This is a genomic window from Geodermatophilus amargosae (genome assembly GCF_900116515.1).
GTDB classification, from domain to species: domain Bacteria; phylum Actinomycetota; class Actinomycetes; order Mycobacteriales; family Geodermatophilaceae; genus Geodermatophilus; species Geodermatophilus amargosae.
In genome coordinates this window covers 56185-112921 of sequence record NZ_FPBA01000001.1, presented here as the reverse complement: position 1 = coordinate 112921, position 56737 = coordinate 56185, and the positions used below count along the sequence as shown (strand labels likewise).

Here is a 56737-nt window from a genome sequence, read left to right as displayed (position 1 = left end):
CAGGTGGCGGAACCGCTGCCACGCGGAGGCACCGTCGAGCTGGGCGGCCTCGACGCACTCGTCGGGCACCTGCAGCAGCGCGGCGTAGGTGATGAAGACGACGAAGGGCACGCTCATCCAGACCACGATCACCGTGGCCACCAGGTAGAACGACGCCGGCTCGATGGTCCAGGAGTGGCCGCGGAAGCCCTCGGCTCCGAGCGGGTCCGACAGCAGCCAGTTGACGACGCCGTACTGCGAGTCGAACAGCCACTGCCAGACGGTGAGCGTGGCCAGGACCGGGGTGCCCCAGGCCAGCAGCAGCCCGACCTGCAGGGTGACCCTCGCGGCCCGGCCGACCCGGGTCATCAGGACCGCCAGCGCCACCCCGATCGCCATGGTGAGCCCGGCGTTGACCAGGCAGAAGGCGATCGACCGGCCGATGACGCCCCAGACGTAGGGGTCCGACAGCAGGTCGGTGTAGTTGCGCAGCCCCACCCACTCGGCCGGCCGGCCGAACTGCTGGGCGAGGCCGTACTCCTGGAACGACAGCACGAACTGCCGCACGAGCGGGTAGCCGAGGCCGACCGCGACCGGCACGAGCGCCGGGACGAGCAGGACGTAGGGGCCCAGGCGCGCGCGCCAGGGCAGGCGCCGCCGGGGCGGGACGGGACGGGCAGGGGCGGGCTCGGCGACGAGCGGGTCCCGCGGGGGTGCCGCTGTCTCGGGCGGCAGGGGTGGCGCGGCCATCGGGAGGCTCCGGGGCGTCCGGGACCGGGGAGGGCGGCCGGGCTGGCAGCCCTCCCCGGTCGGGCGGTCAGTTGAGCGTCTCCTCCATGAGCCGGTCGGCCTCGGCCGCGGCCTGGGCGACGTCGGCACCGCTGGCGACCTGCTGGAAGAAGTCCTCCAGGATGCGGGCGCCCTCGACGTCGGCCCACCGCTCCGCGGCCGGCGTCAGCTTGGCGTTGCGGGCCGCGGCCAGGGCGGCCTGGGCGTAGGCGTCGTTCCCGAGGGCGTCGGCGTACTGGCTGTTGCCGGGGATGAGCCCGTTCTCGGCCAGCATCGTCTGGTACTCCTCGCTGAAGATGATCCGCAGCAGGTCGCGGGCCTCGTCCTGGTGCTGCGACATCGTCGGGATCGCGATGTTCGAGCCGCCGGCGAAGACCGGCGCGCTGGAGCCCGGCTCCGTGCCGGGCAGCGGGAAGACGCCGGTGATCTCCTCGTTGCACGCCTGCTGCTCCTCCAGCAGCGCCTGGGCCTCCGGCGACTCGTCGTCGGGGTCCACGCCCTTGTCGCACTCGGGCAGCGCGATGCTGGAGCGGGCCCAGGTCGGGGCGGAGAACATCGCGGCCTGGCCGTTGTTGAAGGCCACCCACGGCTCGTTCGAGTCGGCGTCGCGCGGCGCCCGCGTGGCGTTGGTGAACAGGTCCTGGACCTCGGCCAGGGCCGCCTGCGACTCCGGGCTGGACAGCGCGCCGACCCAGCGGTCGCCCTCCTGCACGGCGAGGTCGCCGCCGTTGCTGAACACCCAGGCCACGCCGTTGTACCAGTCCTGACCGGGGAACCAGAAGCCGCTGAAGTCCGGCGAGGGGTTGGCCTGCTGCAGGGCGATCGCCGCGGTGCGGAACTCCGCGAGCGTCGTCGGCACCGCCACCCCGGCCTGCTCGAAGAGGTCCTTGCGGTAGAACACCGCCCGCGCGCCGGAGTAGTACGGCACCGCGTACAGGGTGCCCTCGGCGGTGCCGGCGTCGACGAAGCCGGGCAGCAGGTCGTCCCCGCCGAGCTCGTCGTAGACGTCGGTCAGCTCGGTGAAGGCGCCGGCGTAGGTGAACGTCGGGCTCTGCGTGTTGCCGATCTCGACGAGGTCGGGCGTCTGGTCCTCGCTGGAGAGCGCGGTCTGCAGCCGCGGCACCAGGCCGCTCCAGTCCTGCTCCTCGATGACCAGCGTCATGCCCTCGTGGTCGGCCTCGAAGGTCTCCACGAGGTAGTCGCGCAGCTCCTGCGGGGTGTCGGTGCCGTTGAGCCACAGCCGGACCTCGGTGTCCGAGGAGGCCTCCGCGGTCTCGCCGCCGCCGCAGGCGGACACGGCGAGCAGTGATGCGACCGCGGCGGCGGCCAGGCCGCCGGTGCGTACTCTTCTCATGTTGGGGTTCCTCCTCGTTTGCGCGGGATGTCTCCGACGTGCACCTGGCCGGCTCGGGGTGGTCACGTCACCCCGAGCTGGCCGGAGAGCACGAGGACGGCGGCCCCCGAGAGGGCGCCGTCCTCGCCGAGCGAGGTCATCCGCAGCTGCACCGTGCCGCTGATGACCGGCATGGTCCGCTCGCGGAGGGCGGCCAGGGCCGCCTCCCGCAGGGGGCCGTCCAGGAGCTCCCGCGGGCCGCGCAGCACGACCTCCGGGAGGTTGAGCGCGCTCACCACGGGGGCGAGCACGATGCCGAGCCGCCGGCCCACCTGGGCCAGCGCCGCGGCGGCGTCGCCGGGGGCCAGGCCCTCGACGCGCCGGCGGATCGAGGGGACCGACAGCACCGTCTCCAGGCAGCCGGTGCGCCCGCAGGCGCAGGGGGCGGGCCGGCCCAGGGGCGCGCCGTCGACGTCGTCGCGCTCGTCGACGGCGGTGACGTGGCCGATCTCGCCGGCCGCGTGGGAGTCGCCGTGCACCAGGGCGCCGTCGAGGACGATCCCCGCGCCGACGCCGCCGCCGACGGTCAGCACCATGAGGCCGCCGCCGGAGGCGTCGCCGTAGGTGAACTCGCCGAGCGCTGCGGTGTTGGCGTCGTTGGCCACGTGCACCGGCAGGCCGAGCTCCGCCGACAGCGAGGCGGCCAGCGGCAGGTCGTACCAGCCGCGGTTGGGTGCCTGGACGACGCAGCCGGCGGGCGTGATGACGCCCGGCGAGCCGACGCCGACGCCGAGCACCGGCAGCGGCGAGGTGGCCACCAGGTCGCGGCACAGGTCCAGCAGCGCCGTCACCGCGACCTCGCCGGTGAGCCCCTGCACCAGCGCCGAGCGGCGCTCGAGGACGGTGCCCGACAGCTCGAGGACCGCACCGTGCATCCGCTCGTCGTCGGCGAGGTCGACCGCGACGATGGAGAAGGCGTCGGTGCGCAGGCCGACCAGCGTGGCGGGCTTGCCCACCCGCGCCTCGGCGCGCACGCCCAGCTCGGAGACCAGCCCCTCGGCCAGCAGCGAGGACACCAGGTCGGAGACGGTGACCCGGGTCAACCCGGTCGCGCGGGCGAGGTCCGCGCGCGACCGGGGACCCGAGTGGAAGAGGTGCTGCAGCACCATCGACCGGTGGTGCGCCCGGGCGTGCTCCGGGAGGACCTTGCTGGTCGGACGCAGCGGCCGACGACGCGGGACGGGCGTTGCGTCGGCGGTCACATTAGTTAGGACACCGTCCTTACATATCCCGTGTCAAGAGGATGGCGTCCCCGTGACCTGTCAGTGACCTCCTGTGGACCGCCCCGCCAGGTCAGAGGGGCGGACGGTCCCGACGACGACGTGGTCGGCGCCGCTCGTCGCCGAGCGCACCGCGAGGTCCCGGCCGCCGTCCGCCGGCGCCGTGGCGAGGACGACGGGGCAGCAGCAGCGGCTCGCGGAAGCCGACGTCGACGGTGAGTGCGTCGGGCAGCCGGCCCGACAGCGCGGCGAGCGCCCGGGCCGTGACCCACATCCCGTGCGCGATCGCCCGCCGGAAGCCGGACGCCCGCGCGGTCGGCCCGGAGAGGTGGATCGGGTTCACGTCGCCGGACACCCGCGCGTAGCGGCGGCCGGCGTCGCGGGCACCCGCCAGCGGATGGTGCCGGCCGGCAGGTCGCCGACGGGGACGTCGACGTCGGAGGCCGGCGCGCCCTCCGGCGCCCGGGCGCCCCGGGCCAGGTGGGTCGAGCGGCCGCGCCACACCTCGGCGCCGCCGGCCGACACCGACGCGCACAGGTCGACGGTCGCCCCGCGCGGGTGGGCGAACCGCTCGGCCCACACCTCGAGGTCGAGCGCGCGGCGATCCCCGAGGAGGAGGCCGGCCGGGAGGAGGCCATGCACCTCGAGGACACGGCCGCCGAGGCCGCGCGGCTCACCGCGGAGGCAGAGTCGACAGCCCCGGACGGCACCGCCACCTCGCTGGACGTCCCGCCGGGCCAGTAGCCGGAAGGACCTCGCGCGGGGGGCAGGACCGGGTGCCGCCCGGTCCGGCTCCGGCGGGATGATTGCCGGTCGTGAGCACCCTCGCCGCGGCGGCCGAGACGCTGCGGATCCCCGTCGCCGCCGACCTGGCCGCGATCGTCGTGGGGGCGCTCACCGGCGGCCTGCTCGCCGCCCGGGAGGGGTTCGCCATCTCGGGCGTGCTGCTGCTCGCCGTGAGCGGCGGACTCGGCGGCGGGCTCATCCGCGACGTGCTGCTCGCACAGGGACCGCCGGTGGCGCTGACCGACCCCGCCTACCTGCCCACCGTCGCCATCACCGCGATGGTCACCTTCTACTTCTCGGGCTGGCTGTCGCGGCTCACCGGCCTGCTCGTGGTGCTCGACGCGGTCACCCTCGGCCTGTTCACCGTGATCGGGGCGCAGAAGGCGCAGCTCGCCGGCCTGCCGAGCGCCTCGGTCGTCTTCATCGGGACGCTGACGGCGGTCGGCGGGGCGGTGATCCGCGACGTGCTGCTCGCCCAGCGCGCCGACATCGTGCAGCCGGGGCCCTACAACGCCGTCGCCGCACTGCTCGGCGCCACCGCGCTCACGGTGCTCGCCGGCCCGCTCGGCCTCGACCCGATCCCCGTGGCGCTGGTGGTGATCGTCCTGGTCGCGGCGCTGCGGGTGCTGTCGGTGTGGCGCGGGTGGGAGGCGCCGGTCGCCGTCGACCTGCCCGGCCGGGCCAGGAACCGGCTGGGCCGCGACCGGTCCGCACGGCCGGACGGGAGACGCCGGACGCTGCGCCGCCGGCTGCGCTGACACCGCCGGGCGGCCCACCCGGCCCACGGGCAGGATGACCCGCATGCCCGAGCGCGAGTACGACGTCGTCCTCTTCGGCGCCACCGGCTTCGTGGGCCGCCTGGTCGCCGCCTACCTGGCGAAGGCCGCGCCGCCGGACCTGCGGATCGCGCTGGCCGGCCGGTCGCGGGAGAGGCTGGTCGCGGTCGCCGGCGGCCTGCCCGCCTCGTCGCGGCACTGGCCGCTGCTCGAGGCCGACACCGACGACCCGGCCTCGGTGACCCGCATGGCGGAGAGCACCCGGGTGCTGGTCACCACGGTGGGGCCCTACCAGCGCTACGGCCTGCCGGTCGTGGAGGCCTGCGCCCGGGCGGGCACGCACTACGCCGACCTCACCGGCGAGGTGCTGTTCGTCCGCGAGGCCATCGACCGCTGCGACGCCGTCGCCCGCGAGACCGGCGCCCGGCTGGTGCACGCCGCCGGCTACGACTCGATCCCGTCGGACCTGTCGGTGTTCCTCCTGGCCGAGCGGGCCCGCGAGGACGGCGCCGGCGGGCTCACCGACGTCCGCCTGGTCGCCACCGCCCGCGGCGGGGTCAGCGGCGGCACGATCGACTCGATGCGCGCGCAGGTGGAGTCCATGGCCACCGACCGCACGCTGCGGAAGGTCATCGGCGACCCCTACGCCCTCTCCCCCGACCGGGCCGCCGAGCCCGCCACCCGCCAGCCCCCGGATGCCATGCCGCCCGCGCTGGCCGCCGAGGGCCGGTGGACGGCGCCGTTCGTCATGGCGCCGTTCAACACGCGCATCGTGCGGCGCAGCAACGCGCTGCAGGAGTGGGCCTACGGGCGCGGCCTGCGCTACGGCGAGTCGATGAGCACCGGCCGCGGCATCACCGGTGCGTTCACCGCCGCCGGCGTCACCACCGGCCTGGCGGCGGCGTTCGGCGCGATGGCGTTCGCGCCCACCCGCGCCCTGCTCGACCGCGTGCTGCCCGCGCCGGGCAGCGGGCCGAGCGAGTCGGCCCGCGAGAAGGGCTTCTTCCGGATGATCGTCGACGCCGACACCGAGGGCGGGCGCCGCTACCGCGCCACGGCGGCCGGGAAGGGCGACCCCGGCTACGCGGCGACGTCGGTGATGCTCGGCGAGGCCGGGCTGGCCCTGGCCCTCGACGAGGACCGGCTGCCGCAGCGGGCCGGGTCCCTGACCCCCTCGACGGCGCTGGGGAACGTGCTGGTGGAGCGGCTGCGCGCCGCCGGGCACACCTACGAGGTCGCGGCCCTCTGAGGCTGCCGTCGAGAGGTGCGGTCCGGCAGGACCGCAGTGTCAGACCACCCGGACGGCGAGCAGCGCGACGTCGTCCTCGGCGTCGGGCAGGAACATCCGCCCGAGCACGCGGTCGCACAGGCGGTCCAGCGGCAGGTCGCCGTACTCGGTCAGGGCGGCGACGAGCGCGGCGGTTCCGGCGTCGAGGTCGCGGTCCCGGCGCTCCACGAGGCCGTCGGTGTAGAGCAGCACCGTGCTGCCTCCGGGCAGCTCGCACTGGTGGTCGGTGCGTGGGCGGGCCGGGTCCACGCCGAGCAGCAGGTCCGCCGCCCCCGGGTCGAGGACCCGGACGTCGCCGCCGGGCAGGACCACCACCGGCGGCGGGTGGCCGGCGCTCGACCAGTGCAGCACCGTGCGCGTGCCGTCCTCGTCGCCCGGAGCACGCTCGAGCCGGGCGACCACCGCGGTGGCCATCGTGCCCAGCGCCAGCCCGGCCGCGGCGTGGTCGAGACCGGTCAGCACCTCGGCCGGTGAGCCGCCGCCGGCGTAGCCGATCCCCCGCAGCAGGCCGCGCAGCTGGCCCATCGCCGCGGCGGCGTGCCGGTCGTGCCCGACGACGTCGCCGATCGCCAGCACGACTGCTCCGCCCGGCCGCACGAAGGCGTCGTACCAGTCGCCGCCGATCTCCGCACCCTCCGAGGCGGGCACGTACCGCACGACGATCTCGCACCCCTCGGGCCGGGGCGGCGCGGTGAGCATGCTGTGCTGCAGGGCGTCGGCCAGGTCGCGCTGCTGCTCGTAGAGGCGGGCCGCCTGCAGCGCCAGCCCGGCCCGGCGGCCGACCTCGACCGCGGTCTCCACCTCGCCCGGCGTGTGCGGCCCGCGCTCGGCGCCGTTGGCGGTGCCCAGGGCGCCGATGACCCGTCCCGCCGCCACCAGTGGCACGATCAGCGCCGCCCGGGGCGCCAGCCGCAGCAGCGTGTCCTGGTCGGCGGGGTCGGGGAGCGAGCGGGCGATCCGCTCGGCATCGAGCTCCGGGATGACCAGCGGCCGGCCGGTGCGCGTGACCACCCGCGCGGCGTGCTCATCGCTCATCCCCCGGGTCATCGCGTGCACGTACTCGGCGACGTCGTCGCGGCGGGCCGGGTCGCGGTGCGCCCAGGCCACCTCGTGCAGCCGGCCCTGCTCCTCGGTGACGACGATCCAGCACCAGTCGGCGAGCGCCGGCACGACCAGGTCGGCCAGCCGCTCGAGCTGGTCGCCGATGTCGAGGCTGCCCGAGAGCACCCGGCCGGCGTCGGCGAGCAGCTGCAGCCGCTGGTTGGCCTCGGCCATCGCGGTGACGGCGGCGGCCCGCTCGTCCTCCGACCGCAGCCGCGAGACGCTCAGCGCGATCTGCGCGGTCAGGGCGTCGAGCAGCTCGACGTCGTCGTCGGCGAAGGCGTGGTCGGTGTCCCAGGTGACGACGAAGCTGCCCAGCAGCCGGCCCTCGACCCGGAGCGGCAGCGCGGCCATGGCGTGCAGGCCCAGCGCCGGGCCGACCTCGGCCATCTGCGGGAACCGGGCGACGGCCTCGTCGAGGTCGGCGAAGAGCAGCCGCTCGCCGTGCCGGGCGGCGTACTGGGTGGGCAGCTCGTCGTCGAGCTCGATGAGCACGTCATCGGGCAGCTCCACCTCGGCCGCCGCGGCCGCGGCCGCGACGCTGTCGGCGAGCCCCCGTGCGAGGTGCAGGCGCAGGGACCCGGCGCCGTCGAAGGCGGCCAGTGCGCTGGAGGACGCCCCGAGCACCCGGGCGCCGCGCAACGCGATCTCGGCCAGCTCGGTCGGCTCGGTGGTGTTGGCCAGCTGGGCGGCGACCTCCGCGACGGCGGCGGCCCGCTGTACGGCCGCCATCCGGCGGGCGGCCTCGGCACGGGCGTCGGTGACGTCCAGGACCGTGCCGAGCACGCGCACCCGCTCACCGCGCGAGTCGCGGACGACGCGGCCGCGGGACACCGTCCACCGGACCGTGCCGTCGGCGTGCAGGGCGCGGGCCTCGACGGCGTACTCCCCGGACCCGCGCAGCGCCTCGGCCAGGGCGGCGCGCACGGCCTCGTGGTCCTCGGCGTGGATCCGCTCGGCGAGCATGCCGTCGACGTCGGCGATCTCCAGGGGGCCCTCGAGGCCGTGCACCGCCGCGCAGCGCTCGTCCCAGTGCAGGGCGCCGGTGCGCAGGTCGTACTCCCAGATGCCCACCTCGCTGGCCTCGAGGGCGACGTCGAGCCGGGCGAGGGAGGCGCCGACCGCCGATCGGGCCGCGGCGAGCTCCAGCTCGGCCACCACCGAGTCGGCCAGGTGCTCGAGCAGCGCGACGTCGTCGTCCTGCCAGGTCCGCGGCACGCCGTCGTAGACGGCGAGGACACCCACGACCCGGCCGGAGGCGGAGACCAGGGGCGTGCCGAGGTAGGCGACGACCTCGCCGGAGGTGACGGCGGGCAGCGCGGCGAGCGTCTCGTCGGCCCGCGCGTCGGGGACGGCCAGCGCCCGGCCCTCGCTCACGATCCGCTCGGAGAAGGCACCGGTGAGGAGCGCGCGGCCGCCGACGACACCGGGCGGCAGGCCGTGCCCGCCGACGACGATGTCACGGACGGTGAACAGGGTGACCTTGGCGTGGCCGGCACCGAGCAGTCGCGCCGCGAGCCCGGACAGCCGGTCGTACGCGGCCGGACCGGGCACCTCGACGAAGAGCCGGCGGGCGGCGGCGACGCGGTGCGGGTCCTGCAGGACGTCGACTGCCGGGAACGGCTGGGGGACGCTCACGACCCTCCTCGTCCGGCGCGGCCCGGACGGCCACAGCCCACCATGCTGCCACGGGCGGCGGCGGAACGGACGGCGCCGTCCGCACCCGCGCGGGTCGTCCCCCGCCCGGGTGAGGAGCCTCGGCGGAGGGGTCGGGCCCGCGACATCCCCGGCCGATGCCCCTGCCATGACGGGGATGCTCACGCGGCGGCTGCCGGACTGCCGCCCCCTGCTCGCCGACCCGGGCGACCTCACGCTGGTGTTCCAGCCGATCGTCGACCTCGCGCGGGCACGGGTGGCCGGCTACGAGGCGCTCTCGCGCTTCCCGGGCACCGCCGGCCCGGAGGTCTGGTTCGCCGCGGCCGCCGACGCCGGGATCGCCGCCGAGCTCGAGGCACTGGCGCTGCACAAGGCCCTGGCCGCCGTCCCCGGCCTGCCTCTCGACACCTTCCTCACCGTCAACGTCGGCCCGCACCTGCTCGGCACCCGCCCGGTGCAGGAGGCGTTCGCCACCCGGCCCGACCTGCGCCGCGTCGTCGTCGAGCTGACCGAGCACGCGCCGGTCTCCGACCTGTCCGCCCTGCGGGTCCAGGTCGCCGCGCTGCGGGCCCGCGGTGCGCTGGTGGCCCTCGACGACACCGGCTCGGGCTGGTCGGGTCTGCAGCAGCTGGCCGCCCTGCGCCCGCAGCTGGTCAAGCTCGACCGGTCCCTGGTGGCCGGTGCCGACAGCGACCCGGTGCGCATGGCCCTGGCCGAGATGGTCGACGAGTTCGCCGGCCGCATCGACGCCTGGCTGCTGGCCGAGGGCATCGAGACCCGCGGCGAGCTGGCCGCCTTCTGCCGGCTCGGCGTGCCGCTGGCGCAGGGCTGGCTGCTCGGCCGCCCGGCGGCGGGGTTCGCGCCGCTGGACCCCGACGTGGCCGCGCTGGTCCGCGGGCACACCGCGCGCGCCCGGACGGCGTCGACCGTGGCGAGCCTGCTGCGGCCGGTCCGCCAGTGCGAGGTCACCGAGGCCTCCCCCGGCGTCCCCCCGGTCGTGCTGGTCGGGCCGCACGGCGAGCCGCTGGCGCTGCGGCTGGCCGACCCGCGCACCGGGCAGGCGCACACCGCCCCGGTCTCGCTGCGCGCGCACCCCACCGACGACGTCGCCGCCACCCTGCACCGGGCGCTGACCCGCTCGCCGGCCCAGCGCTTCGACCCCGTGGTCTGCACCGACGCGGCCGGCGCCGTCCTCGGCCTGCTGCGGGTCGAGGACCTGGCCTCCGCGGCCGCCGCCCGCTGATCCCCGCCCCCGTCCGGGCACGCGGTCCGCACCAGCGGGGAGGGACCGCCGGGACCGGGCCCACTCCGAGGCGGTGGTGAGCGCGGCGCGCTCGTCGTCGTGGAGGACCAGGTCCTGCATCGGCAGCAGGTCGGCGACCTGGTCGACGTCGCGGCCGCCGGCGACCGGGGCGGTGACGGTCGGCTGGTCGGCCAGCCAGCGCAGCGCCACGGCGGCCTGGCTGACGCCGTGCGCGGCGGCCACCTCGGCCAGCGCCGCGAGCACCCGGTCGCCCCGCTCCCCCACGTGGGCCTGCGCGCCCTCCGCCCGCGGGGAGTCGACCCGCTCGCCAGCGCGGTACTCGCCGCTCAGGAAGCCCTCGGCCAGCGCGGAGCAGGGCAGACAGCCCAGGTCGCAGGAGGTGACCACGTCGCGCAGCCCGTCCTCGCAGGCGGGCCGCCTCACGAGGTCGTCGCGCGCACCAGCCCGTCGAAGGCGGAGAGCGTCTCCTCCAGCGGCGTCGACCCGTCGTCGTGGTGCGCGTGGTACAGGTCGATCCGGTCGGTCTGCAGGTTGCGCAGCGAGCGCTCGGCCGGGGCCTCGACCTCCCGGGCGGACAGCGGGTGCTCCTTCCGCCCCGGGGAGGCCTCGGTGGCCACCATGCGGTCGCGCAGCCCCCGCTCGGCCATCCAGCCGCCCAGGGATCTGCTCGGAGCGGCCGTTGCCGTGCGTCTCCGCGGTGTCGACGAACGGGCGCCGCGTGCTCGGCACCGAGTCGACGGACCGGTCGTGGACGGCGTGCGACGTCGCCTCGTCGGCGGTCCGGCCGACGACGTTCCCGCCCAGACAGAGGTCGCTGACGGTCAGGTCGGCCCCGGGGAGCTGCGGCATGCGCCCCACGCTGGATCGAGAGCCGGGCCCCACCCCAGGGAGGCTGAGACGGGTGGGATGAGGGTGTCGGCCGGGTGTGATCCGGCCCGTGGACTGGCCAGATGCGCCGTCGGCGTGTCACGGTGCCCCGGGCCGGCCCGTCCTGACGGGGACCGGTCCGTCCCGGGCGCCCGTCCGGGACGGCCGCCGCATCCCGCGGTCGGCACCCCCACACGGCGGCCCGCCGAGACCGCGCGGCCGCGACGTCCGAGAGGAAACCCGTGAACAAGGCCGAACTCGTCTCCGCCATCGCCAAGCGCGCCGACGTCCCCAGCGCCACCGTGGACGCCGTCCTGGCCGGCCTGCAGGAGGAGCTCGTCGAGGCGATCACCCGCGGCGAGAAGGTCGCCGTCTCCGGCCTCATCACCGTCGAACGCACCCAGCGGTCGGCGCGCACCGGCCGCAACCCGCAGACCGGAGAGTCGATCGACATCCCCGCGGCCAACGCCGTCAAGGTGACCGCCGGCTCGAACCTGAAGAAGGCCGCCAGCAGCGTCCCGGTCTGATCTGCAGGGACACAGCGCTGCAGGGACACAGCGCTGCAGGGACGCAGCGACGTCCCGGTCCGATCCGCGGTCGCCCCGCCGGGGCGGCGCCTGCCCCGTGTGACCTCGCCCACCCACCGTGGGTCAGGATGCGCGGCAGGCGCCGCCCGAGGGCGACGGTGCCGGGACGGAGGAGCACGTGGCGAGCGGACTGACTCTCGAGACCGACGCGGCCGAGGTGGGCCTCGACGCCGGCCGGCTGGAACGCCTGGACCGGCGGCTGGCCCGCTGGGTCGACGACGGTCAGCTGCCCGGCTTCCTCGTCACGGTGTCGCGGCACGGCCGGCTGGCGCACGTGGGGCGGTACGGCGCCCGCGACGTCGAGAACGGCCTGCCGGTGGAGGAGGACACCCGCTGGCGGATCTTCTCGATGACCAAGCCGGTGACCTCGGTGGCAGCGATGATGCTGTACGAGGAGGGGGCCTTCGAGCTCACCGACCCGATCACCAAGTGGCTGCCGGAGTTCGCCGAGACCCGGGTCTACGTCGCCGGGTCGGCCATGAAGCCGGTCACCCAGCCCCAGGTCGAGCCGATCCGGGTGTGGCACCTGCTCACCCACATGTCGGGGCTCACCTACGGCTTCCACCACGCCCACCCGGTCGACGCGGTGTACCGGGCGATGGGCCACGAGTGGGGCACCCCGCCCGGCGCCGACTCCGCCGAGGTGTGCCGGCAGTGGGCCTCGGCACCGCTGGTCTTCCAGCCCGGCTCGGAGTGGAACTACGGCGTCTCCACCGACGTCCTCGGCCGGCTGGTCGAGGTCGTGTCCGGCCAGACGCTCGACGCCTTCTTCGAGGATCGGGTCTTCCGCCCGCTCGGGATGACCGAGACGTCCTTCGGTCTGCGGGAGGACGACGACGCCGCCTCGCTGGCCCGCCTCTACGCCGCCGTCCCCGGGAAGCCCGGCGGCCCGGCCACCGCGTTCGCGCCGATCGACGCCATGGGCGAGGCGGCGCACCGCAAGCCGACGTTCCTGTCCGGTGGCGGCGGGCTCGTCTCGACGGCGGCGGACTACCTGCGCTTCTGCGAGATGCTGCGCCGCGGCGGCTCGTTCGACGGCGGGCGGCTGCTGGGCCCGCGGACGCTGGCGCACATGGTGCGCAACCACCTGCCCGGCAACGCCGACCTGGAGTCCTTCGGCCGGCCGCTGTTCGCCGAGACGCCGCTGCGCGGGGTGGGCTTCGGGCTGGGCTTCTCGATGGTGATCGACCCGGCGCGCTACGGCGGCGTGGCCAGCACCGGCGACTACAGCTGGGGCGGAGCGGCGTCGACCGCGTTCTACGTCGACCCGGTCGAGGACATCATCGTGTCCTTCTACACGCAGCTGCTGCCCTCGAGCACGCTGCCGATCCGCGCCTACCTGCGCGCGCTGGTCAACCAGGCGATCGTGGCCTGACGGAGGACCTCCCTGCACCCCACCACTCGCGCGCTCGCGGCGGGCCCCCGCAGGGAGGCCGCTGACGTCCGCGGAGGCGCTCCGTGCGCCTCCGCGGACGGCCTCAGAGGTAGCGGCGGTAGACGACGGTGGCGACCATCGCCGGCTTGGTCTGGCCCTCGACCTCGACGGTGACGTCCATGTTCATGGCGATGCCGCCGTCGAAGGGCGTCGCGGAGGCGAGCGTGGCGCCGGCGCGGACCCGGCTGCCCACCGGCACCGGCGACGGGAAGCGCACCTTCTCGGTGCCGTAGTTGACGCCCATGCGGAAGCCGCTGATCTCGACGATCTCCGGCAGCAGGGACGGGATCAGCGACAGCGTCAGGTAGCCGTGCGCGACCGGGCCGCCGAAGGGGCTCTCCTTCTTCGCGCGCTCGACGTCGACGTGGATCCACTGGTGGTCCCCGGTCGCCTCGGCGAACTGGTCGACCTGCTCCTGGGTCACCTCGACCCAGTCGCTGTGCCCGAGGTGCTGCCCGACGAGCCCCTGCACGCCCTCGACGCCGTCCACGGTGGTCTGCGCCATCGCCTGTCCTCCTGAGTCCTCGGTCCGTGTCGCTGGTGGTCTGGTTGGCTGACTCCACCACATCGGCCGGGACGGAGGCGACGGGGTGCTGCGACTGGGCCGGCTGGACGTGCCCGACGGCGGTCTGGTGGTCATGGCCATCGTCAACCGCACGCCGGACTCCTTCTACGACCGCGGCGCGACCTTCGAGCTGGCCGCGGCGGTCGAGCGGGTGGACCGGGTGGTGGCCGAGGGCGCGGACGTGGTCGACGTCGGCGGGGTGAAGGCCGCGCCGGGCGCCGAGGTGTCCCCCGCCGAGGAGATCCGCCGCACCGCGGACCTCGTCGCGGCCATCCGCGCGGCCCACCCGGACCTGCCCATCTCCATCGACACCTGGCGGGCCGAGGTCGCCCGCGAGGTCCTGGCCGCCGGGGCCGACGTGGTGAACGACGCCTGGGGCGGCGTCGACCCGGAGCTGGCGCACGTCGCGGCCGAGGCGGGCGCGGGGATCGTGTGCACGCACGCCGGCGGGCTGCCGCCCCGCACCCGGCCGCACCGGGTCACCTACGACGACGTGGTCGCCGACGTCGTCGCGCGGACGACGGCGCTGGCCGAGGCCGCCGTCGCCGCCGGCGTGGACCCCGAGCGGGTGCTGGTCGACCCGGGGCACGACTTCGGCAAGAACACCTGGCACTCGCTGGAGGCCACCCGCCGCCTGGACGAGCTGGTGGCCACCGGCTGGCCGGTGCTGGTGGCGCTGTCGAACAAGGACTTCGTCGGCGAGACCCTCGACGTCCCGCTGGAACGACGGCTGACCGGCACGCTGGCGGCCACGGCGGTCAGCGCGTGGCTGGGCGCCCGGGTGTTCCGCGCCCACGACGTCGCCGCGACCCGCCAGACGCTGGACATGGTGGCCGCGATCCGCGGCGACCGTCCCCCGGCGCGCACCACCCGCGGCCTCGCCTGAGGAAGGCCCCTGCCCCCCACCGCTCACGCGCCCGGGGTCCTTGTCGCCGGGCGGCCGGCCGGACCATGATCGGGTCGCCCGTGGCGGCACCCGGCCCCACGGCGGGCGGTGCGAGGAGGCCGTCATGATCGAGCAGCCCGTACAGGTCGACGAGTCCCGGTCGCGAGGGTCGCGGGTGGTGGTGGGCGTGGACGGATCGGCGGGGGCGCGGGCCGCGTTGCGGTTCGCCGTCGAGGACGCCGTCCGCCGGGACGTGCCCGTCGAGGCGGTCACCTCCCACCGCCCTCCCGAGGTGTGGATGGACTTCGACGCGATCGGCGGCTCCCGGTACCACGAGGCCGAGGCCGCCGCGGTCGAGCGGGCCGAGGCGTTCGTCGCCGAGGTGCTCCGCGAGGTGCCGGAGCCCCACCCGGTGGTCCACGTGACGGCCGTCCTCGGGTCGGCGGCGGACGCGCTCGTCCGGGAGTCGGACGGCGCGGACCTGCTGGTGGTCGGCAGCCGTGGCCGCGGCGGGTTCTCCACCATGCTGCTCGGGTCGACGAGCATGCAGTGCGTCCTGCACGCGTCGTGTCCGGTCACCGTCGTCCACTCGCCCGAGTCGCACCGTGAGCGGCTGCACCTGCGCCGCCGCGACAGCGGCGAGCGGCCGCGTTCCCACCGTCGGCGGTTCCGGGGGACCGCGGCCGACCCCACCGTCCGGTGACGGGCCCGATCGCGGTGCGTCCGCTCCGGACGGAGGACGTGCGGGAGCACGCCGCCTGATCGTGGCGCGTCCCGACCCGGAGCTAGGTTCCCCCGCATGGCCGCCACCGGGTTCCTCACTGCCGACGAGCTCAACGTCCTGCTGCCGGGCACGCTCCCCGGGCTGCTGGGGCTGACCGTCACCGCACACGAGCCCGGCCGGCTGGAGGCCGCACTCGACGTCCGCGGCGACCTGCTCGCGCCCAACGGCTACCTGCACGCCGCGACCGTCGTCGCGCTCGCCGACACCGCCTGCGGACTGGCCACCCGCGCGCTGCTGCCCGAGGGTTCGGCCGGTTTCACCACGATCGAGCTCAAGAGCAACTTCCTCGGCACGGTCCGCGAGGGCCGGGTGAGCACGGTCGCCACCAACGCGCACGCCGGGCGCAGCACCCAGGTGTGGGACGCCGTCGTGCAGTCCGACGCCGGGAAGACGCTGGCCCTGTTCCGCTGCACCCAGTCGGTGCTCTGGCCGAGGTGACTCACCGGTAACCCGCGTGTCCCGTGACATCCCCCGGATGTGAGACTGGCGCCACCACGTACCCGAGGAGGAGCACAGTGGCTCTGGCCAGTCGTTATCCCGACGTCGAGATCCCCGACCAGTCGGTCCCCGCGTTCGTCCTCGCGGGCGGTGCCTCGCGGCCGGACGCGCCCGCCCTGGTCGACGGCCTGACCGGGGACGAGATCACGCACGGCCAGCTGACGACCTACGTCGACCGGGTCGCGGCAGCGCTCGCCGCGCGCGGCCTGCGCAAGGGCGACGTCGTCGCGGTGCTGTGCCCGAACACCATGTGGTACCCGGTCGTGTTCCACGGCATCGCCCGTGCCGGCTGCGTGATGAGCCCGATCAACTCGCTCTACACCGCCCACGAGGTGGCCTTCCAGCTGAAGGACTCCGGCGCGAAGGTGCTCATCACCGTCTCGCCGTTCCTCGACCGGGCACTCGAGGCCACCGAGCAGACGCCGGTCGACGAGGTGATCGTCATGGACGGCGCCGAGGGCCACGCCTCACTGCTGGACCTCATCAGCAGCGAGGCCCCGTCGGTCGAGGTGGACATCGACCCGGCCGAGGACCTGGTCACGCTGCCCTACTCCAGCGGCACGACCGGCCTACCCAAGGGCGTCATGCTCACCCACCGCAACCTGGTGGCCAACGTCAGCCAGTCCCGCCCGCTCGTGGAGCTGGTCGAGGGCGACGAGCGGATCATCGCCGTCCTGCCGTTCTTCCACATCTACGGCCTGACCGTGCTGATGAACCAGGGCCTGCAGTGGGGCGGCACCGTGGTCACCCTCCCGCGGTTCGACCTCGAGCAGTTCCTGCGCACCATCCAGGACCAGAGGATCACGCGGGCCTTCGTGGCACCGCCCATCGTGCTGGCGCTGGCCAAGCACCCGATGGTCGACCAGTTCGACCTGTCCTCGCTGCGCAGCATCACCTCCGGTGCCGCGCCGCTGGACGAGGCGCTGGCCCAGGCCGCCCAGGACCGGCTGCGCAAGGGCGCGGCCGACGGCGTCGTCGTCGCGCAGGGCTACGGGATGACCGAGCTGTCGCCGGTCTCGCACACCACCCCGGACGCCAACCGGCTGCCCGAGGGCGTTCCCGCCGTGCCCAAGGGGTCGGTCGGCCTGGCGCTGCCCAACACCGAGTGCCGCCTGGTCGACCCGTCGACGGGTGAGGACGCCGCTGCGGGCGAGCGCGGCGAGCTGTGGGTCCGCGGCCCGCAGGTCATGAAGGGCTACCTCAACAACCCGACGGCGACGGCCGACACCCTCGACGCCGAGGGCTGGCTGCACACCGGTGACGTCGCGATCGTCGACGAGAACGGCTGCTACACGGTCGTCGACCGGGTCAAGGAGCTGATCAAGTACAAGGGCTACCAGGTGGCCCCGGCCGAGCTCGAGGCCGTGCTGCTGAACAACCCGGCCATCGCCGACGCCGCCGTCATCGGCGTCAAGGACGAGGGGAGCGGCGAGGAGCTGCCCAAGGCGTTCGTGGTGAGGGCGCCCGGTGCGGAGATCTCCGAGCAGGAGGTCATGGACTACGCCGGCAGCCGGCTCGCGCCGCACAAGAAGATCCGTGCGGTCGAGTTCATCGAGCAGGTGCCCAAGTCCGCGGCCGGCAAGATCCTGCGCAAGGACCTCAAGGCCCGCGCCTAGTCGGAGGACCCCGTCCTCCCCGGGACGGGGCCGATCGGGCCGGTCCCCCTCGGGGACCGGCCCGGTGTCGTCCGCGGACTCACCCCGTGAGGCCGAGGACGGCGTCGCGGGTGCGGGCGTGGCGGGCGCCGGCATGGCGCAGGACCGTCCGGGCCGGCCGGGACGCCGTCCGCAGCACCGTGATCCGCTCGGCGGGGTGGCAGGCGTCGAGCAGCCACGGCAGCGTGAACAGCGACTGACCGGCCGGCAGGGAGCGGCGGGCGGCCCGGACGACCCGGTCCCGCTGGGCCGCCGGCACGTGCTCGTCCACCAGGGGGAGGACACCGTCCTCCTCGGCGTCGAGCCGCGTGGCGACCAGGTCGGCGAGGCCGGTGAGCGCGAGGGCCAGCGCGGGAGCGCCGGCGCTGACGTCGCGGGCGAACAGCGGCAGCGCCTGCCGGGCCCGCGCCAGCGCGGAGTCGAGGGCGGCGTCACCACCGGCACGGCGCAGGTCCGGGGCCCCGGGCAGGACGACCTGCGACAGCGCGGCCTCCAGCCCGCGGCGCAGCGCCGCGTGCGCCCGCACCTCGGCCAGCACGCGCGTGGTCCACCGCACCAGCTCGCGCTGCCGGACGGGGCAGCACGGCTCGTCGAAGGCGATGCCGGTGAGCGCGTCGGCGACCACCCGCGTGCCGGAGCGCAGGGCACGGTGCAGCAGGGCGTGGTCGGTCAGGGAGGTCACCGCGCCACGGCGGGCGGGGGCGCTCGCCCGGCGGGCGTGCGTGGGGGACGTCGTCGTGGTCATGGCGGGAACGGTGCCGCCCGGCCCCTGCGCGGCGCTCGTGGCCTGCTTGGACGCCACCGGCAGCCGGGCGCGGTCCCCTCGACGGGGCTCGCCGCGAGCGGCGCGCGGTGGGGAGCGAGGGGGCCTCCTAGGGTCTGGGCATGCGTGCGGTGATCGCGAGCGGACCCGGCGGACCCGAGGTGCTCGGCTGGGGCGAGGTACCCGATCCGGAGGTCGGCCCCGGCGAGGTCGTCGTCGACGTCGCCGCCACCGCGGTCAACCGCGCCGACCTGCTGCAGCGCGCCGGTAACTACCCGCCGCCGCGCGGCGCCAGCGAGGTCCTCGGCCTGGAGTGCAGCGGGATCGTCAGCGAGGTCGGCGAGGGCGTGACCGGCTGGAGGGTCGGTGACGAGGTGTGCGCGCTGCTCTCCGGCGGGGGGTACGCCGAGCGGGTCGCCGTCCCGGCCGGGCAGCTGCTCCCCCGCCCCGCCGGCGTGGAGCTGGCCACCGCGGCCGCCCTGCCGGAGGTCACCTGCACCGTCTGGTCGAACGTCTTCCAGCTCGCCGGCCTGCGCCGCGGCGACGCGTTCCTCGTGCACGGCGGGTCCAGTGGCATCGGCACGATGGCCATCCAGCTCGCCGTCCGGGCCGGCGCGCAGGTGTTCACCACCGCCGGGAGCGCGGCCAAGCTCGAGTTCTGCCGCGAGCTCGGCGCCGAGGTGGGGATCAACTACCGCGACGAGGACTTCGTCGAGCGCGTGCGCGAGGAGACCGACGGCGCCGGCGTCGACGTCGTGCTGGACAACATGGGCGCGCAGTACCTGGCCCGCAACGTCGAGGCCCTCGCCGTCGGCGGCCGGCTGGTCGTCATCGGCATGCAGGGCGGCACGAGGGCGGAGCTGGACATCGCGAGGCTCCTGGCCAAGCGGGCGTCGGTGGCGGCCACCGCGCTGCGCTCCCGGCCGGCGACCGGTCCGGGCGGCAAGGCGGACATCATCGCGGCGGTCCGCGCGGAGGTGTGGCCCGACGTCGAGCGCGGGGTCGTGCGGCCGATCGTGGACCGGCGGCTGCCGATGTCGCGGGCGGCCGAGGCGCACCGCGTCGTGGAGGCGAGCGAGCACATCGGGAAGGTGCTGCTGCTGCCCGGCTCCTAGAGCAGTGCGCCCCGCAGCGCCGCCACGGAGTCGATCACGTAGCCGACCTCCTCGGCGGTGTTGTAGTGCGCCAGCCCGAGGCGGACCGCGCCGCCGAGCTCGTTGACGCCGAGCGCGTCGAACAGCTCCCGTGCGTAGAAGTCGCCGTCCCAGGCACAGATGCCGCGGCGGGAGAGCTCGGCGGCCACCTGGCGGGGGCGCATGCCGGGCACGGTGAACGACATCGTCGGCGTCGTGTGCTCCGGGAAGCCGACCACCTGCACGTGCCGCATCGCGCGCAGTGCCTGGTCCAGCCAGTCGAACAACCCGCCCTCGTAGGCGGCGACGGCCGACATCGACGTGCGCAGCCGGTCGCGGCGGCTGCCGGTGGCGTCGTCGCAGAGGCCGGCCAGGTGGTCGACGGCGGCGGTGACGCCGGCGTAGAGCTCGAAGGGCGGAGTGCCGGTCTCGAAGCGGTCGGGCACCCGGTCGGGGGCGGGCAGCAGCCGGTCGGGCTCGAGCTCGGAGAGCAGCGCGGGGTCGGCCACCACCGCGCCCACGTGCGGCCCGCACCAGGTGTAGGCCGAGACCGCGACGAAGTCGGCACCCAGCGCGGTCCTGTCGAGGAACACGTGCGGCGCGGCCTGGACGGCGTCGACGAACACCAGGGCACCGACGGCGTGCGCGCGGGCGGCGATGGACGCCACGTCGGGCCGGGTGCCGATGGCGTTGCTGGCCGCCGTCACCGCCACCAGGCGCGTGCGCGGGTTGATGAGCTCGTCGTACTGCCAGGTGGGCAGCTCGCCGGTCTCGATGTCGACCTCGGCCCACCGCACGACGGCGCCGACCTGCTCGGCCAGCTGCACCCAGGGCCGGATGTTGGCGTCGTGGTCGAGGCGGCTGACCACCACCTCGTCGCCGTAGCGCCACGTGCGCGACAGCGCGCGGGCCACCGCGTAGACCAGCGTGGTCGTGTTCGGGCCGAGCACGACGCCGGTGGACACCCCGCCCACGAGGTCGGCGACCGCGGAGCGCGCGGCGGCCACCAGGCCCTCGGTGCGCGCCGAGGACGGGAACACCCCGCCCCGGTTGGCCACCGGCACGCGCATGGCCGAGGAGACGGCGTGCACGACGCTCTCCGGCGTCAGCGTGCCGGCGGGCGCGTCGGTGTGCACGAAGCCGTCGGAGAGGCCGGGGAACAGGCCACGGACGCGCGCGACGTCCAGCCGTGGTTCCCCCGGGTGCATGCGGGCGACCCTAGTTGGCACGGTCACCGACCTGCTCCGCGCGTTCGGCGGGCGGGCGCGCGGGGCAGGATGGAGGGCATGACGGCACCCGGTAACGGCATCGATCGTCCGCAGCAGGTCGTCGTCGTCGGTCCCGACGGGCGGCCGGTCGGCGCGATGCCCGTGCCCACCGGCGGCCCCGACGGCGGCGACGGCGGTGGCGACGGCCACCTCGGCATCGGCGAGATGGTCGAGCAGCCGGCCAAGGTCATGCGGATCGGCACGATGATCAAGCAGCTGCTCGAGGAGGTCCGCGCCGCGCCCCTCGACGACGCCAGCCGAGCCCGGCTGCGCGACATCCACGTCTCGTCGATCCGCGAGCTGGAGCAGGGGCTGGCCCCCGAGCTCTCCGACGAGCTGCGCCGGATCACCTCGCCCTTCGGCGACGAGGAGACGCCCTCGGACGCCGAGCTGCGGATCGCGCAGGCCCAGCTCGTCGGCTGGCTCGAGGGCGTCTTCCAGGGCATCCAGACGGCGCTGTTCGCCCAGCAGATGGCCGCCCGGGCGCAGCTGGAGGAGATCCGTCGCGGCCGGGCGCTCCCCAGCGGCACCGGCGCCCCCGACGTCCGTCCCGGCGGCGGCCAGTACCTCTGAGCCCCAGCACCTGTGGGGAGACGCCGTGGGCGACGACCGGCGGGGGGTCCGGGCGGGCGACGCCGACCGCGAGGTGATCGTCCGGCAGTTGCAGCGAGGGCTGGCCGAGGGTCGCCTCGACGTGACCGAGTTCGACGAGCGGGTGCGGGCCGCCTACGCGGCCCGCACCCTCGGCGAGCTGGCCGACCTCACCGCCGACCTGCCCCCGGACAGGTGGTGACGGCCCCGCACGCGGACTACGCCCGGACGGAGCCGTTCGCGCCGGGGAGGGCCGGTAGAGCGTCGGGAGCATCCACGACGGTCGAGCCGGTCGCGCCCACGGGCGGGGCGGCGGCCGGCAGCGCAGCAGCCGGCGAGGTGGCAGCCGGCGGGGTGGCAGCCGGCGCGGCGTCAGCGGGCGCGGCGTCGGCAGGCGCGGCGTCGGCCCGCCGACCGGCGGCCTGGTCGAAGAAGCGCAGCAGCTCGACCGGGAAGGGCATGACGAGGGTGCTGTTCTTCTCCGAGGCCACGTCGGCGACGGTCTGCAGCAGGCGCAGCTGCAGCGCACCCGGGGTGGCGCTCATCGCCTCGGCGGCCTGCGCCAGCTTCGTCGAGGCCTGGAACTCGCCGTCGGCGGAGATGACGCGGGCCCTCCGGTCGCGCTCGGCCTCGGCCTGGCGCGACATCGACCGCCGCATGCCCTCGGGCAGGGAGATGTCCTTGACCTCGACGCGGTCGATCCGGATCCCCCAGTCCTCGGTGGGGGTGTCGATCACCGCGCGGAGCTCGGAGTTGATGGCCTCGCGGTCGGACAGCAGCGTGTCGAGGTCCGCGCGGCCGATCACCGACCGCAGCGACGTCTGCGAGACCTGCGACGTCGCCCGCATGTAGTCCTGCACGTTGATCGCGGCGCGGACCGGGTCGACGACCCGGAAGTAGACGACCGCGTCCACGCCGATGGTCACGTTGTCGCGCGTGATGGTGCCCTGCGAGGGCACGTCGAGGACCAGCGTCTGGATCGGCACGCGGGTCATCCGGTCGGCGAACGGCACGAGCACCCGCAGACCGGGCTCGCGCACGCCCGGGAGCAGGCGGCCGAAGCGCAGCACGACGCCGCGCTGGTACTGCTGGACCATCTTGAGACTGGCGCCGGCGATCACGAGGACGAGCGCCCCGACCACGATCAGCACCACGAGCAGAGTGGTCATCGTCCACCTCCGCGGCCGGGCCGCCGTGGGACGTTCCCGCCGGGCTCCCCGGCCGTCCCCCGTCACTGTCCCACCGGGAGCGAGGAGCACGGGCTGGTCCCCCATGACGATCCGGTGACGATGCCGGTGGCCGGGGACGCGACAGCGGCGCCGCCCCCGGTGGGGACGGCGCCGCTGTGGCGTGCGGGGGTGTGCTCAGACGGCGAAGCGGGCGACGGCGTCCTGCAGCTCGCCGCTCATGCGGGCGAGCTCGGCGGCGGCGCGCTGGGCGTCGGCGACCCGGGCACCGGTCTGCTGCGTGCCGTCGGCCAGCCCACCGATCGCGGTGGCGATGTGCCGCGAGCCGCCCGCGGCCTCGGCCACGTTGCGGTTCATCTCGTTGGTGGTCGCCGTCTGCTCCTCGACCGCCGCGGCGATCGTGGCCTGGAAGTCGTTGATCTCGCCGATGACGGCGCTGATCCGGCTGATGGCCTCGACGGCTCCGGCGGTGTCGGCCTGGATGGCCTCGACCCGGCGGGAGATGTCCTCGGTCGCCCGGGCGGTCTCCTGCGCGAGCTCCTTGACCTCGCTGGCCACGACGGCGAAGCCCTTCCCGGCCTCCCCGGCGCGGGCTGCCTCGATGGTCGCGTTGAGCGCCAGCAGGTTGGTCTGCTCGGCGATGCCGTTGATGAGCTTCACGACCGTGGCGATCTCCTGCGAGGAGTCGCCGAGCTTGCCGACCGTGCGGGTCGTCGTCTCGGCCACGTCCACGGCCTGACCGGCGACGCGGGCGGCCTCGGCGGCGTTGTGCGCGATCTCGCGGATCGCCGTCTCCATCTGCGAGGAGCCGGTGGCGACGGTGTCGACGCTGGCGGCCACCTCACCGGCGGACGCGACGACGGCGTCGGTCTGGTCGGAGGCCGCGCGGGAGAACTCGGCGATGCCGCTGGCCGCGGAGTCCAGCTGGGTGGAGGCGCCCTGCAGGCGGCCGGCGGAGTCGCGGACGAGCACCAGCACGCCGCTCAGGGAGTCCAGCGTGGCGTCCAGCGAGCGGGCGACCTCGGCGAGCTCACCGCCGCCGGTCTCGCCGGCGCGCACCCGCAGGTCACCGCCGGCGACCTTCCCGAGCACCTCGCGGATCCGCTCGACCGGCCGGGTGACGCTGCGGGCCACCAGCACGGCGAGCACCAGCGAGACGACCAGCCCGAGCGCCACGACGACGATCGTCAGGGTCCGGGCGGAGGTGTAGGCCTCACGCGCCTCCGCGACGGTCTGCCGGGCCGAGGCGGCGGCCGAGGTCGTGGCCTCGACCAGGGCCTCCTCGATGAGGTCCTCGTTGTCGGACATGGTCTGCAGCAGCGGCAGGGCGTTCGGCGAGCCCAGCGGCAGGGCCTGCAGCTGCGCGAGCGCGGTGAGGTAGTCCTGCGAGGCGGTCCGGAAGCGCTCGAACTGGGCGCGGGCGCCGTCGGACAGCGTCATGGCGGCGACGTCCTCGGCGTGGCCGGCCATGGCCTCACCGGCGTCGGCCGCACCCTCCCGCGCCTCCTGGACGGTGGCCGGTGGCAGCGACGGGATCGCCGCGCGGGCGGTCTGGGCGGCCAGCTCCCACCAGTCGACCTGCAGCGTGCGCAGCCCGTCGAGGGGCGCGGCGCCCTCGCTGTAGACCTGGTCGGCCTTGTCGGCGAGCACGGACATGCGGTGGATCCCGAACAGGCCCACGGCCAGCGTGGTCAGGGCGACCACGAGGATGGCACCGAGCAGCCGGGTGCGCAGGCCCCACCCTCCCGTCGGGGAGCCGTCGGTGGATGCCGCCGGGGGGACGCGGGTGGTGCTCTGGCTCATGGGTCGCCTTCCGTGGCCTCGTACAGGTCGGCACTGGTGCCGGTCGCTGCACACATCGGCAGGAGGAGGCCGACCTTGAGCCGGGTCGGGGCGCGCGGGGTCAGAGGGAGGCGAGGAAGGCCGCGACGCCGTCGTCGTCGTTGGTGCCGGTGACGTCGGTGGCGGCGGCGAGCAGGTCCGGGTGCGCGTGCGCCATGGCCACGGCCCGGCCGCCGCCCTCGCGCACCCAGTCGAACGCGGCGATGTCGTTGGGCATGTCCCCGAAGACGACGACCTCGCCCGGGCCCACGCCGAACCGGTCGGCGATGCGGGCGATGCCGGTGGCCTTGGTGACGCCGGGGGCGGAGATCTCGGCCAGCGCGTCCGTCGAGGAGTTCGTGACCGTCGCGAGGTCCCCCACCACGCGCTCGACGAGGGCCAGGAACTCGTCGCGGCCGAGGTCCTCGTGGCGGGCCAGCAGCTTGGCCGCGGGCGCCGCGATCATCTCCTCCAGCGACGCCTCGGCGACGCCGGGCGCGTCGGCGTCCCAGCGCGGCCGGTACACCGGCTCGTGCCGCAACTCCAGGCCGTACTCGACGGCGAACCAGGTGCCGGGCTGCTCGGCGCGCAGGCCCGCGGTGATCTCGGCGAGCACGGCGGGGGGCAGCGCCTCCTCGGTGAGGATCTCGAAGCGGCCGAGGTCGAGCAGCACCGCGCCGTTGCAGCAGACGGCGGTGCCCGACCGCACGACCTCCCGGATGCGGCGCATCCAGCGCGGCGGCCGCCCGGTGGCCAGGACGAAGGGGACGCCGTCGTCCGCCCAGCGCTGCAACTCGGCGACGGTGGCGTCGCTGACGGTGTCGTCGGACCGCAGCAGCGTGCCGTCCATGTCGCTGGCGATCAGCCGGGGGCGCCAGTCAGACACCGGCGAGCACCGCCTCGAGGTAGCGGGCCACGCCGTCGGCGTCGTGGCCACTGGTGAGCCCGCCGGCGGCCGCGCGGACGGCGGGGTGGGCGTTGGCGACCGCGACCGCCCGGCCGCCGGCGGCGGTGACCGCACCGATCATCGGCAGGTCGTTGGGCATGTCGCCGAAGACGAGGACGTCGGCGAACCCGACGTCGTAGCGGTCGAGCGCGACCGTCAGCCCGGTGGCCTTGGTGACGCCGGGCGGCAGCACCTCGATGAAGCCGAGGCCCGCGTGGGTCACCTCGGCGTCGGCCGGGTCGACGACCGACCGGGCGCGGGCGAGCAGCTCGTCCTGGCCGAGGCCGGGCGAGCGGAGGAAGACCTTGAGCACCGCGCCGGTGGGCAGCACCTGGTGCCGCGGCAGCAGGTGCGCGGGCTCGGGATAGGGCCAGTCGAAGCCGTGCTGCACCCGCAGCGGCGAGTGCGCCTCGGCCTGCTCGGCGGCGTCCTCCACGGCCAGGACCAGGTCGCCGGCCACCTCCTCGATGCGCTCGATCACCGCGGTCGCCTGGTCGCGCGGCAGGCCCACCGTGCGCAGCACCTCGTCGCGCTCCAGGTCGACGACGAACCCGCCCTGTGCGAGGACGGCGATGCCCCGGCCCCCGAGCGCGGTGCGGACGCTGTCGAGCAGCCGGGGCCCGCGGCCGGTGACGCCGACGACGGGGATGTCGGCGTCCCAGCACGCCTCCAGGGCCGCCCGGGTGCGCGGGGTGACCTGGCCGCGGGAGGACAGCAGCGTGCCGTCGAGGTCGCTGGCGACCAGCCGCGGGCGCCAGCCGTCCAGGGCGCCGAGGTCGACGACCCGCTCGGAGTCCGGGGAGGGGACGTGTCCGGAGAGGACGGTCCGGCTCATGCGGCCGCCGGCGGCACCGGGGCGGCGAGCGTCATGCCGGGGGTGAGCACCTCGTGGCCGCCGAGCCACGGCCGCAGCGCCGCCGGGACGTGCACCGAGCCGTCGGCGCGCTGGTGCACCTCGAGCAGGCAGGCGATGGTGCGCGCGATGGCGCACAGCGTGCCGTTGAGCGTGGCCGCCGTCCGCGGCTTCCCGTCCTCGTCGCGGTAGCGGATGGCCAGCCGGCGGGCCTGGAAGGTCGTGCAGTCCGAGGTGCTGGTCAGCTCGCGGTAGGTGCCCTGGCTGGGGAACCACGCCTCGATGTCGTACTTGCGGGCGGCGCTGGTGCCCAGGTCGCCGGCGGCGATGTCGACGACCCGGTAGGGCAGCTCCAGCGTCTGGAGGAACTCCTCCTCCCAGGCGAGCAGCCGCAGGTGCTCCGCGGCGGCCTCCTCGGGCCGGCAGAAGCTGAACATCTCGACCTTGTCGAACCAGTGCACGCGGATGATGCCGCGGGTGTCCTTGCCGTAGGAGCCGGCCTCGCGGCGGAAGCAGGACGACCAGCCGGCGTAGCGGCGCGGGCCGGCCGACAGGTCGAGCACCTCGTCGGCGTGCATGCCGGCCAGCGCCACCTCGGACGTGCCCACGAGGTAGAGGTCGTCGCGCTCGACCCGGTAGACCTCCTCGTCGTGCTCGCCGAGGAAGCCGGTGCCCTCCATGGCCTCGGGCTTGACCAGCGCGGGCGCCACGACGGGGGTGAACCCGGCGGCGACCGCGCGGCTGATCGCCAGCTGGGCGAGCGCGAACTCCAGCAGCGCGCCCGGGCCGGTGAGGAAGTAGAAGCGGGCGCCGGAGACCTTCGCGCCGCGCTCCATGTCGATCGCGCCGAGCGCCTCGCCGATCTGCAGGTGGTCGCGCACCTCGAAGTCGTAGGCCGGGACCTCGCCGACGGTCCGCAGCGTCACGGCGTCGTCCTCACCACCGGGCGGGACGCCGTCGTGGACGACGTTGGCCAGGCCCAGGTGCGCCGCGCGCAGCGCGGCGTCGGCCGCCCGCTGGGCCTCCTCGGCCTCCTTGACCTGGGCGGCGAGCGCCTTGGCCCGCTCCAGCACGGCGGGGCGCTCCTCCTTCGACGCGTTCCGCACCGCCTGCGAGGCCGCCTTCTGCTCCCCCCGCAGGTCGTCGGCGCGCTTGACGGCGGCGCGGCGGGCCTCGTCGGCGGCCAGGAGCGCGTCGACCCGGGACTCGTCGGCGCCGCGGGCACGCTGGCTGGCACGGACGACGTCGGGGTGCTCGCGCACCAGGCGCAGGTCGATCACGGGGTCGATCGTAGAGACGTCCGCCCTCCTCCCCGGCCCGGCGTGGCCGGTCGCCGGGGTCCGGCCAGGTGGCGGGCGTCCTCCTCGCCCGGGCAGACGACCCGGGTGGCGTGCTCGTCCTCGCAGTCGAGGCCGCGGGCGATCAGGTCCCGGTACTGGTCGATCTTCGCGGTGAGGACGGCGAGGTCCCCGTGCACCTGGTCCACCTGCCGCTCGATCGACCTCCGCTGCGACTCGAGCAGCGCCATCCGGGTCGGGTGGTGCTCCAGGCGCCCCTCCCCGAGCTGCATGAAGTGCCGCACGTCCGCGACCGGCATCCCCGTGCGGCGCAGTACCTGGACCAGCCGGATGAACCGGAGGGCCGCGGGTGGGTAGCTGCGCCGGCCGGTCGGCGTCCGCTCGACGAGCGGGATGAGTCCCTCCCGCTCGTACCAGCGCAGCGTGTCGATGCTGAGGCCGGTGTGCTCGGAGACCTCGCGGATGCCCGGAGCGGTCGTCACGGCCGCCACGCTAGGCCGCGACGTCCAGCACGAACCGCCAGCGGACGTCACCGGCGGACAGCCGCCGGAACGCCGTGTTCACCTCGGCCAGCGGCAGGACCCCCGCACCGCGACGTCGTCGGGTCGCAGGTCCCGCCGCCGGAACTCCAGGGGCCGCAGCTGCCCATCCGGCTCGAAGGCCGCGTATCCCGTCACGTGTCGCATGCCGGCCATGCTCGGACCTGGAGCGGACTCCAGCGCAAGGCCGCGCGGTCCCCGCCCGGGCCCCGTGGATGCGGGAGACTGGGGGCATGCGCTTCCTCGGCGGCAACCGCCCGGCCACCGACCTGACCTACGCCGACGTCTTCATGGTGCCGAACTCCAGCACCGTGGGCTCCCGGCTGGAGGTCGACCTGACGACGCCGGACCGGGTGGGCACCACCATCCCGGTCGTGGTCGCCAACATGACGGCCATCAGCGGCCGCCGGATGGCCGAGACCATCGCCCGCCGCGGCGGCCTGGCGGTGCTGCCGCAGGACATCCCGGTCGACGTCGTCGGCGAGGTCGTCTCCTGGGTCCACGCGCGCCACCCGGTCTACGACACGGCGATCACCCTCTCCCCCACCTCGACCGTCGGCGAGGCGTTGTCCCTGATGACCAAGCGGGCGCACGGGATCGTCGTCGTGGTCGACGGCCGGGGCCCCGACGGCATGGTGCCGGTCGGCGTGGTCACCGACGGCGCCTGCCGCGGTGTGGACCGCTTCAGCCAGCTCTCGCAGGTCATGGCGGCGCACCCGCTGACCATCCCCGCGGGCACCGACCTGCCGAAGGTCTTCGACGTGCTCGCCGAGGAGCGGGTCAGCGCCGCGCCGGTGGTCGAGGGCGAGCGGCTCGTGGGCGTCGTCACCCGCAAGGGCGCGCTGCGCTCGACGGTCTACACCCCCGCGGTCAACGCGACGGGCCAGCTGCTCACCTCGGCCGCCGTCGGCATCAACGGCGACGTCGCCGGCAAGGCCTCCGCGCTGCTGGCCGCCGGTGTGGACGTGCTCGTCGTCGACACCGCGCACGGCCACCAGGAGAAGGCGGTCGAGGCGGTCCGCGCGGTGCGGGCGGTGGCCGGGGCGGTGCCGGTGGTGGCCGGCAACGTGGTCACCGCCGAGGGCACCCGCGACCTGGTCGAGGCCGGGGCCGACGTGGTCAAGGTCGGCGTCGGGCCGGGCGCCATGTGCACGACGCGGATGATGACCGGCGTCGGCCGGCCTCAGTTCTCCGCCGTCGAGGAGTGCGCCGCCGAGGCCCGCCGGCTCGGGAAGCACGTGTGGGCCGACGGCGGGGTGCGCCACCCCCGCGACGTCGCCCTGGCCCTGGCCGCCGGCGCCGCCAACGTGATGGTCGGCTCCTGGTTCGCCGGCACCTACGAGAGCGCCGGCGACATCCACGACGACGGCAGCGGCCGGCTGTACAAGGAGTCCTTCGGCATGGCCTCGGCCCGCGCGGTCAAGGCGCGGACGGCGCAGCAGAGCGGCTTCGAGCGCGCCCGCGCCGGGCTGTTCGAGGAGGGCATCTCCTCGTCGCGGATGTACCTGGACCCGGCCCGCCCGGGCGTGGAGGACCTGGTCGACGGCATCGTCGCCGGGGTGCGCTCCTCGTGCACCTACGCCGGCGCCCGCACCATCGACGAGTTCCACGAGCGCGCGGTCGTGGGGGTGCAGAGCGCGGCCGGCTACGAGGAGGGCCGCCCGCAGCCCACCAGCTGGTGAGGCCGCTCCCCCGCGAGGTCTTCGAGTCGCTGGTCGCCGACGCCCTCGACGCGGTCCCGGCCGACCTGATGGCGCTGCTGGACAACGTCGTCGTGCTGGTCGAGGACCGCAACGAGGACGAGCCGGACCTGCTGGGGCTGTACGAGGGGTACGCGCTGACCGAGCGCGGCTGGCAGTACGGCGGCGCGCTGCCCGACCGGATCATGGTCTACCGCGAGGCCATCTGCGACATCTGCTCGACCGCCGAGGAGGTGGTCGAGGAGGTGACGGTGACCGTCGTGCACGAGATCGCCCACCACTTCGGCATCGACGACGACCGGCTCCACGAGCTCGGCTGGTCGTAGCGGAAGGACCCTCCTGCCCCCACCCCTCGCACGCTCGGGGCGGGACCCTGCAGGAGGGCCGTCCGCGTACCGTGACCGCGTGCCATCCGACGTCGCCAGGAACAGCGGGCTGCCGATCAAGATGCTGCACGACCGGATCCTGGTGTCCCTCCGCCGGGAGGACGGCGAGCGGCGCTCGATCGGCGGGATCCTCATCCCCGCGACAGCGCAGGTGGCCAAGCGGCTGGTCTGGGGTGAGGCGCGCGGCGTGGGCGCCAGCGTCCGGCAGGTGAAGGTCGGCGACCAGGTGCTCTTCTCCCCCGAGGACCAGCACGAGGTCGAGGTGCACGGCGAGGAGCTGGTCATCCTGCGCGAGCGCGACGTGCACGCCGTGGCCGCCGAGCGGATCGAGGAGTCCACCGGCCTCTACCTCTAGCGCCGGGTGCACACACCGCGGTGCTCGGGCAGGCTGCCCGGCGGTACGGGCACACGGGGAGGACGGCGGGTGGACGACGCGGCACTGCGCGCGGAGCTCGAGGCGATGGTCGACGAGCAGCGCGAGCTCATGACCCGGACCGGCGGCGGCTCGCTGGGCCGGAGGCCGGTGGAGGCCCGGCGCGAGCAGCGCGAGGTCTTCGTCCGGCACGCCGACCGGCTCGAGCAGCTGCTGGCCGACGGCGGGTGGCCGACCGCCGATCGCGTCGGTGAGGGAGCCGCCCGCGGCGCGTGGCTGGTCGCGCAGCACGCCGACACCCAGCTGTCCGTCCAGCGCCTCGCGCTGCGGCTGCTGCGGGAGGCCGTCGAGCGGGGTGGGGCGCCGGCACAGCAGCTGGCGATGCTCGAGGACCGGGTCGCGGTCACCGAGGGGCGGCACCAGACGTACGGCACGCAGGTGGCCGACGTCGTCGACGGCCACCCGGTGCTGTGGCCGGTGGCCGACCCCGACCGGCTCGACGAGCGGCGGGCGGCCGTCGGCCTCGAGCCGCTGGCCACGCACCTCGCCCGCTACCTGGCGGCATAGGAAGCGTTCCGCACGTCCGAGGCGCCAGGACGTGGGGAGAGCTTCCCATGCCTCCGCTCAGCGGTGGGCGACGACGACCTCGGTCATCGCGGTCAGCCACCGGCGGACCGAGTCGAGGTCGTCGTCGGAGAAGCCGTCCATCGCGGCGACGAGCTCGCGCTGCAGCCCGCCGAAGAAGGCCGCGCCCGCGGCCATCGAGGCCTCCGACATCTGCAGCACCACGCGACGGCGGTCGGTGGCGTCGCGGACGCGGTGCACGTGCCCGGCGCGCTCCAGCCGGTCGACCAGCGCCGTCACCGACGCCGAGCTCAGCCCCACCGCGGCGCCCAGTCCCCCGGCGGTGAGGGGCTCCCCGCGGCGGGTGGCGTCCATGATCGCGATGACCGCCCGCACGTCCGTGCGGCCGAGTCCGTGCGGCTTGGCGAAGCGCTCGCCCACCGCGTCGAGCTCGACGGTGAGCCGGCGCAGCAGCAGCGCGAGCTCGACCCGCCCCCCGTCGTTGCGCGCCACCTCCACCACCCCCTAACCTCTCGGTCATCGAGACATTCGGCCGTCGAGAGGATCACATCATGGCGCGCCGTGGCCGCTGGCTGCTCCCCCTGATCGTCCTGCTGCTGTGGGTGGGTGCCGCAGGCCCGCTCGGCGCGCTCAGCGGCAAGCTGACCGGCCTGCAGGAGAACGACAACGCCGCGTTCCTCCCCGACAGCGCGGAGTCCACCCGGGTGGCCGAGCTGCAGCGGGACTTCTCGCCCACGGAGGCGATCCCCGCGATCCTGCTGTGGGAGTCCGAGGACCCCCTCGACGAGGCCACTCTCGGCGAGATCGGGCAGCGGCTGCAGGAGGCCACGGCCGTCGCCGAGGACGCCGGGTTCCTCGCCGGGCAGGCCTCGCCGCCCATCCCCTCGGAGGACGGCCTGGCGGTCGAGGCCGTCCTCCCGCTGGCACCGGAGATCGGCGACGAGCTCGTGCCCGTGGTCGAGGACGTCCGCGAGGTGATCGCGGTCGACGGGACGTCGTCGTTCGTGACCGGTCCGGGCGGCATCTTCGCCGACTTCGCCAACGGCTTCGAGGGCATCGACGGTCTGCTCCTGCTGGCCGCCTTCGGCGTCGTGCTGCTCATCCTGCTGGTGGTCTACCGCAGCCCGATCCTGCCGTTCCTGGTGATCGCCACCGCCGGCCTGGCGCTCACCGCCGGCACCGCGGTCGCCTACCTTCTGGCCGACGCCGGGCTGATCACCGTCAACGGGCAGAGCCAGGGCATCGCCTCGATCCTCGTGGTGGGCGCGGCCACCGACTACGGCCTGCTGCTGGTCTCGCGCTTCCGCGAGGAGCTGCGGACCGAGACGTCGCGCTACACCGCGATGCGCACCGCGCTGCGGCGCTCGTGGGAGCCGATCGTCGCCTCCGGGGCGACCGTGGTCCTCGGCGTGCTCTGCCTGCTCTTCTCCGACCTGGCCTCCAACCGCGGCCTCGGGCCGATCTCGGCGGTGAGCGTCACCCTCGCCGTCATCGCCGCGCTGACCTTCCTGCCCGCCGCGCTGACCCTGCTCGGCCGCGCCGCGTTCTGGCCGTTCCGCCCGCACGTCGGCGACCAGGTCGAGGAGGGCCGCGGGTGGCCGCGGGTGGCCGCGCTGGTCGGCCGGCGGCCCCGGCGGGTGCTGGCGCTCAGCACCCTGGCACTGGTCGCCGCGGCCGTGTTCGCGCCGACCTACGACGCCGGCGGCATCACCTTCACCGACGCGATCCGCGGCGAGTCGAACGCGGTGGACGGCCAGGAGGCCCTGGGCCGCCACTTCGACGCCGGCGCGGGTGCCCCGACCGTCGTCGTGACGCCGGAGGGCGACTGGCCGGCGGTGGCCGAGGCCGCGGCGGCCACGGACGGCATCGCCTCGGTCGTGCCGTTCACCGGCGCCCAGGGCCCGCCCCAGCCCGGCGCGGACCCGGTGGTCGTGGACGGCCTGGTCCGCCTCGACGTCACGCTCGACGTCGCCCCGGACAGCACCGAGGCGATCGACGTCGTCCAGGACCTGCGGGACCGGCTCGACGACGCCGACCCCGAGGCACTGGTGGGCGGCGACACCGCGAGCAACCTCGACGCCCGCGAGACCGCCGCCCGCGACCTGCGGGTGATCGTGCCGAGCGTGCTGGTGGTCATCACCGTCGTCCTGGCGCTGCTGCTCCGGGCGCTGGTGGCCCCCCTGCTGCTGGTGGCCACGGTGGTGCTCAGCGTCGGCGCGACGGTCGGGGTGGCGGCGCTGCTGTTCGAGAACGTGTTCGGCTTCCCCGGCAGTGACCCCGGCATCCTGCTCATCGGGTTCGTGTTCCTCGTCGCCCTGGGGATCGACTACAACATCTTCCTCATGACGCGGGCCCGGGAGGAGTCCGCACGGCACGGCACCCGCGACGGCGTCCTGCGCGCCCTGGCGGTCACCGGCGGGGTCATCACCAGCGCCGGGCTGGTGCTGGCCGCGACCTTCGGCGCGCTGTCGGTGCTGCCGCTGCTGTTCCTCGTGCAGCTGGCCTTCCTCGTGGGCTTCGGCGTCCTGCTCGACACCTTCGTCGTCCGGTCGCTGGTGGTGCCCTCGGCGGTGGCGCTGCTCGGGGACCGCACCTGGTGGCCGGGCCGGCTGGCCCGGCGCCCGCAGCCCGAGCCCGAGCGGGAGCTGGAACCGGCCTGAGCGGCCGGGCCGGACCGGACCGCCGCCATCGGCGACGCGGCCACCGCCGGGACACAGAGAGCTCAGACCCGGCCGGCGCGGAGCCGGGTCACCCACTCCTGCGCGTCGGCGAAGGCGGCGTCGGCGGCCTCGTCGGGCACCGGCCGGCTGGTGCGGCCGTCGGCACGCGGGTAGGAGCCGAGGAAGCGCACGTCCTCGCAGACCCGGTGCAGCGCGGCGAGCGCCTCGCCCACCCGCGCCTCGGCCACGTGCCCCTCGCAGTCCAGCGAGAAGGAGTAGACCCACAGCCGGTCGCGGGTGGGCCGGGACTCGATGCGGGTCAGGCTGATCCCGCGGACGGCGAACTCGCGCAGCACGTCGAGCAGCGCGCCGGTGCGGTCGGTGACGACGACGACCAGCGAGGTCTTGTCCTCGCCGGTCGGCGCCGGGAGCTGCCCGGGGCGGGACACCAGGACGAAGCGGGTCACCGCGCCGGGGTGGTCGGCCACGTCCTCGGCCAGCGGGACCAGGCCGTAGCGCTGGGCGGCGATCGGCGCGCAGACCGCGGCGTCGTGCTCGCCGTCGGCCACCGCCCGGGCCGCGGCCGCCGTCGAGGAGGCGGGCAGCGCGGGCACGCCGGGCAGCCGCTCGGCCACCGTGCGGGCGGTCTGGGCGAGCGCGTGCGGGTGGCTCACCACGTCGCGGACGTCCTCGGGCCGGGTGCCGGGCCGGGCGGCGAGGACGAAGGAGACGGGAAGGAACACCTCGCGGGTGATGAGCAGCGGGTCGCCGTCGGCCAGGCCGTCCATCGTCGCCGGGACCGAGCCCTCGACCGAGTTCTCCATGGGCACCAGCGCGGCGTCGACCTCACCGGCGCGGACCGCCGCCAGGGCGGCCGGGACGCTGGCCGCCGGCTGCCGCACCCCCTCCCCGGGAGCGACGGCGCTGCCGAGCGCGGCCTCGGCGAAGGTACCCTCGGGCCCGAGATAGGCGAACCGCGTCGGAGGCGTCTGGGGCACCCGACGAGGGTAGTGCGGTCGGACAGGGGCGCAGTCCCCGTCCGGGGGGAGCTGCCTCGCCGCCGGCCCGCGTGGCCGGACGTCCGGCGTCGCACGAGGAGGGATGCGTGACCCCCGGCCCCGCTCCCGTCACCGACGGTGACCTCGACGCTGCCCTGTGGCGCCTGCTGGCCGCGAGCAGCCGGGACGACGCCGCCGCCTTCCGGGCCGGGCTCGACGACGCCGAGGCCCGCCTCGACGCGGCGGCCGACCCCAGCTGGGCCGCCTGGCGGCACGCGCTGGCCGCCCGGCGCGGACTCCTCGACGGCGACCGGGACGCCACCGTGGCCGGGGTGGGCGCCGCCCGCGAGGCCCTCGGCTCCTGCCCGCCGTCGGCCTCGACGGCGCTGGTCCTGGCCTACCTCGCGCACCTCGAGGCCACCGCCGACCACCCCGACTCCGCGATGCTGCTCGCCGTCGACGCGAGCCTGCTGACCGAGCAGCTCGACCCGCCCGCCGGCGAGCCCTCCCGCGCCCTCGCCCAGGCGCACCTGTGGCTCTCGCTCACCCTCACCGCGCTCGACCTCGAGGAGCTCGCCGTCGCCTCGGCCGAGCGCGGGCACCGGGTGGCCGCCACGCTCCCCGACCTCGCCGACCACTGGCTGCTGCTGCGGCTGTGCGCCCAGCAGAACTGCGAGCTGGCCCAGACGCTGCGCCGCCGGGGCCAGGCCGACCGGGCGCGCGAACTGGCCGGGACCGCGCTGGCCTGCGCCTCCGACGCCCGCGCGCTGGACGTCGAGCCCGACGCCGACGACCTCGACCTGCTCGACGTCGTCCAGGCCTGGGCCCTGGCCTGCCACGACGACCTCGACGACGCCCTAGGCCCGCTGCGCAGCGTGCAGCGGCGGGTGCGCCGCAGCGGCAGCACGTGGCTGCGCGGCTACGCCGACCTGGCCCTGTCCCGGCTGCTCACCCGGCTGTCGCAGGCGCACACCGGCGGCGGGCACGGCGAGGAGGCCGCCGACCTGCTCGTCGACGCGGCCGGCGCCTTCGCCGCCACCGCCGACCGGCGCCGCTACCGGCAGTGCCTGCTCGAGCTGGGGCAGGCCACCGCCGCCATGGGCCGTCCCGCCGAGGCGCTGCACTGGCTGGACGCCTACCGCGCCGAGACCGGAAGGGCGCACGCCCGCAGCCGGGAGCTGTGGGCGGAGATGTTCGTGCGCCAGAGCCGGCTGCGGGAGGTCGAGCGGCAGGCCGCCGTGCTGCGCCGGCACGCGCTGGAGGACCCGCTCACCGGGCTGGGCAACCGGCGCAGCGCCGAGCGCCGTCTGGCCGGCCTGCGGCCGGGCGCCGAGCCGCTGTCGCTGGCCGTCGTCGACGTCGACCGGTTCAAGGAGGTCAACGACGACACCTCGCACTCCCACGGCGACGAGGTGCTGCGCCGGGTGGCCGCGCTGCTGCGCGAGCACAGCCGGGTCGGCGACGAGGTGTACCGCTGGGCCGGCGACGAGTTCCTCGTCGTCCTCCCGACGGCCACCCCGGCCCAGGCGCTGGCCACCGCCGAGCGGCTGCGCGCGGCCGTGGCCGACGCCGACTGGGGCGACCTGTCCCTGAGCGAGCCGATCACCGTCAGCATCGGGGTGGCCACCGCGCCGGCCGCCGACGACGACGACGACGCGCCGGTCGGCTGGCGATCGCTGTTCGACACCGCCGACCTGCACCTGTTCTCCGCCAAGCGCGGCGGGCGCAACCGGGTGCGCGCCCCCGGGCTGGTGGACGGCCCCGCCGAGGGGACCTCCTCGTGAGCGCGGGACGCACCTGGGACGCCAGTGACGCGACGGACGACGCGACCGGCGCCACACGGCGTGCCCGCGGACCGGTGCTCGCATCCCCGCCCGACGGCGTGCACAGTGCGCTCGTGCCACCGGGAGCCCTGCACCACCGGGTGACCGCCGCCCTCGCCAACTGGCAGCTCGACGACGCCGAGCGGCTGCTGTCGGTCGTCGACCCCTCCTCGCCGTACGGTGCCGGGCCCTACGAGGCCGGCGCCGCCTCCACGGCCGCCGCGCGCGACGACGAGCCCTCCCTCGGCCGCGCCTGGGCCGACACCCTGCGCGCCGAGCTGCTGGTCCGCAGGCTTCGCGTCGCCGGGTTCACCCTCGTCGGCGAGCCGCTGGACGCCCCGGAGGCGACCGAGTCGCTCGACCTGCACGCCGGCGTCGCCGACCTCTTCGACCGCGCCGACGACGGCCCCGCCGGCCGCGACGCCGGCGACGGCGACCCGCGCTCGGAGTCCGCGTCGCACGCCGCCCTCGCCATCGCCCTCGTGCGCTCGGCGAAGGCCGCCTTCGACGCCGCCGACGACGACCTGCAGCGGGCCGCCGGCCTGGCCCGGCACGCCCGCATCGAGCTGCTCTCGCGCCGCATCGACGCGGCGATGGACGAGGCGGTCGAGGCGGCCAGCCTGCTCGACCCCGCCCTGCCGCCCGACGCGCTGCTCGTCGACACCCTGGGCACGCTGGCCGGTGTCCTCGCCGACCTCGAGCTCATGCCGCTGGCACTGGACTACCAGCGCCGCGCACTGGAGGCGGCCACCGCCGCCGCCGGGCAGGGCACGCTCGGCCCCGACGACGGCGACCCCGACGTCCTCGTCGCCAACGCCGCCACCTGCCTCGGTGCACTGTGCGCGGAGCTGGGCGAGGCGCTGCTCGACGACGGCGAGCCCGAGGCCGCCGTCCCGCACTTCGCCGAGAGCCGCCGGCTGGCCGAGCAGGCCCTGGCCCAGCTGCCGCCCGACGCCGACGGCATCGTGTCCGCGCAGGTCGTGCACGGCTGGGCGCTGGTCGGGCTGGGCGAGCACGCCGCCGCCACCGGCCCCCTGCGGGCCGCCGTGCGGATCACCAGCGCCGCCGGCGACCGCGCGCTGCTGGCCTCGGCCCTGCTCGCGCTCGGTCGCGCGCTGCGCCGGCAGGGCGACGGCCGGGGCGCCGACGAGCAGCTGGCCAAGGCACTCGCGCTGGCCACCGAGCACGGCCTGCCGCGGCTGCGCCGGGCCGCGCTGCGCGAGCTGTGCACGCTGCACGCCGAGCTCGACGACGCCGGCCGCGCGCTGCCCTACCTGCAGGCCTACCTCGCCGACGAGCTGGACCGGGTCGACGAGCGGCGCACCCGCTGGGTGGAGCTGTTCGGCCGGCGCAAGAGCCTGCTGGAGAACGAGCGCGCCGCCGGGCAGCTGCGCCGCCAGGCCTACGAGGACCCGCTCACCCACCTGCCCAACCGCCGCTACGCCGAGGCGCGGCTCGACGGCCTGCTCACCGCGGGCACCACGCCGGCGCTGGCCGTCGTCGACGTCGACCGGTTCAAGTCCATCAACGACGCCGTCGGCCACCCCGGCGGCGACGCGGTGCTGCGCGCGGTCGCCGAGCTGCTGCTGGCCGGGTGCCGCGACACCGACGAGGTGTGCCGGTGGGCCGGTGACGAGTTCGTCGTCCTGCTGCCCGACACCACCGCCGAGCAGGCCGAGCGGGCGCTCGAGCGGATCCGCCGCGCCGTCGCCGCCCACGACTGGGCGGCGCTCGGGGTGACCGTGCCGGTCACGATCAGCGTCGGCATCGCCTCGGCCACGCGCGGCGACGACCGCCGCACGCTGTTCGCCGCCGCCGACGGCGTCCTCTACGACGCCAAGCGCAGCGGCCGCGACCGCGTCGTCCGGCTCTCGGCGGTCACCCAGACCCGGGCGCCCGACGCCCCGGCCGACGCCCGTGCCGACGCCCCGGCGCAGGGCGCGGGCGGGCGGGAAGCCGCCCGGCCGGCCGCCGTCCGGGTCGGGCCGGTGCAGTCCTCGCCGCTGGACCCGGTGGGCGGCTTCGCCTCGCTGTTGGCCGACCCGCCGCTGTCGCTGGGCAGCCCGGGCCAGCCGGCGCTCGCCCCCACGCCCGACCCGGCCAAGCCGTCGGCGCCGGCCCGTCCGGCGCCGGCCGAGCCCGACGTCATCTGGGGCGTGGGCCGCACCACCGAGCAGGTGCTCGCCCTGGTCCGCGAGACCCGCGCCGCGCACCCCGACCGGCCCGCGCTGGTGGTGCGGGCCAGCGCCGACGCGCTGGTCGCGCTGGCCGGCGCCCACGACGGGTCCACCACCGTCGACGCCGCGGCGATGTCGGCCGCCGTCGGCCCCGTGCCCGAGCCGCGGGGCCGGGTCGGCGTCCTGTGCGCCGGGACGGCCGACGCGTCGGTCGCCGCGGAGGCCGCGTTCGTCGCGCGGGTGACCGGCACCGAGGTCGTGCGGGTCGACGACGTCGGCGGCAGCCGGCTGCCGCCGCTGCTCACCGACCGCACCCTGCTCGACGACGTCGACTGCCTCGTCGTGGTCGCGGGCCTGGACGCCACGCTGGCGGCGACGGTGGGCGCGATGACCGACGTGCCGATCGTCGCGGTGCCCACCTCGACCGGGCAGCCGGGCTCCTTCGGGGGGTTCGGGGCGCTGCTGACGATGCTCAACTCGGCCTCGCCGGGCGTCGTCGTCAGCAACATCGACAACGGCCACGCCGCCGGCGTCTTCGCCGCCCGCATCGCGAGACGGACAGCGAGGTAGGGCGATGGCACCGCCGTCCTACCGGACACCACCGCGGCCAGGTGCCGTCCCCCGGCCGCGCTGAGCCCCTCCCGGCGCTCGATCGCGGGACCCTCCGGGCCCCCTCCTCCCGCCGCCTCGCAGGGCGACTCACCTCTGCGCCTGGCTCCTCGCCCGGGAGGACAGGCCGAGGGCGACGACGGGGACGACGGCGAGGAACAGCACCGCGACGGCGAGCGCCGACCCGAGCGCCCACGCGCCGAAGACCAGCAGCGACGCCAGCTCGATGCCCAGGCCCGCCACCGAGGTGACGGTGGCCCGCGCCGCGCCCGGCACCTGCTCCTGCAGCCGCGCCTCCCCCACCACCAGCACGGCGAGGTACAGGCCGTAGGACAGCGCGACGGCGGCCAGCGCCACGGCCGTCCCGGCCAGCGCCCCCACCGCCAGCAGCCCCGCGGAGACGGTCAGCAGGGCCGGCAGCGCCCGGGACGGCAGCCGCGCCAGCCGGTCGGCCAGCGCGGCGCCCGCCGCTCCCGCCAGCGCGACGACGAGGACCGCGGTGGGCACGAGCTCCGTCGGCACGCCGTGATCGCGCGCCATGACCGGGAAGTACTCCTCCAGCGCGTCGAGGCCGCCGAGCAGCGCGACGGCGACGACGGCCAGCCGCAGCGACGGCCGGCGCAGCGCCTCGCCCACGGCCGAGCGCAGGCTCCTCTCCCCGTCGTCGCCCTCCGTGGGCGCGGTCTCGGGGAACCGGGTGGCCAGCGCCGCGGCCGCCAGGCAGACGCCCACGCTCACCCACCCGACCAGCACGTGGCCGCCGGCCTCGACCAGCGCTCCGGCCAGCAGCGCGGTGGGCACCTGCACGAGCAGCTCGGTGGCCGTCGTCGCGCCCTGGACCCGGACGAACGCGTCCTCCGCGCCGGCGGCGGCCAGGCCCTCGTAGACCAACGCCTCGGCGGCGCCGGACACCAGCGCGCCCCCGACGCCCCAGACGACGAACCCGGCGGCGAAGCCGGGCAGCCCGGGCGCCACCGTCCAGACGACGAACCCGGCGGCCTCGAGGACGCCGGCCAGGACCAGCGCGCCGCGGCGCGACCAGCGGTCGGCCAGCACGCCGGTGGGCACCTCGGCCAGCAGGCCGGTGACCGACCACAGGGCGAACAGGCCCGACACCTGCGCCGCCGAGAGCCCGGTGTCGAGGAACAGCAGTGCGTACAGCGGATAGACGGGAGCCAGCCCGGACAGCGCGGTCCAGGCCACGGCCAGGCGGGCCAGTGGCCGCGCGGCCGGCGGGAGGGGGATCCGGTCAGGGCGTCAACGGAACGGCACGGCGCGACGGTAACGGGGCACACACCTGCGCGCACCGGGATTACGCGTCCCCGTCGTCTAGGGTTGGCGCCCGAGAAGGGGAGTAGCCCCCCGTCCGCTGGTCGACATGCTGGCGGCTCCCGCGGGAGCCGCCCGGTCAGCGGGCCCGCGCCCCGCGCGGGTGGGCGAGACCTTCGGCCGGAGCAGTCGTCGCGCTGCCGGTCGGAGGCACGCGCCCCCGCCCGGCCGTGCCGAGCGGAAGAGAGCGCCCGTGATCGTCCTGTCCGTCGTGCTGACGGCGTTCGCCCTCGTGCTGCCGGTGGAGCTGCCGGACAAGACGCTGTTCGCGAGTCTCGTCCTGGCCACCCGGTTCGCGCCGCTGCCGGTGTTCGTCGGCGTCGGCACCGCGTTCGGCGTGCAGGTCGCCATCGCCGTCACCGCCGGCAGCCTGCTGTCCCTGCTGCCGCCGGCACTGGTCAGCGGCGTCGTGGCGGTGCTCTTCCTCGTCGGCGCGGTGTTGCTGTGGCGCAGCGCGTCCGAGGGGCCCGAGGACGGCGGGGAGGCCGCCGAGACCCGGGAGCGGACGTCGTTCCTGCGCGCGGCCGCCGTCTCCTTCGGCGTGCTGTTCGCCGCGGAGTGGGGCGACCTGTCCCAGCTGGCCACCGCCGGCCTTGCCGCCCGCTTCGACGCGCCGCTGTCGGTCTTCATCGGCGCCTGGGCGGCCCTGCTCACGGTGTCGGGCCTGGCGGTGTTCCTCGGCAAGACGCTGGCCGACCGGCTGCCGGTGGCGCTGATCCGCCGGGTGGCCGCGGTGCTGTTCGTCGTCTTCGCCGTGTTCGCCGTCGTGGAGACCGTCCGCGCCCTCACCTGATCGGGGGAACGTCCCGGCCGCGGCCCTGACACCGTGGCGCGCATCGGAGGCGACGAGCTCGTCGTCCTGTGCCCCGGCACCGCCACCGGGTCGGCCGCGCAGCGCCCGGTCGACCGCATCACCGCGGCCCTGGCGACCCCGACCGACGGCGGGCCTCCGCTGCGCTCGAGCACCGGCGTGGCCCTCTCCCGGCGCGGCGACGACGCCGACAGCCTGCTCTGCCGGGCCGACGCGGCGGTGTACGAGGTCAAGCGCTCCCGTCGTCGACCAGTGCCAGCCGTCTGACCAGCGCGTCGACCTGGGCGTCGAGGTCCGGCCCGGGACGGTCGACCCAGCCGGCCCACAGCGTGACCAGGCCGTGCAGCGCCGTCCACACCAGCGTGGCGTCGGCCCGGGGGTCGCGGCTGGCCGACCGGCCGGCCTGCACGCAGGCGCCCACGGCGTCGACCAGGACGTCGAACGCGGCCGCCCCGGCGGGCACCTGGCGGGAGCCGAACATCGCGCGGTAGCGGCCCGGCGCCGACAACCCGCAGCGCACGTAGGCGCCGCAGCCGGCCAGCAGCCGCTCGACGGGGTCGGGGACCCCGTCGGTGGCCGCGCGGACCGCGGCCACGAGGTCGGTGAACCCGTGTGCGACCACGGCGTCGAGGAGGACCCCGAGGTCGGCGAAGTGCCCGTAGACGGCGGGTGCGCTCACGCCGGCCTCCCGCGCGACCCCGCGCAGCGACACGGCCTCGACCGACCCGTTCCGCTCGACGAGCGTGCCGGCGGCGGCGAGCAGGTCACTGCGGAGGTCCCGGGGCACATTGGCACTTTACATGTGTAAAGCAGCGGGCGTACGGTCGCTTTACACCTGTTAAGGAGGCTCCCGTGCCCGTCATCCCGGATCTGCCGTGGACCGCCCGCCGGACGTTCGACGGCCCCGGCGTCGTCCTGCTCACCGAGCTCCGGCTGCGCCGCCTGCGCGACGTGCCCGCCTTCATGGTGACCTCGCTGACGATCCTGCGGCAGGTCTCCCGGTCCCCGGGCGCGCGCTCGGCACTGCTGCGCGCGCAGCCGCTGCGTCTGTACTTCGCCACCGTCTCGTGGTGGGACGACCAGACGACGATGCGGACGTTCGCGCGCACCGATCCGCACCGGACGGCGATGCGCCGCTGGGGGCCGCGGCTGTCCTCCTTCGGCAACCGGGCCCTGCCGGCCTCCGGCTCGATGCCCACCGTCGACGAGGCCCTCTCCGCGGCCGCTGCGCCGACGGCATAAGGCAGCGGCACCCCGACCGCGGAGTGGCACCATGGCCGGAGATGGACGCCGCCGTGGAGGTCACCGACCTGGTCAAGCGCTATCCCGGCCGTCCGGTCGACGCCGTCGCCGGGGTGAGCTTCACGGTCGAGCGCGGTGAGGTCTTCGGCCTGCTCGGTCCGAACGGAGCCGGCAAGACGACGACGATCGGCGTCCTCACCACCCGGGTGCTGCCCACCGGCGGGACGGCGCGCGTGGCCGGGGTCGACGTGGCAGCCGACCCGGTCACCGCGCGCAGCCGGCTGTCGGTGGTGCCCCAGCGCTCCAACCTCGACCGCTCGCTGACCGCGCGGCAGAACCTCGTCTTCCACGCCGCTTACCACGGCATGGGCCGGGCCGAGCGCAACCGCCGGGCCGACGAGCTGCTCGACCGCCTGGGCCTCGGCGACCGCGGCGGCGACAAGGTCGACGACTACTCCGGCGGCATGGCGCAGCGGCTGCTCATCGCCCGCGCGCTGATGCACGCCCCGCAAGTGGTGTTCCTCGACGAGCCGAGCACCGGCCTGGACCCGCAGGCCCGGCTGTTCGTCTGGGAGCGGGTGCGCGAGCTGCGCGACAGCGGGGTGACCGTGGTGATCACCACGCACGACATGGACGAGGCGGCGGCGCTGGCCGACCGGGTCGGGATCATGGACCACGGCCGGCTGCTGGCACTGGACACCCCTGCCGCGCTCACCCGCTCGCTGCCCGGCAGCGCGACCCTCGACGTCGACGTCGAGCGCGCCCCCGGGGACAGCGACGAGGCGGTGCTCGCCGCGCTCGCGGCGCTGCCGCAGGCCGAGCGGGTGGAGCCGGTCGCCGACGCTGCGGGCCTGCGGGCGCGGCTGTACCTCTCCACCGACGCCGCAGGCACGGTCGGGCCGGTGTCGGAGGTGCTCACCGCCCGCGGCGCCCGGCTCACCGGCGTGCGGATCGGCGAGCCGAGCCTCGAGGACGTCTTCCTCAGCCTGACCGGACGGGAGCTCCGATGACCGCCGTCGAGACGCCGAGGGCGTCGAGCACCGCCGTCCCCGCCCGGCCGAGCGTCGGGCGGGCGTTCACGGCGCTGCTCTGGCGCGACGTGTTCGTCACCGGCCGGGAGTTCGTGCCGTTCCTGCTGCAGGTGGTGCTGCAGCCGGTCTTCCTGCTGTTCGTGTTCGGCAAGGTGCTCGTCGAGCTCGGCTTCACCTCGAGCGCCTACGCCGACGTGCTGCTGCCCGGCGTCGTGTCGCTGGCCGCGTTCCTGACCGCGCTGCAGAACACCGCGTTCCCGCTGGTCATCGACTTCTCGTTCACCAAGGAGATCGAGGACCGGCTGCTGGCACCACTGCCCACCGCGCTGGTCGCCGTCGAGAAGGTGGTCTTCGCGACCATGCGGGCGCTGGTGGCGGCGGCGGTGATGTTCCCGATCGGCCTGTGGGTGCTGGGCTCGCTGCCGGTGACCTGGTCCGACGTCCCGGTGCTCGTGTTCTTCCTGGTGCTCGGCTCGCTGGTGGGCGCCGCCATCGGGATGACACTGGGCACCTTCGTGAAGCCGAACCGGATCAACGTCGTCTTCGCCGTCGTCCTGACGCCGCTGCTGTTCACCGGCTCCACCCAGTTCCCGTGGCCGGCGCTGGACCAGCTGCGCTGGTTCCAGGTGGTGTGCGCGCTCAACCCGCTGACCTACGTCAGCGAGGCGCTGCGCGCGCAGATGGCGCCGCAGGTGCCGCACCTGTCGCTGACCGTGTGCGCGCTGGCGCTGACCGGCTTCCTCGTGGTGTTCGGCGTGCTCAGCCTGGTCGGCTTCCGCCGCCGCGCGCTCGACTAGGGGGAGGACCCCCCTGCCCCCCACCGCTCGCGAGCCCGCGGCGGGGCCCTGCCGGGGAGCCGACCGACCGGACGTCTCCGACGCGAGTCACTGCCCGCCGGAGGAGGCCCACTCGGCCAGCCGGCGCTCGGCCTCCTCGGGGCCGACGTCCTCGACGCGGGTCATGACCGCCCAGCGGTGCCCGAACGGGTCGTAGATCGAGGCGAACCGGTCGCCGGTGACGAAGGTGGCCGGCTCCTCGCGCACGGTGGCGCCGCGCTCGACGGCCGCGGCGAACACCGCGTCGACGTCGGGCACGTAGACGCAGGTCGAGCCGCTGACCCGGTCCTCGGCCTGCCCGGTGGGCGCGACCAGCCCGTACTGCGGGTTCGGGTCGCCCAGTTGCAGGCGGCCGGCGGGGAACTGCAGCTCCGCGTGCACCACGGTGCCGTCGGGGCCGTCCATCCGGCTGACCGTCGTCGCGCCGAAGACCTCCCCGTAGAAGCGGATCGCCTCGGCGGCGGGCGAGCAGACGAGGAACGGGGTCAGGGTCGTGTAGCCGTCGGGCCGGCCGTCGGTGATCGCCATGTCCCCCACCCTGCCTACGCTCCGGCCGTGTCGTCTTGGAGGAACGCGACAGCCGATCCGACGACGCGTGGCCTGCTCCGGCCCGGCGAGACCGCCCGGGTGGCCGGACTGCGGCGCGACGCCCCGGTCGCGCCGGAGCTGGAGCCGTTCGTGGAGCGCTGGTGGTCGGTGTCCTGGGACCTGACGGGCCGCCCGCCGTACCGGTCGGAGGTGCTCAGCCACCCGAGCGTCAACCTGTCCGTGGAGACGGGCACCGACCACCGGTTCGGCGTCGACCTGCCCGCGGTGCTGCTGCACGGCGTCGTCCCCCGGCGGTTCGTCGTGGACCTGACCGGCGCCGGGCGGGTGACGGCGGCGAAGTTCCGGCCCGGCGGCTGGGTCGCGATGGGCGGCCGCCCCCCGGCCCCCGGTGCCGCCGTCCCGCTGGCCGGCCAGCTCCCCGGCCTCGACGCCGCCGCACTGCTCCCGGCCGTGCTCGCCGAGGAGGACGACGACGCGCGGGCCGCCGTCCTCGACGCCGCGCTCGCGCCGCTGGCACCCGAGCCGGCACCGGCGTACCTCGACCTGCGGGCGCTGCTCGAGCGGATGGCCGCGGACCGGGATCTGGTGCGCGTCGACCAGGTCGCCGCGCTGGCCGGCACGAGCACGCGGTCGCTGCAACGGCTCTTCGCCGGGTACGTCGGCGTGAGCCCCAAGGCGGTGCTGGCGCGCTACCGGCTGCAGGACGCCGCGGCCGCCATCGACGGCGGGGAGGTCACCGACCTGGCCGGGCTCGCGGCCTCGCTCGGCTGGTTCGACCAGTCGCACTTCAGCCGCGAGTTCCGGTCCGTCGTCGGGGTGACGCCGTCGGCCTATCTCGCCCGCGCCCGGGCCGGGACCTAGGGGAGCGTCGGGATCCAGTCGGCCAGCGCCCGGCCGATCGCGTGCGGCGAGTCCTCGGGCACGAAGTGCGCGCCGGGCACGGTCACCTCGGTGACCGACGGCCACTTGCGGACCAGCGCGCGCTGCCGGCCGACCAGGATCGAGCCGGGGTCGGCGTTCAGGAACAGCTTGGGGACGGCGCTGGTGCGCAGCCAGTACCCGTACCGGCCGACGACGTCGTGCACCGCCGGCGGGACGTTGGAGAGGGGGATCTGCCGCGGCCACTCCAGCGTGGGCCAGCGGTCCTCGCGCTCCCGGAAGGGCTGCCGGTACCGCTCGTGCGCCTCCGGGGTGAGCCCGCGCAGCGTGGACGCCGGGAGGATCCGCTCGACGAAGACGTTCTTGTCCAGGATGACGGTCTCGCCGTCGTCGCCGCGCATGGTCTGGAAGATCTTCCGGGCGTCGGCCGGCCAGTCGGCCCAGGTCATCGGGGTGACGATCGCCTCGGTGAAGGCCAGCCCGCGCACCGCCTCGGGGTGCGAGCGGGCCCAGTCGAAGCCCAGCGCCGAGCCCCAGTCGTGCAGCACGAAGACGACTCGCCGCTCGACGCCGAGCGCCTCGAGGAGGCCGGTCAGGTGCGCGGCGTGCGTGGCGAAGGAGTAGGTGCCGCGCCCGGGGTCGGGGAGCTTGCCCGACTCGCCCATGCCGACCAGGTCCGGCGCGATGCAGCGGCCGAGGTGCTGCACGTGCGGGATCACGTTGCGCCACAGGTAGGACGACGTCGGGTTGCCGTGCAGGAAGACGATCGGGTCGCCCTCGCCGACGTCGACGTAGGCCATCTCGGTGCCGCGGACGGTCAGCCGCTGCCGCGGGAAGGGGTCCTCGTGCGAGACCTCGTCACTGACACGGTCGTCCTCAGCGGCCACCCCGGCATCCTCGCCCAGGCACCGCCCGCGCGCCGTCCGGACATCGCGCTTGACCCTGACGCGACGTCAGGCTGTGCACTCGTCGTCGTCAGGGAGGAGGGACCCGCGTGAACGTGGGAGAGGTGGCGGCGCTGGCCGGCGTCACGGTGCGCACGCTGCACCACTACGACCGGATCGGCCTGCTGTCGCCGTCGGGCCGCACCGCGGCCGGGTACCGCCGCTACTCGGCGGCGGACCTGGACCGGCTGCACCAGGTGCTGCTCTACCGCGAGCTCGGGTTCCCCCTCGAGGAGGTCGCGAGCCTGCTGGACGACCCGTCCGCCGACCCCGCCGAGCACCTGCGCCGGCAGCACCGGCTGCTGCGGGACCGGCTGGAGCGCACGCAGGCGATGGTCGCGGCCGTCGAGAAGGAGATGGAGGCGAGACAGATGGGGATCTCACTGACCCCGCAGGAGCGGTTCGAGGTGTTCGGCGAGCACGACCCGGAGCAGTACGAGGCCGAGGTGCAGGAGCGCTGGGGCGACACCGACGCCTACCGCGAGTCCTCGCGGCGCAGCGCGGCCTACACCAAGGACGACTGGCTGCGGATCAAGGCCGACGGCGAGGACCTGATGCGGCGGATGGCCGAGGCGCTGCGGGCCGGCGTCGCACCGGACTCCGCGCCGGCGATGGACCTCGCCGAGGAGCACCGGCAGCAGATCACGCGGGACTTCTACGACTGCCCGCCGGAGATGCACGCCTCGCTCGGCCGGATGTACGTCGAGGACGAGCGGTTCACCGCGACGTACGAGAACGTGGCGCCCGGCCTCGCGCAGTGGGTCAGCACCGCGGTCCAGGCCAACGCCGCCCGCCCGGGCTGACGCTCCTCCGCGCGCCGAGATCGGCGGTCTCGTACGGCTCCGGGCCCCGAGGCGTGCGGGACCGCCGATCTCGGCCGTTCACACGCGGACGAGGAGCTCGCCGTGCAGCATCGCGAGCCAGCCGTCGTCCGCGGCGGCCCAGCGCAGCCACGCGGCGGCGAGCTCCCCCAGCTCGTCCCGCGTGGCCAGCCCGTAGGACTGCGCCTGCTCGGCGAATGCGGACGCCGTCGCGCGGCCGGCCCAGGAGCGGCCCCACCACTCCCGCTCGGCCGCCGAGGCGTAGCACCACGACGACGCCGACGCGGTGACGTCACGCAGTCCCGCCGCGTGGGACCACGTCAGCAGTCTGCGGCCGGCGTCGGGTTCGGCGTCGTTGGCCCGGGCCACGCGGCCGTACAGGTCCAGCCAGCGGTCCAGGCCCGGGTCGGCGGGGAACCAGGTGGTGGCGGCGTAGTCCACGTCGCGGACGGCGAGCAGCCCGCCGGGGCGGCACACCCGCGCCATCTCGCGCAGGGCGGCGACCGGGTCGGTCAGGTGCTGCAGCACCTGGTGGGCGTGGACGACGTCGACCGAGTCGTCGGGCAGGTCGAGCGCGTACACGTCGCCGACGGCGAAGGTCACCGCGACGCCCTCCCGCTCGGCGAGGTCCCGCGCCTCGTCGAGCGGGTCGGGCGAGACGTCGAGGCCGAGCACGCGTCCCGGGGCCACCCGGCGGGCGAGGTCGACGGTGATCGTCCCCGGCCCGCACCCGACGTCGAGCAGGTCGAGGCCGGGCCGCAGGTGCGGCAGCAGGTACGCGGCGGAGTTCTCGGCGGTCCGCCAGCGGTGCGACTGCAGGACCGGCTCGGCGTGCCCGTGCGTGTAGGTGTCCACGCCGGCATCCTGCTCGCTCGTCCCACTGAGCGGAACAGACTTCCCACCAGATGAGACAGAGGGGCATGGGAAGCGATCCGCACGTCTCCCCGCCGGATACGTGCGCAGAGCTTCCTATGCCTCGCCCAGGACGGCCTCGGCGGCGCCGAGCGCGCGCTCGCGGTCGGCGGGGACCAGGCCGAGGCGCACCCGCCGGTCGAGCAGGTCGGCGACGGTCCGCGCACCCTCGGCCACCGCGCCGAAGCGCAGCTCCCCCACCGTCTCCGGCCGCCCCGCGACCACCGGGTCGGGGCCGAGGTCGGCCACCCGCGGCGCCTCGGTGCCGTACCGGGCGACCAGCCGGGCCGGCGCGGCGACGGCGGCCAGCTCCGCCCGCGACGCCGCCCCCACCAGCGGCAGCCGGGCCGTGGGCGACCGCCGCGCACCGCGGCCCAGCCGCGCGACCACGGCGTCGACGGCCTCGGCGGCCATGGCGCGGTAGGTGGTCAGCTTCCCGCCGACGACGGAGAGGACCGGTCCGTCCCACCGCAGCAGGTGCCTGCGGGACAGGTCGGCGGTGGCGCCCCCCGGCCCCGTCCCCGCCGACTCCGGCAGCACCAGCGGCCGCAGCCCGGCGTAGGCGCCGACGACGTCGTCGTGGGTCAGCGGCACGGCCAGCACCCGGTTGACCGTGTCGAGCAACTGCCGCACCTCGGCGTCCGACGGGACCGGGTCGTCGTCGGGCACCGGCCCGGGCACCGGTTCGTCGGTGAGCCCCAGGTACACCGGCCCGTCGGGCTGCGGCAGCGCGAAGACGTATCGCGACCGCGAGCCGGGCAGCGGCACGGTCAGCGCGGCGAGCGGGTCGCCGAGCCGCTCCGCGCGGACGACGACGTGCGAGCCGCGCGAGGGCGCCAGCCGGATGCCGGGCGCCAGCGCCTGCGCCCACACGCCGGTCGCGTTGACCACCGCGCCGGCCCGCAGGGTCAGCGCCGCGCCGTCGACGTCCGCGTGCACCTCGCCGCCGTCGACGGCGACCACCCGCGCCCCGGTCAGCACCCGCGCCCCGTGCGCGGCGGCCGTGCGGGCCAGCGCGACCACCAGCCGGGCGTCGTCGGCAAGCTGGCCGTCCCAGAAGACCGCGCCGCCGCGGCCGGGGCGCACCGCGGGCGTCAGCCGCGCGACCTCGGCGGGGCCCACGCGGCGGGTGCCCGGCAGCGAGCCGCGACCGCCGCGCACGGAGGTCCGCACCGCGTCGCCGAGCCGCCCGCCCAGCGCACCGACGGCACTGACGTCGCGGCCCGCGGCGTCGGGCACCAGGAACGGCAGCGCCCGGACCAGGTGCGGCGCCGTGCTGCGCATCAGGACGGCGCGCTCGCGGGCGCTCTCCCGCGCCAGGCCGATCCCGCCGTGCGCCAGGTAGCGCAGCCCGCCGTGCACGAGCTTGCTCGACCAGCGGCTGGTGCCGGCGGCGAGGTCGGTCCGCTCGAGCAGCGCCACGGACAGGCCGCGCGCGGCGGCGTCCAGTGCCACACCGGCGCCGGTCACTCCCCCGCCGACCACCACGACGTCGACGTCGCCGCTGGTCAGCGCCTCGACGTCGGCCGCGCGGCGCTCCGGCGTGAGGTCGGGGTCGCCGGTCACGTGCGGGGTCCCGGTCGGAGCACCGGCAGACTGTAGCCGTGCCCGAGCAGCCGGAACTGACCATCCAGGGATGGGGGCCCGGCGGCTCCCGCGGAGCCACGGGGACCGGGCCGGAGGGCGTCCCCGAGGGCCGGCTCGAGCCCGACCGCGACCCCGACCCGGCCACCGCGCTGCCCAAGGCCGCCCGCCGCCACCTGGAGAAGGAGCTGGGCTGGGAGCCGCGACCGACCCCGCCGGTCGCCGTCGGCGAGATCCGGCTGGCGCCCTCGCGGCTGCCCGCGGAGGCCCACGACGCGCTGGTCGCGCTGCTCGGCGAGGAGCACGTGCGCACCGACCGCGAGGCACGGCTGCGGCGGGCCGGTGGCAAGAGCTACCTCGACCTGCTGCGCCGGCGGGAGGGCGACGCCTCCGACGCCCCCGATGCCGTCGTCCTGCCCGGCAGCACCGAGGAGACCGTCGCGCTGCTCGCGCTGTGCGCCGAGCACGGCGTCGTCGTCGTCCCGTTCGGCGGCGGCACCAGCGTGGTGGGCGGTCTGTCGGGGATGGACCCCGACGACCGGCCCTCGCTGTCGGTCGACGTCTCGCGGATGGCGTCGGTGACCTCCGTCGACGTCGCGTCGTCGCTGGTCACCGTGGGCCCGGGCATGCGCGGGCCGGCGTTCGAGGAGGTACTCGGCGCGCGCGGGCTGACGCTCGGGCACCTGCCGCAGAGCTGGGAGTACGCCACGCTCGGCGGCTACGCGGCCACCCGGTCGGCCGGCCAGTCCTCCACCGGCGTCGGGCGGTTCGACGAGCTGGTGGCCGGGCTGACGCTCGCGACGCCGGCCGGGGTGCTCGAGCTCGGGCACCCGCCGGCGTCGGCGTCAGGGCCGGACCTGCTGGGCCTGGCGCTGGGCTCGGAGGGCGCGCTGGGTGTGATCACCGAGCTGCGGCTGAGGGTGCGCCCGGCGCCGCAGACCCGGGTGTACGAGGGCTGGTCGTTCCGCACGTGGGCCGACGGGCTGGCCGGCCTGCAGCGGCTGGCGCGGCACGACCTGCTGCCCGACGTCGTCCGGCTCTCCGACCCCGAGGAGACCCGCACCAACCTGCTCAACGCCGGCGGTACCGGCGCCCGCCTGCTGCGCGGTGCGCTGCGCGCCCGCCGGCGTGCCGACGGCTGCCTGCTCGTCGTCGGCTGGGAGGGCCTGCCGCACGTGGTCCGGGCCCGCCGCCGCGCCGCGGTGCCGGTGCTGCGCGAGCACGGCGCGGGGCGGGTGGGCCACCGGGTCGGCGAGTCCTGGCGGGAGCACCGGTTCACCGCCCCGCACCTGCGCGACCGGCTCATGGACGCCGGCCTGCTGGTCGAGACGCTGGAGACGGCGGCCACCTGGACGGCGCTGCCGGCGGTCTACGACGCGGTCCGCACCGCGCTGCGGACGTCGCTCGGCCGGCCCGGACGGCAGCCGCTGCTGATGACGCACGTGTCGCACGGCTACGCCACCGGGGCGTCCCTCTACGTCACCGTGCTCGCCGACCGCGACGACGACCTGCCGCTGCAGCAGTGGCTCGGCGCGAAGCGGGCGGCGACCGAGGCGCTGCTGGCCGCCGGCGGCACGCTCACCCACCACCACGCCGTCGGCGCCGACCACCGGCCCTGGCTGGCGCGCGAGGTCGGCCTGCTCGGCGTCGAGGTGCTGCGCGCGGTCAAGCAGCGGCTGGACCCGCAGGGCATCTGCAACCCCGGCGTCCTGCTGCCGGACTGACGACCGCGGACGACCGGTCGAAGGACCCCCTCCTCCCCACCCCTCGCACGCTCGGGGCGGGACCCCGGAGCGGGCCGAAGGCCCACCGGAACAGGTCCTGGCTCGGCGTCGCGCGTCCAGGCTCACCGTCGGCGGTGAGCCAGGACGCAGCACGATCAGCTCACCTGATCGTGCCGGGGCGTCCAGCCGGGCGGGGGCAGGGCCGGCGGGATGCCCATGCGCCGCCGCAGCCAGACGGGCGGCCGGGGCGGACGGACGGCGACCAGCGGCTCAGCCACGGCGGGCCCGCAGCGCGTAGCCGGTGGAGAAGACGTCGTCGGGGTCGACCGCGCGCTTGACCGCGAGCAGCCGTTCGGCCGCCTCGGGACTCCAGGCCGCCAGCACCTCGTCCGGGCCGGAGACGTCGCCGAGGAAGTTGACCATCCGGCTCGACGCGGCCCACGGCTCCATCGCCGCCAGCACGCCGCGGCCGACCGCGGGCACCACCTCGCCCAGCTCCGGGACCATCGGGCCGACCACGAACACCGACCAGGCGGCGTCGCGCCCCGGGACGGCGTCGGGCACCCGCGCGGGGCGGGCCAGCGCGCCGCCCATCTGGCGGATCTCCGCCATGATCAGCGGCACCTGGACGTCCGGCCCGGCCGCGGCGAGGAACGCGTCCACCGCCTCCGCGGGGAGGTCGGCGAGCAGCACCCCCTTCTCCCAGCCGGGCATCGGGTCGGTCGGGTCCATGTGCACCGCATCGAGGGCCGTCGCCGGCATCGGCCCGACGCCGCCGAGCAGCACCTCGCCCGCGGACTCCATCGGCGCCACCAGCGCGGTCCCGAGCGCGGGGTCCTCGCCGGCGTACACGTAGCGCAGGTGCACCACGGTCTGCCCGCGCAGCGGCGGCGGCAGCTCCTCCAGGGGCGGGAGCCGCAGCACCGCGATCGAGGTGCTGACCTCCTCGGGCAGCGTCGGCGCCCAGGTGCGGTAGGCGTGCAGCACGGCGGCGGCGTCGCGGCCGGCGAAGAACAGCCCGCCGGCCACCAGCGCCGGCACGGGGAACAGCTCGAACTCCAGCGCGGTGACCACCCCGAAGTTGCCCTTGCCGCCGCGCACCGCCCAGAACAGCTCCGGCTCGGTCTCGGCGCAGACGGTGCGCAGCACGCCGTCTGCGGTCACCATCTCCACGCTCACGACCGCGTCGGCGGCGAACCCGTGCCGGCGGCCGAGCGACCCCAGCCCCCCGCCGAGGGTGTAGCCGACCACCCCGACGTCGGACGAGGAGCCGCACAGCCCGGCGAGCCCGTGCTCCGCGGCGGCCGCCATCACCTTCTGCCACTTGACGCCCGCCTCGGCCCGCGCGGTGCGCCGGACCGGGTCCACGCTGACGCCCTGCATGCGGCGAGTGGTGACCATCAGCGCGCCGTCGGCGTTGCGGACCGGGCCGTGCCCGGTGGCCTGGACGGCGACCGGCAGGCCCTGCGCGGTGGCGAAGGCGACGGCCGCAGCGACGTCGGCGGCACAGGTGGCACCGACCGCGACGGCGGGCGTGTGGGTGACGGCGAGGTTCCACGCGGCGACCTCGGCGGCCAGGCCGTCCTCACCGGCCACGTAGACCGGTCCGTGGACGCGGCCGCGCAGGTCGGCGACGGCCGCCGGGTCGAGGAGGACGGGGACGTCGTCGAGCGGCGTGCGGGGGCGCGGGGCAGCGGGGGTCCGGGTCAGGCTCATGGTCGGTTCCTCGGGTCAGGGAGAAGCGGGGCAGGGAGGAGGTCGAGGCCGACCGTGGCCCCGCCGTCTTGACGGCCACTTGCGCCCGACTTGGGCCGCACGGACCCCTCCCGCCGGGCGCCGCGACCTGCGAGGATGCGCGGTCGTGCGGTACCGCGTCCTCGGCCCCCTCGAGGTCACCGGTCCCGACGACCGCCCCGTCGACGTCGGAGGGGCCAAGCCCCGCGCCCTGCTGACCCTGCTGCTGGCCGAGGCCGGCCGGGTCGTCCCGATCGACCGGATCGTCAGCACCCTGTGGGGCGACGAGCCGCCGCCCACGGTGACCGGCACGCTGCAGGCCTACGTCTCCCACCTGCGCCGGGTGCTCGAGCCCGAGCGCGGGCCCCGCCAGGCGCCGTCGGTGCTGCTCACCCGCGCGCCGGGCTACCTGGTGCAGGTCGGCGCCGAGGACCTCGACAGCCTGCGCTTCGCCCGACTGGTGGAGGAGGGCGACCGCGCCGTCGGGGCGGGCGACCCCTCCGGCGGGGTGGCCGCACTCGACCGCGCGCTGGAGCTGTGGCGCGGCGAGCCGCTGGCCGAGCTCGGCGACGCCCCCGGCGCGGCCACCGACCGGCTGCGCCTCACCGAGCTGCACGTGCGCGCCCGCGAGCGCCGCTGCGACGCGCTGCTCGCCGTCGGACGGGCCGACGCCGCCGTCACCGACCTGCAGCGCCTGGTGGCCGAGCACCCGCTGCGCGAGCGGCTGTGGGCGCGGCTGGTGACCGCCCTCTACGCCGCCGACCGGCAGGCCGACGCGCTGGACGCCCTGCGCCGCTGCACCGAGCTGCTGCGCGAGGAGCTCGGCATCGACCCGGGCCCCGAACTGCGCGACCTCGAGCAGGCGGTGCTCCGGCAGGACCCCAGGCTCACCTCGCGGGTGCCGCGGCCGGTGCTGTCGGTGGTGCCCCCGCCGGCGCCCGTGCCGCTGGCGGTGCCGGGCGACGAGACGCTGGTCGGCCGCCGCACGGAGCTCACCCGGCTGCGGGCGGTGGCCGAGCAGGCCGCCGCCGGCCGCGGGGCCGTCGTCGTGCTGGGCGGCGAGGCCGGCATCGGCAAGACCCGGCTGGCCGAGGCGGTCGCCGACATGAGCCGGGCGGCCGGGTGGGCGGTCGCCGAGAGCCGGTGCGCCGACGACGCCGGCGCGCCCGCGTTGTGGCCCTGGACGCAGGTCCTCGAGCAGCTCGGCCAGGAACCGCCCGCGCCCGCCGGGCAGGACGGGGACGACGCCGCCGCCGACGCCGCCGCCGACGCCGCCGCCGACGCCGATGCCGCGCGGTTCCGGCTGTTCCAGGCACTGCGGGCCCGGCTCACCGCGGCCGCCGGCGAGCGCCCGGTGCTCGTCGTCCTCGACGACCTGCAGGGCGCCGACACGACGTCGGTGCAGCTGCTCACCCTCCTGGCCCGCCACCTCCCCCGGGTGCGGCTGCTCGTCGTGGTCACCGTGCGCAGCGTCGGCGAGGACCTGCCGGAGGCGGTCGAGGACTGCCTGGCCCGGCTGGCCCGCGAGCCGTCGGCCACCATGATCACGCTGCAGGGCCTCGATCCCGACGACGTGGGCTCGCTGCTGGCCGCGCAGCTGGGCTCGTCGGGCGACCCCGGGCTGGCCGCCACGGTGCACGACCGCACGGCGGGCAACCCGTTCTTCGTCGTCGAGCTGTCCCGCTGGATGCGTGGCGGCCGCGACCTGCGCACGGTTCCGGTGCCACCGTCGGTGGTGGAGGTGCTGCGGACCCGCCTGGCGCGGCTGCCCGGGGGCGCGCGTCCGGTGCTGGAGCTGGCCGCCGTCGCCGGGCGCGAGGTGCCCCTGGACCTGCTCGAGGCCGCCGGGGAGCCCGCCGAGCAGGCGCTGGCCGCCCTCGACGCCGCGGTCGCCGCCGGTCTCGTCGTCGAGGGCGCCACCCCGTGGAGCTGGCGGTTCACCCACGCGCTGGTCCGCGAGGTGCTCGCCGACGACCTCCCCGCGCTGCGGCGGGCCCGGCTGCACGCGCGGCTGGGCGAGGCGCTGGAGCGCCGGCTGGCCGGCAGCCGGCCCGACGGCGCCCTGGTCGAGCGGCTGGCGCACCACTTCGTCGAGGCCGCGCCCGTCGCCGGTCCCGCCGCCGGGCTGCGCTGGTCGACCGCCGCGGCCGAGGCCGCCCGGGCACGCCTGGCCGACGGCGAGGCGGCGGTGCACACCCGCCGCGCGCTGCGGCTGGCCGACCCCGCGCAGCCCGGCGCCGCCCGCACGCGCCACGACCTGCTCACCGCGCTCGGCAACGACCTGCTGCGCAGCGGCGAGCGCACCGAGGCCCAGCAGGTGGTCGGCGAGGCGATCGCGCTGGCCCGCGAGCTCGGTGACCGGCGCTGCCAGCTGGAGTCCGCCGCCGTCTGGGGCTCGGTCACGCTGTGGAACTGGCGGCCGCACGGCGTCGTCGACGCCGAGATGGTCGCCCTGCTCGAGGACCTGCTCGAGCACCGCGACGAGATCGCGCCGGAGGCGACCGAGGCCGAGCGCGACCGGCTGACGGCGCGGCTGCTGGGCACGCTCGGCGTCGAGCTGGCCTTCAGCGAGGACCTGCAGCGCGGCGTCCGGTACGCCGAGCGGGCGGTGGCGCTGGCCCGCGGCGTCGGGGACCCGGAGCTGCTGGGCCGGACGCTGAACAACTACTCGCTCGCGGTGTGGGGCCGCCCGGGTGCGGCCGAGCTGCGGCTGGCGGCCACCGACGAGGCGCTGGCACTGACCGGGCACGGGCTGCCGCGGCGGACGGAGTTCTACGCCCGGCTGCACCGCGCGGCGATCCGGCTGCACCTGACCGACCGCGCCGGCTTCGAGGCCGACCTGGAGGCCGGGCGGCGGCTGGCGTTCTCGCTGTCGGGCCCGGAGGTGCGCCCGCACGTGCTGTGGCAGCAGGCCGGCGCCGCCTGGCTGGCCGGGGACGCCACCCGCGCCGAGGAGCTGACCACCGAGGCGCACGAGCTCTACCGCCGGGTGACCCCGCACTCGCGGCACGCCTACGCCGCGCACCTCTTCACGCTGCGCCGCGCCGACGGCCGGCTGCCCGAGGCGATCGACCTGCTGGTGCAGACCGGCGACGAGGGCAA

The 56737-nt window shown here is 76.1% G+C and carries 52 protein-coding genes and 2 pseudogenes (2 of these 54 running past the window's edge); 28 read left to right on the top strand and 26 right to left on the bottom strand.

Annotated features, from left to right (window positions below; translation table 11 throughout):
• The 5 genes from BM414_RS00535 to BM414_RS30470 form a co-directional block, all read right to left on the bottom strand.
• A protein-coding gene (locus BM414_RS00535; RefSeq protein WP_093577515.1) for a carbohydrate ABC transporter permease crosses the window boundary here: on the bottom strand, positions 1-729 show its 5' portion. The gene continues 258 nt to the left of window position 1, outside the view; 729 of the gene's 987 nt are visible here — the first part of the coding sequence; the start codon lies at positions 727-729; the stop codon falls past the left edge of the window.
• Between the two features lie 67 nt (positions 730-796).
• Complete coding sequence (locus BM414_RS00530) at positions 797-2122, bottom strand: extracellular solute-binding protein (RefSeq protein WP_093577514.1); 1326 nt, start codon at positions 2120-2122, stop codon at positions 797-799.
• Positions 2123-2184: 62 nt separating this feature from the next.
• Positions 2185-3363: an ROK family transcriptional regulator gene (locus BM414_RS00525; protein ID WP_217644440.1), complete on the bottom strand. Its 1179-nt coding sequence runs from the start codon at positions 3361-3363 to the stop codon at positions 2185-2187.
• A 91-nt stretch (positions 3364-3454) separates the two neighbouring features.
• Entirely contained in the window at positions 3455-3724 is a 270-nt protein-coding gene (locus BM414_RS30475) for a hotdog family protein (protein WP_245784359.1), read from the bottom strand.
• The gene (locus BM414_RS30470; protein WP_175551352.1) at positions 3721-4023 is read right to left on the bottom strand and encodes a hypothetical protein; all 303 of its coding nucleotides are present in this window, start codon (positions 4021-4023) and stop codon (positions 3721-3723) included. Before BM414_RS30470 ends, BM414_RS30475 begins: the two co-directional genes overlap by 4 nt.
• A 173-nt stretch (positions 4024-4196) precedes the next feature.
• On the opposite strand from BM414_RS30470, the gene BM414_RS00515 reads away from it, so the two are divergent.
• Positions 4197-4925, top strand: coding sequence for a trimeric intracellular cation channel family protein (locus BM414_RS00515; RefSeq protein WP_093577513.1), 729 nt, complete (start codon positions 4197-4199; stop codon positions 4923-4925).
• Positions 4926-4968: 43 nt separating this feature from the next.
• Entirely contained in the window at positions 4969-6192 is a 1224-nt protein-coding gene (locus tag BM414_RS00510) for a saccharopine dehydrogenase family protein (protein WP_093577512.1), read from the top strand.
• A 39-nt stretch (positions 6193-6231) separates the two neighbouring features.
• On the opposite strand, the gene BM414_RS00505 is transcribed toward BM414_RS00510, so the two are convergent.
• Positions 6232-8970, bottom strand: a complete 2739-nt coding sequence (locus BM414_RS00505; RefSeq protein WP_245784358.1) for a SpoIIE family protein phosphatase — start codon at positions 8968-8970, stop codon at positions 6232-6234.
• A 175-nt stretch (positions 8971-9145) separates the two neighbouring features.
• On the opposite strand from BM414_RS00505, the gene BM414_RS00500 reads away from it, so the two are divergent.
• The gene (locus BM414_RS00500; protein WP_245784357.1) at positions 9146-10231 is read left to right on the top strand and encodes an EAL domain-containing protein; all 1086 of its coding nucleotides are present in this window, start codon (positions 9146-9148) and stop codon (positions 10229-10231) included.
• 84 nt (positions 10232-10315) lie between these two features.
• Here the strand turns inward: BM414_RS00500 and BM414_RS31230 are convergent.
• Together BM414_RS31230 and BM414_RS31225 are read right to left on the bottom strand one after the other, a co-directional pair.
• A pseudogene (locus BM414_RS31230) lies at positions 10316-10675 on the bottom strand (aldo/keto reductase); the annotation flags it as partial.
• Positions 10672-10899, bottom strand: a complete 228-nt coding sequence (locus tag BM414_RS31225; RefSeq protein WP_281246697.1) for an aldo/keto reductase — start codon at positions 10897-10899, stop codon at positions 10672-10674. The pseudogene BM414_RS31230 and the gene BM414_RS31225, both read right to left, overlap by 4 nt.
• A gap of 447 nt (positions 10900-11346) precedes the next feature.
• On the opposite strand from BM414_RS31225, the pseudogene BM414_RS00490 reads away from it, so the two are divergent.
• Positions 11347-11646: pseudogene (locus BM414_RS00490) on the top strand (HU family DNA-binding protein); the annotation flags it as partial.
• 178 nt (positions 11647-11824) lie between these two features.
• Entirely contained in the window at positions 11825-13081 is a 1257-nt protein-coding gene (locus tag BM414_RS00485; RefSeq protein ID WP_093577508.1) for a serine hydrolase domain-containing protein, read from the top strand.
• 103 nt (positions 13082-13184) lie between these two features.
• Here BM414_RS00485 and BM414_RS00480 read toward each other — a convergent pair whose 3' ends face one another.
• Entirely contained in the window at positions 13185-13646 is a 462-nt protein-coding gene (locus tag BM414_RS00480) for a MaoC family dehydratase (protein WP_093577507.1), read from the bottom strand.
• Between the two features lie 85 nt (positions 13647-13731).
• Here BM414_RS00480 and folP point away from each other — a divergent pair, with 85 nt between their 5' ends.
• The 4 genes from folP (at position 13732) to BM414_RS00460 (ending at position 17490) form a co-directional block, all read left to right on the top strand.
• Positions 13732-14592, top strand: coding sequence for a dihydropteroate synthase (folP, locus tag BM414_RS00475; protein ID WP_093577506.1), 861 nt, complete (start codon positions 13732-13734; stop codon positions 14590-14592).
• Between the two features lie 124 nt (positions 14593-14716).
• Complete coding sequence (locus tag BM414_RS00470; protein ID WP_093577505.1) at positions 14717-15295, top strand: universal stress protein; 579 nt, start codon at positions 14717-14719, stop codon at positions 15293-15295.
• A gap of 96 nt (positions 15296-15391) precedes the next feature.
• The gene (locus BM414_RS00465) at positions 15392-15814 is read left to right on the top strand and encodes a PaaI family thioesterase (protein ID WP_093577504.1); all 423 of its coding nucleotides are present in this window, start codon (positions 15392-15394) and stop codon (positions 15812-15814) included.
• Positions 15815-15891: 77 nt separating this feature from the next.
• Positions 15892-17490, top strand: a complete 1599-nt coding sequence (locus tag BM414_RS00460) for an AMP-binding protein (RefSeq protein ID WP_093577503.1) — start codon at positions 15892-15894, stop codon at positions 17488-17490.
• A gap of 79 nt (positions 17491-17569) precedes the next feature.
• On the opposite strand, the gene BM414_RS00455 is transcribed toward BM414_RS00460, so the two are convergent.
• Complete coding sequence (locus tag BM414_RS00455) at positions 17570-18274, bottom strand: hypothetical protein (RefSeq protein WP_139245664.1); 705 nt, start codon at positions 18272-18274, stop codon at positions 17570-17572.
• Between the two features lie 140 nt (positions 18275-18414).
• On the opposite strand from BM414_RS00455, the gene BM414_RS00450 reads away from it, so the two are divergent.
• Complete coding sequence (locus BM414_RS00450) at positions 18415-19407, top strand: NAD(P)H-quinone oxidoreductase (RefSeq protein ID WP_093577501.1); 993 nt, start codon at positions 18415-18417, stop codon at positions 19405-19407.
• Here BM414_RS00450 and BM414_RS00445 read toward each other — a convergent pair.
• Positions 19404-20633, bottom strand: a complete 1230-nt coding sequence (locus tag BM414_RS00445; protein ID WP_093577500.1) for a cysteine desulfurase-like protein — start codon at positions 20631-20633, stop codon at positions 19404-19406. The genes BM414_RS00450 and BM414_RS00445 overlap by 4 nt on opposite strands.
• Before the next feature lie 78 nt (positions 20634-20711).
• On the opposite strand from BM414_RS00445, the gene BM414_RS00440 reads away from it, so the two are divergent.
• Positions 20712-21266 carry a bacterial proteasome activator family protein gene (locus tag BM414_RS00440; RefSeq protein WP_093577499.1) on the top strand — a complete coding sequence of 185 codons (555 nt, stop codon included), beginning with the start codon at positions 20712-20714 and terminating at the stop codon, positions 21264-21266.
• Positions 21267-21291: 25 nt separating this feature from the next.
• Positions 21292-21486 (top strand): DUF1707 SHOCT-like domain-containing protein, encoded by a 195-nt coding sequence (locus BM414_RS00435; protein ID WP_245784356.1) that lies wholly within the window; start codon positions 21292-21294, stop codon positions 21484-21486.
• A 16-nt stretch (positions 21487-21502) separates the two neighbouring features.
• Here the strand turns inward: BM414_RS00435 and BM414_RS00430 are convergent, their stop codons facing one another.
• From BM414_RS00430 to BM414_RS00405, 6 genes are all read right to left on the bottom strand, one after another.
• Entirely contained in the window at positions 21503-22453 is a 951-nt protein-coding gene (locus tag BM414_RS00430) for a slipin family protein (RefSeq protein WP_093577497.1), read from the bottom strand.
• A gap of 195 nt (positions 22454-22648) precedes the next feature.
• The gene (locus BM414_RS00425) at positions 22649-24274 is read right to left on the bottom strand and encodes a methyl-accepting chemotaxis protein (protein ID WP_093577496.1); all 1626 of its coding nucleotides are present in this window, start codon (positions 24272-24274) and stop codon (positions 22649-22651) included.
• A gap of 100 nt (positions 24275-24374) precedes the next feature.
• The gene (locus tag BM414_RS00420) at positions 24375-25178 is read right to left on the bottom strand and encodes an HAD family hydrolase (RefSeq protein ID WP_093577495.1); all 804 of its coding nucleotides are present in this window, start codon (positions 25176-25178) and stop codon (positions 24375-24377) included.
• A complete protein-coding gene (locus BM414_RS00415; RefSeq protein WP_093577494.1) occupies positions 25171-26073 on the bottom strand; it encodes an HAD family hydrolase in 903 nt (300 codons plus the stop codon). The genes BM414_RS00420 and BM414_RS00415 overlap by 8 nt, the downstream gene beginning before the upstream one ends.
• A complete protein-coding gene (serS, locus tag BM414_RS00410; protein WP_093577493.1) occupies positions 26070-27371 on the bottom strand; it encodes a serine--tRNA ligase in 1302 nt (433 codons plus the stop codon). Before serS ends, BM414_RS00415 begins: the two co-directional genes overlap by 4 nt.
• Complete coding sequence (locus tag BM414_RS00405; RefSeq protein WP_245784355.1) at positions 27368-27871, bottom strand: MerR family transcriptional regulator; 504 nt, start codon at positions 27869-27871, stop codon at positions 27368-27370. The genes serS and BM414_RS00405 overlap by 4 nt, the downstream gene beginning before the upstream one ends.
• A 290-nt stretch (positions 27872-28161) precedes the next feature.
• On the opposite strand from BM414_RS00405, the gene BM414_RS00400 reads away from it, so the two are divergent.
• From BM414_RS00400 to BM414_RS00385, 4 genes are all read left to right on the top strand, one after another.
• Positions 28162-29610, top strand: coding sequence for a GuaB1 family IMP dehydrogenase-related protein (locus BM414_RS00400; protein ID WP_093577491.1), 1449 nt, complete (start codon positions 28162-28164; stop codon positions 29608-29610).
• On the top strand, positions 29607-29954 hold the full coding sequence (locus tag BM414_RS00395) for a metallopeptidase family protein (protein WP_217644439.1): 348 nt from the start codon (positions 29607-29609) through the stop codon (positions 29952-29954). Before BM414_RS00400 ends, BM414_RS00395 begins: the two co-directional genes overlap by 4 nt.
• Before the next feature lie 79 nt (positions 29955-30033).
• Positions 30034-30369: a GroES family chaperonin gene (locus BM414_RS00390; RefSeq protein WP_245784354.1), complete on the top strand. Its 336-nt coding sequence runs from the start codon at positions 30034-30036 to the stop codon at positions 30367-30369.
• Between the two features lie 69 nt (positions 30370-30438).
• The gene (locus BM414_RS00385) at positions 30439-30954 is read left to right on the top strand and encodes a DUF6624 domain-containing protein (RefSeq protein WP_093577490.1); all 516 of its coding nucleotides are present in this window, start codon (positions 30439-30441) and stop codon (positions 30952-30954) included.
• A 57-nt stretch (positions 30955-31011) separates the two neighbouring features.
• Here BM414_RS00385 and BM414_RS00380 read toward each other — a convergent pair whose 3' ends face one another.
• Positions 31012-31473: a MarR family winged helix-turn-helix transcriptional regulator gene (locus BM414_RS00380; RefSeq protein WP_245784353.1), complete on the bottom strand. Its 462-nt coding sequence runs from the start codon at positions 31471-31473 to the stop codon at positions 31012-31014.
• Between the two features lie 50 nt (positions 31474-31523).
• Here BM414_RS00380 and BM414_RS00375 point away from each other — a divergent pair, with 50 nt between their 5' ends.
• Positions 31524-33632 (top strand): MMPL family transporter, encoded by a 2109-nt coding sequence (locus tag BM414_RS00375; protein ID WP_093577489.1) that lies wholly within the window; start codon positions 31524-31526, stop codon positions 33630-33632.
• Between the two features lie 62 nt (positions 33633-33694).
• Here the strand turns inward: BM414_RS00375 and pheA are convergent, their stop codons facing one another.
• The gene (gene pheA / locus BM414_RS00370; protein ID WP_093577488.1) at positions 33695-34630 is read right to left on the bottom strand and encodes a prephenate dehydratase; all 936 of its coding nucleotides are present in this window, start codon (positions 34628-34630) and stop codon (positions 33695-33697) included.
• 107 nt (positions 34631-34737) lie between these two features.
• Between pheA and BM414_RS00365 the strand changes: the two genes are divergently transcribed.
• On the top strand, positions 34738-36414 hold the full coding sequence (locus BM414_RS00365; RefSeq protein ID WP_093577487.1) for a GGDEF domain-containing protein: 1677 nt from the start codon (positions 34738-34740) through the stop codon (positions 36412-36414).
• A gap of 113 nt (positions 36415-36527) precedes the next feature.
• Positions 36528-39200 (top strand): diguanylate cyclase domain-containing protein, encoded by a 2673-nt coding sequence (locus BM414_RS00360; RefSeq protein WP_245784352.1) that lies wholly within the window; start codon positions 36528-36530, stop codon positions 39198-39200.
• A 129-nt stretch (positions 39201-39329) separates the two neighbouring features.
• Here BM414_RS00360 and BM414_RS00355 read toward each other — a convergent pair whose 3' ends face one another.
• Positions 39330-40442: an MFS transporter gene (locus BM414_RS00355; protein WP_093577485.1), complete on the bottom strand. Its 1113-nt coding sequence runs from the start codon at positions 40440-40442 to the stop codon at positions 39330-39332.
• A gap of 319 nt (positions 40443-40761) precedes the next feature.
• Here BM414_RS00355 and BM414_RS00350 point away from each other — a divergent pair, with 319 nt between their 5' ends.
• Together BM414_RS00350 and BM414_RS00345 are read left to right on the top strand one after the other, a co-directional pair.
• Entirely contained in the window at positions 40762-41361 is a 600-nt protein-coding gene (locus BM414_RS00350) for a TMEM165/GDT1 family protein (protein ID WP_245784351.1), read from the top strand.
• 33 nt (positions 41362-41394) lie between these two features.
• On the top strand, positions 41395-41646 hold the full coding sequence (locus BM414_RS00345; RefSeq protein WP_093577483.1) for a diguanylate cyclase domain-containing protein: 252 nt from the start codon (positions 41395-41397) through the stop codon (positions 41644-41646).
• On the opposite strand, the gene BM414_RS00340 is transcribed toward BM414_RS00345, so the two are convergent.
• The gene (locus BM414_RS00340) at positions 41609-42166 is read right to left on the bottom strand and encodes a TetR/AcrR family transcriptional regulator (RefSeq protein WP_093577482.1); all 558 of its coding nucleotides are present in this window, start codon (positions 42164-42166) and stop codon (positions 41609-41611) included. The two genes, BM414_RS00345 and BM414_RS00340, sit on opposite strands and share 38 nt — an antisense overlap.
• A gap of 65 nt (positions 42167-42231) precedes the next feature.
• Here BM414_RS00340 and BM414_RS00335 point away from each other — a divergent pair, with 65 nt between their 5' ends.
• From BM414_RS00335 to BM414_RS00325, 3 genes are read left to right on the top strand one after another with little or no spacing between them, the layout of a single operon-like run.
• Positions 42232-42621 (top strand): hypothetical protein, encoded by a 390-nt coding sequence (locus tag BM414_RS00335; protein WP_093577481.1) that lies wholly within the window; start codon positions 42232-42234, stop codon positions 42619-42621.
• A gap of 41 nt (positions 42622-42662) precedes the next feature.
• On the top strand, positions 42663-43631 hold the full coding sequence (locus tag BM414_RS00330) for an ABC transporter ATP-binding protein (protein WP_093577480.1): 969 nt from the start codon (positions 42663-42665) through the stop codon (positions 43629-43631).
• Positions 43628-44449, top strand: a complete 822-nt coding sequence (locus tag BM414_RS00325; protein WP_093577479.1) for an ABC transporter permease — start codon at positions 43628-43630, stop codon at positions 44447-44449. The genes BM414_RS00330 and BM414_RS00325 overlap by 4 nt, the downstream gene beginning before the upstream one ends.
• An 87-nt stretch (positions 44450-44536) precedes the next feature.
• Here BM414_RS00325 and BM414_RS00320 read toward each other — a convergent pair whose 3' ends face one another.
• Complete coding sequence (locus BM414_RS00320) at positions 44537-45016, bottom strand: VOC family protein (protein ID WP_093577478.1); 480 nt, start codon at positions 45014-45016, stop codon at positions 44537-44539.
• Positions 45017-45043: 27 nt separating this feature from the next.
• Here BM414_RS00320 and BM414_RS00315 point away from each other — a divergent pair, with 27 nt between their 5' ends.
• Positions 45044-45898 carry a helix-turn-helix domain-containing protein gene (locus BM414_RS00315; RefSeq protein ID WP_139245663.1) on the top strand — a complete coding sequence of 285 codons (855 nt, stop codon included), beginning with the start codon at positions 45044-45046 and terminating at the stop codon, positions 45896-45898.
• Here BM414_RS00315 and BM414_RS00310 read toward each other — a convergent pair.
• A complete protein-coding gene (locus BM414_RS00310; RefSeq protein ID WP_093577476.1) occupies positions 45895-46803 on the bottom strand; it encodes a haloalkane dehalogenase in 909 nt (302 codons plus the stop codon). The genes BM414_RS00315 and BM414_RS00310 overlap by 4 nt on opposite strands.
• 107 nt (positions 46804-46910) lie before the next feature.
• Between BM414_RS00310 and BM414_RS00305 the strand changes: the two genes are divergently transcribed.
• Entirely contained in the window at positions 46911-47663 is a 753-nt protein-coding gene (locus BM414_RS00305; RefSeq protein WP_093577475.1) for a MerR family transcriptional regulator, read from the top strand.
• Positions 47664-47741: 78 nt separating this feature from the next.
• On the opposite strand, the gene BM414_RS00300 is transcribed toward BM414_RS00305, so the two are convergent.
• Together BM414_RS00300 and BM414_RS00295 are read right to left on the bottom strand one after the other, a co-directional pair.
• On the bottom strand, positions 47742-48536 hold the full coding sequence (locus BM414_RS00300; RefSeq protein ID WP_093577474.1) for a methyltransferase domain-containing protein: 795 nt from the start codon (positions 48534-48536) through the stop codon (positions 47742-47744).
• Positions 48537-48650: 114 nt separating this feature from the next.
• Positions 48651-50159: a glycerol-3-phosphate dehydrogenase/oxidase gene (locus BM414_RS00295; RefSeq protein WP_093577473.1), complete on the bottom strand. Its 1509-nt coding sequence runs from the start codon at positions 50157-50159 to the stop codon at positions 48651-48653.
• A 38-nt stretch (positions 50160-50197) separates the two neighbouring features.
• Between BM414_RS00295 and BM414_RS00290 the strand changes: the two genes are divergently transcribed.
• The gene (locus tag BM414_RS00290; protein ID WP_093577472.1) at positions 50198-51901 is read left to right on the top strand and encodes an FAD-binding oxidoreductase; all 1704 of its coding nucleotides are present in this window, start codon (positions 50198-50200) and stop codon (positions 51899-51901) included.
• Positions 51902-52171: 270 nt separating this feature from the next.
• On the opposite strand, the gene BM414_RS00285 is transcribed toward BM414_RS00290, so the two are convergent.
• Positions 52172-53617 (bottom strand): FAD-binding oxidoreductase, encoded by a 1446-nt coding sequence (locus BM414_RS00285; protein WP_093577471.1) that lies wholly within the window; start codon positions 53615-53617, stop codon positions 52172-52174.
• 145 nt (positions 53618-53762) lie between these two features.
• On the opposite strand from BM414_RS00285, the gene BM414_RS00280 reads away from it, so the two are divergent.
• On the top strand, positions 53763-56737 hold the 5' portion of the coding sequence (locus BM414_RS00280; RefSeq protein WP_175551351.1) for an ATP-binding protein. The gene runs 451 nt beyond the window's last position; only the first 2975 of its 3426 coding nucleotides appear in the window; the start codon lies at positions 53763-53765; the stop codon falls past the right edge of the window.

Bases quoted from the DNA above. Each gene is read 5' to 3' on its own strand.
- BM414_RS00530 (WP_093577514.1), bottom strand. From the start codon at position 2,122: ATGAGAAGAGTACGCACCGGCGGCCTGGCCGCCGCCGCGGTCGCATCA.
- BM414_RS00510 (WP_093577512.1), top strand. From the start codon at position 4,969: ATGCCCGAGCGCGAGTACGACGTCGTCCTCTTCGGCGCCACCGGCTTC.
- BM414_RS00500 (WP_245784357.1), top strand. From the start codon at position 9,146: ATGCTCACGCGGCGGCTGCCGGACTGCCGCCCCCTGCTCGCCGACCCG.
- BM414_RS31225 (WP_281246697.1), bottom strand. From the start codon at position 10,899: ATGGCCGAGCGGGGGCTGCGCGACCGCATGGTGGCCACCGAGGCCTCC.
- BM414_RS00480 (WP_093577507.1), bottom strand. From the start codon at position 13,646: ATGGCGCAGACCACCGTGGACGGCGTCGAGGGCGTGCAGGGGCTCGTC.
- BM414_RS00470 (WP_093577505.1), top strand. From the start codon at position 14,717: ATGATCGAGCAGCCCGTACAGGTCGACGAGTCCCGGTCGCGAGGGTCG.
- BM414_RS00465 (WP_093577504.1), top strand. From the start codon at position 15,392: ATGGCCGCCACCGGGTTCCTCACTGCCGACGAGCTCAACGTCCTGCTG.
- BM414_RS00455 (WP_139245664.1), bottom strand. From the start codon at position 18,274: ATGACCACGACGACGTCCCCCACGCACGCCCGCCGGGCGAGCGCCCCC.
- BM414_RS00450 (WP_093577501.1), top strand. From the start codon at position 18,415: ATGCGTGCGGTGATCGCGAGCGGACCCGGCGGACCCGAGGTGCTCGGC.
- BM414_RS00445 (WP_093577500.1), bottom strand. From the start codon at position 20,633: ATGCACCCGGGGGAACCACGGCTGGACGTCGCGCGCGTCCGTGGCCTG.
- BM414_RS00440 (WP_093577499.1), top strand. From the start codon at position 20,712: ATGACGGCACCCGGTAACGGCATCGATCGTCCGCAGCAGGTCGTCGTC.
- BM414_RS00430 (WP_093577497.1), bottom strand. From the start codon at position 22,453: ATGACCACTCTGCTCGTGGTGCTGATCGTGGTCGGGGCGCTCGTCCTC.
- BM414_RS00425 (WP_093577496.1), bottom strand. From the start codon at position 24,274: ATGAGCCAGAGCACCACCCGCGTCCCCCCGGCGGCATCCACCGACGGC.
- BM414_RS00415 (WP_093577494.1), bottom strand. From the start codon at position 26,073: ATGAGCCGGACCGTCCTCTCCGGACACGTCCCCTCCCCGGACTCCGAG.
- BM414_RS00400 (WP_093577491.1), top strand. From the start codon at position 28,162: ATGCGCTTCCTCGGCGGCAACCGCCCGGCCACCGACCTGACCTACGCC.
- BM414_RS00375 (WP_093577489.1), top strand. From the start codon at position 31,524: ATGGCGCGCCGTGGCCGCTGGCTGCTCCCCCTGATCGTCCTGCTGCTG.
- BM414_RS00330 (WP_093577480.1), top strand. From the start codon at position 42,663: ATGGACGCCGCCGTGGAGGTCACCGACCTGGTCAAGCGCTATCCCGGC.
- BM414_RS00325 (WP_093577479.1), top strand. From the start codon at position 43,628: ATGACCGCCGTCGAGACGCCGAGGGCGTCGAGCACCGCCGTCCCCGCC.
- BM414_RS00320 (WP_093577478.1), bottom strand. From the start codon at position 45,016: ATGGCGATCACCGACGGCCGGCCCGACGGCTACACGACCCTGACCCCG.
- BM414_RS00285 (WP_093577471.1), bottom strand. From the start codon at position 53,617: ATGAGCCTGACCCGGACCCCCGCTGCCCCGCGCCCCCGCACGCCGCTC.